Origin of the sequence: Thioalkalivibrio sp. K90mix (assembly GCF_000025545.1) — a bacterium.
GTDB lineage: Bacteria > Pseudomonadota > Gammaproteobacteria > Ectothiorhodospirales > Ectothiorhodospiraceae > Thioalkalivibrio.
The window spans coordinates 164248-221918 of sequence record NC_013930.1 but is presented as its reverse complement, the minus strand read 5'-3'; the positions used below and the strand labels follow the sequence as shown (position 1 = coordinate 221918).

Annotated in this window: 56 protein-coding genes (1 of these 56 running past the window's edge); 10 read left to right on the top strand and 46 right to left on the bottom strand. The window is 61.3% G+C overall.

Going from position 1 to position 57671, the window contains the following annotated elements; translation table 11 throughout:
* Positions 1–234 precede the first annotated feature (234 nt).
* On the top strand, positions 235–1251 hold the full coding sequence (locus TK90_RS14365; RefSeq protein ID WP_013006716.1) for a hypothetical protein: 1017 nt from the start codon (positions 235–237) through the stop codon (positions 1249–1251).
* Positions 1252–1325: 74 nt separating this feature from the next.
* Here the strand turns inward: TK90_RS14365 and TK90_RS14360 are convergent, their stop codons facing one another.
* Entirely contained in the window at positions 1326–2531 is a 1206-nt protein-coding gene (locus TK90_RS14360; RefSeq protein WP_013006715.1) for a diguanylate cyclase, read from the bottom strand.
* Between the two features lie 294 nt (positions 2532–2825).
* Here TK90_RS14360 and TK90_RS14355 point away from each other — a divergent pair, with 294 nt between their 5' ends.
* The 6 genes from TK90_RS14355 to TK90_RS14330 all read left to right on the top strand — a co-directional run bounded on the left by TK90_RS14355 (position 2826) and on the right by TK90_RS14330 (position 7233).
* The gene (locus tag TK90_RS14355; protein WP_013006714.1) at positions 2826–3359 is read left to right on the top strand and encodes a hypothetical protein; all 534 of its coding nucleotides are present in this window, start codon (positions 2826–2828) and stop codon (positions 3357–3359) included.
* A 323-nt stretch (positions 3360–3682) separates the two neighbouring features.
* Complete coding sequence (locus TK90_RS15205) at positions 3683–3979, top strand: hypothetical protein (protein ID WP_148216274.1); 297 nt, start codon at positions 3683–3685, stop codon at positions 3977–3979.
* 2 nt (positions 3980–3981) lie between these two features.
* Complete coding sequence (locus TK90_RS14345; protein WP_013006712.1) at positions 3982–4407, top strand: hypothetical protein; 426 nt, start codon at positions 3982–3984, stop codon at positions 4405–4407.
* Between the two features lie 12 nt (positions 4408–4419).
* Positions 4420–4953: a hypothetical protein gene (locus TK90_RS14340; RefSeq protein ID WP_013006711.1), complete on the top strand. Its 534-nt coding sequence runs from the start codon at positions 4420–4422 to the stop codon at positions 4951–4953.
* Positions 4950–5735, top strand: a complete 786-nt coding sequence (locus TK90_RS14335) for a hypothetical protein (protein WP_168021592.1) — start codon at positions 4950–4952, stop codon at positions 5733–5735. Before TK90_RS14340 ends, TK90_RS14335 begins: the two co-directional genes overlap by 4 nt.
* Positions 5736–5757: 22 nt before the next feature.
* Positions 5758–7233: a GspE/PulE family protein gene (locus TK90_RS14330; protein WP_013006709.1), complete on the top strand. Its 1476-nt coding sequence runs from the start codon at positions 5758–5760 to the stop codon at positions 7231–7233.
* Positions 7234–7278: 45 nt separating this feature from the next.
* Here the strand turns inward: TK90_RS14330 and TK90_RS14325 are convergent, their stop codons facing one another.
* The 15 genes from TK90_RS14325 to TK90_RS14260 all read right to left on the bottom strand — a co-directional run bounded on the left by TK90_RS14325 (position 7279) and on the right by TK90_RS14260 (position 20112).
* On the bottom strand, positions 7279–7725 hold the full coding sequence (locus tag TK90_RS14325) for a hypothetical protein (protein ID WP_013006708.1): 447 nt from the start codon (positions 7723–7725) through the stop codon (positions 7279–7281).
* A gap of 29 nt (positions 7726–7754) precedes the next feature.
* Entirely contained in the window at positions 7755–8696 is a 942-nt protein-coding gene (locus TK90_RS14320; protein ID WP_013006707.1) for a hypothetical protein, read from the bottom strand.
* A 55-nt stretch (positions 8697–8751) separates the two neighbouring features.
* Positions 8752–9687 (bottom strand): hypothetical protein, encoded by a 936-nt coding sequence (locus TK90_RS14315; protein WP_013006706.1) that lies wholly within the window; start codon positions 9685–9687, stop codon positions 8752–8754.
* Positions 9688–9690: 3 nt separating this feature from the next.
* A complete protein-coding gene (locus TK90_RS14310; RefSeq protein ID WP_013006705.1) occupies positions 9691–10869 on the bottom strand; it encodes a type II secretion system F family protein in 1179 nt (392 codons plus the stop codon).
* A 54-nt stretch (positions 10870–10923) separates the two neighbouring features.
* Complete coding sequence (locus TK90_RS14305) at positions 10924–12396, bottom strand: GspE/PulE family protein (RefSeq protein WP_013006704.1); 1473 nt, start codon at positions 12394–12396, stop codon at positions 10924–10926.
* A gap of 70 nt (positions 12397–12466) precedes the next feature.
* On the bottom strand, positions 12467–12910 hold the full coding sequence (locus TK90_RS14300; RefSeq protein WP_013006703.1) for a hypothetical protein: 444 nt from the start codon (positions 12908–12910) through the stop codon (positions 12467–12469).
* 17 nt (positions 12911–12927) lie between these two features.
* The gene (locus TK90_RS14295; RefSeq protein ID WP_013006702.1) at positions 12928–13137 is read right to left on the bottom strand and encodes a hypothetical protein; all 210 of its coding nucleotides are present in this window, start codon (positions 13135–13137) and stop codon (positions 12928–12930) included.
* A gap of 12 nt (positions 13138–13149) precedes the next feature.
* A complete protein-coding gene (locus TK90_RS14290; protein ID WP_013006701.1) occupies positions 13150–13662 on the bottom strand; it encodes a hypothetical protein in 513 nt (170 codons plus the stop codon).
* Positions 13663–13700: 38 nt separating this feature from the next.
* A complete protein-coding gene (locus TK90_RS15200; protein ID WP_148216273.1) occupies positions 13701–14066 on the bottom strand; it encodes a hypothetical protein in 366 nt (121 codons plus the stop codon).
* Positions 14063–14692 (bottom strand): hypothetical protein, encoded by a 630-nt coding sequence (locus TK90_RS14285; protein WP_013006700.1) that lies wholly within the window; start codon positions 14690–14692, stop codon positions 14063–14065. The genes TK90_RS15200 and TK90_RS14285 overlap by 4 nt, the downstream gene beginning before the upstream one ends.
* On the bottom strand, positions 14689–16524 hold the full coding sequence (locus tag TK90_RS14280; RefSeq protein ID WP_013006699.1) for an OmpA family protein: 1836 nt from the start codon (positions 16522–16524) through the stop codon (positions 14689–14691). Before TK90_RS14280 ends, TK90_RS14285 begins: the two co-directional genes overlap by 4 nt.
* Positions 16521–16913, bottom strand: coding sequence for a hypothetical protein (locus TK90_RS14275; protein ID WP_244406411.1), 393 nt, complete (start codon positions 16911–16913; stop codon positions 16521–16523). The genes TK90_RS14280 and TK90_RS14275 overlap by 4 nt, the downstream gene beginning before the upstream one ends.
* A gap of 171 nt (positions 16914–17084) precedes the next feature.
* Complete coding sequence (locus TK90_RS14270; RefSeq protein ID WP_013006697.1) at positions 17085–18920, bottom strand: ATP-dependent helicase; 1836 nt, start codon at positions 18918–18920, stop codon at positions 17085–17087.
* Complete coding sequence (locus tag TK90_RS14265) at positions 18913–19224, bottom strand: hypothetical protein (RefSeq protein WP_018940588.1); 312 nt, start codon at positions 19222–19224, stop codon at positions 18913–18915. Before TK90_RS14265 ends, TK90_RS14270 begins: the two co-directional genes overlap by 8 nt.
* Positions 19225–19359: 135 nt before the next feature.
* Entirely contained in the window at positions 19360–20112 is a 753-nt protein-coding gene (locus TK90_RS14260) for an EAL domain-containing protein (RefSeq protein WP_018940589.1), read from the bottom strand.
* A 496-nt stretch (positions 20113–20608) separates the two neighbouring features.
* On the opposite strand from TK90_RS14260, the gene TK90_RS14255 reads away from it, so the two are divergent.
* The 3 genes from TK90_RS14255 to TK90_RS14245 all read left to right on the top strand — a co-directional run bounded on the left by TK90_RS14255 (position 20609) and on the right by TK90_RS14245 (position 23415).
* On the top strand, positions 20609–21433 hold the full coding sequence (locus TK90_RS14255) for a hypothetical protein (protein ID WP_013006695.1): 825 nt from the start codon (positions 20609–20611) through the stop codon (positions 21431–21433).
* A gap of 144 nt (positions 21434–21577) precedes the next feature.
* Positions 21578–21844 (top strand): carbon storage regulator, encoded by a 267-nt coding sequence (locus tag TK90_RS14250; RefSeq protein ID WP_013006694.1) that lies wholly within the window; start codon positions 21578–21580, stop codon positions 21842–21844.
* Between the two features lie 146 nt (positions 21845–21990).
* Positions 21991–23415, top strand: coding sequence for a hypothetical protein (locus TK90_RS14245; protein WP_013006693.1), 1425 nt, complete (start codon positions 21991–21993; stop codon positions 23413–23415).
* A 304-nt stretch (positions 23416–23719) separates the two neighbouring features.
* On the opposite strand, the gene TK90_RS14240 is transcribed toward TK90_RS14245, so the two are convergent.
* From TK90_RS14240 to TK90_RS14095, 30 genes are all read right to left on the bottom strand, one after another.
* Positions 23720–24190, bottom strand: coding sequence for an endonuclease domain-containing protein (locus TK90_RS14240; RefSeq protein WP_244406410.1), 471 nt, complete (start codon positions 24188–24190; stop codon positions 23720–23722).
* A gap of 625 nt (positions 24191–24815) precedes the next feature.
* Positions 24816–25688, bottom strand: coding sequence for a tyrosine-type recombinase/integrase (locus tag TK90_RS15470; protein WP_018940591.1), 873 nt, complete (start codon positions 25686–25688; stop codon positions 24816–24818).
* 160 nt (positions 25689–25848) lie between these two features.
* The gene (locus TK90_RS15300; RefSeq protein WP_013006689.1) at positions 25849–26643 is read right to left on the bottom strand and encodes a hypothetical protein; all 795 of its coding nucleotides are present in this window, start codon (positions 26641–26643) and stop codon (positions 25849–25851) included.
* A 54-nt stretch (positions 26644–26697) separates the two neighbouring features.
* Positions 26698–27339: a hypothetical protein gene (locus TK90_RS14225; RefSeq protein WP_013006688.1), complete on the bottom strand. Its 642-nt coding sequence runs from the start codon at positions 27337–27339 to the stop codon at positions 26698–26700.
* Positions 27340–27364: 25 nt separating this feature from the next.
* Complete coding sequence (locus TK90_RS14220) at positions 27365–27748, bottom strand: hypothetical protein (RefSeq protein ID WP_013006687.1); 384 nt, start codon at positions 27746–27748, stop codon at positions 27365–27367.
* Positions 27749–27758: 10 nt separating this feature from the next.
* Complete coding sequence (locus TK90_RS14215) at positions 27759–29081, bottom strand: hypothetical protein (RefSeq protein WP_244406409.1); 1323 nt, start codon at positions 29079–29081, stop codon at positions 27759–27761.
* A gap of 144 nt (positions 29082–29225) precedes the next feature.
* Entirely contained in the window at positions 29226–29813 is a 588-nt protein-coding gene (locus TK90_RS14210) for a type II secretion system protein (RefSeq protein ID WP_013006685.1), read from the bottom strand.
* A gap of 82 nt (positions 29814–29895) precedes the next feature.
* Positions 29896–31218 (bottom strand): type II secretion system F family protein, encoded by a 1323-nt coding sequence (locus TK90_RS14205; RefSeq protein WP_018940594.1) that lies wholly within the window; start codon positions 31216–31218, stop codon positions 29896–29898.
* A gap of 9 nt (positions 31219–31227) precedes the next feature.
* Positions 31228–33072 (bottom strand): GspE/PulE family protein, encoded by a 1845-nt coding sequence (locus TK90_RS14200; RefSeq protein ID WP_018940595.1) that lies wholly within the window; start codon positions 33070–33072, stop codon positions 31228–31230.
* An 11-nt stretch (positions 33073–33083) separates the two neighbouring features.
* On the bottom strand, positions 33084–34109 hold the full coding sequence (pilP, locus tag TK90_RS14195; protein ID WP_244406408.1) for a type IV pilus biogenesis protein PilP: 1026 nt from the start codon (positions 34107–34109) through the stop codon (positions 33084–33086).
* Positions 34093–35463, bottom strand: a complete 1371-nt coding sequence (pilO2, locus tag TK90_RS14190; protein ID WP_013006681.1) for a type 4b pilus protein PilO2 — start codon at positions 35461–35463, stop codon at positions 34093–34095. The genes pilP and pilO2 overlap by 17 nt, the downstream gene beginning before the upstream one ends.
* An 18-nt stretch (positions 35464–35481) precedes the next feature.
* Complete coding sequence (locus TK90_RS14185; protein ID WP_013006680.1) at positions 35482–37137, bottom strand: type II and III secretion system protein; 1656 nt, start codon at positions 37135–37137, stop codon at positions 35482–35484.
* Positions 37138–37165: 28 nt separating this feature from the next.
* A complete protein-coding gene (locus TK90_RS14180; RefSeq protein WP_013006679.1) occupies positions 37166–37873 on the bottom strand; it encodes a TcpQ domain-containing protein in 708 nt (235 codons plus the stop codon).
* A 4-nt stretch (positions 37874–37877) separates the two neighbouring features.
* Positions 37878–38384, bottom strand: a complete 507-nt coding sequence (locus TK90_RS14175) for a hypothetical protein (protein WP_018940596.1) — start codon at positions 38382–38384, stop codon at positions 37878–37880.
* Positions 38385–38416: 32 nt separating this feature from the next.
* Positions 38417–39208, bottom strand: a complete 792-nt coding sequence (locus TK90_RS14170; RefSeq protein ID WP_013006677.1) for a lytic transglycosylase domain-containing protein — start codon at positions 39206–39208, stop codon at positions 38417–38419.
* 46 nt (positions 39209–39254) lie between these two features.
* Positions 39255–40595 (bottom strand): TrbI/VirB10 family protein, encoded by a 1341-nt coding sequence (locus TK90_RS14165; protein WP_013006676.1) that lies wholly within the window; start codon positions 40593–40595, stop codon positions 39255–39257.
* A gap of 53 nt (positions 40596–40648) precedes the next feature.
* On the bottom strand, positions 40649–41503 hold the full coding sequence (locus TK90_RS14160; protein WP_013006675.1) for a TrbG/VirB9 family P-type conjugative transfer protein: 855 nt from the start codon (positions 41501–41503) through the stop codon (positions 40649–40651).
* A complete protein-coding gene (locus TK90_RS14155) occupies positions 41503–42285 on the bottom strand; it encodes a type IV secretion system protein (RefSeq protein ID WP_013006674.1) in 783 nt (260 codons plus the stop codon). Before TK90_RS14155 ends, TK90_RS14160 begins: the two co-directional genes overlap by 1 nt.
* A 45-nt stretch (positions 42286–42330) precedes the next feature.
* The gene (locus tag TK90_RS14150; RefSeq protein ID WP_013006673.1) at positions 42331–43437 is read right to left on the bottom strand and encodes a type IV secretion system protein; all 1107 of its coding nucleotides are present in this window, start codon (positions 43435–43437) and stop codon (positions 42331–42333) included.
* Positions 43438–43481: 44 nt separating this feature from the next.
* Positions 43482–44222: a hypothetical protein gene (locus tag TK90_RS14145; protein ID WP_148216271.1), complete on the bottom strand. Its 741-nt coding sequence runs from the start codon at positions 44220–44222 to the stop codon at positions 43482–43484.
* Between the two features lie 4 nt (positions 44223–44226).
* The gene (locus TK90_RS14140) at positions 44227–46710 is read right to left on the bottom strand and encodes a VirB4 family type IV secretion system protein (protein ID WP_013006671.1); all 2484 of its coding nucleotides are present in this window, start codon (positions 46708–46710) and stop codon (positions 44227–44229) included.
* Positions 46704–47042: a VirB3 family type IV secretion system protein gene (locus tag TK90_RS14135; protein WP_013006670.1), complete on the bottom strand. Its 339-nt coding sequence runs from the start codon at positions 47040–47042 to the stop codon at positions 46704–46706. The genes TK90_RS14140 and TK90_RS14135 overlap by 7 nt, the downstream gene beginning before the upstream one ends.
* A gap of 26 nt (positions 47043–47068) precedes the next feature.
* Complete coding sequence (locus TK90_RS14130; protein WP_013006669.1) at positions 47069–47437, bottom strand: TrbC/VirB2 family protein; 369 nt, start codon at positions 47435–47437, stop codon at positions 47069–47071.
* A gap of 5 nt (positions 47438–47442) precedes the next feature.
* Entirely contained in the window at positions 47443–47841 is a 399-nt protein-coding gene (locus TK90_RS14125; protein ID WP_013006668.1) for a TrbC/VirB2 family protein, read from the bottom strand.
* A gap of 143 nt (positions 47842–47984) precedes the next feature.
* Positions 47985–49001: a CpaF family protein gene (locus TK90_RS14120; protein ID WP_244406407.1), complete on the bottom strand. Its 1017-nt coding sequence runs from the start codon at positions 48999–49001 to the stop codon at positions 47985–47987.
* A gap of 106 nt (positions 49002–49107) precedes the next feature.
* Positions 49108–49761 (bottom strand): DUF4400 domain-containing protein, encoded by a 654-nt coding sequence (locus TK90_RS14115; protein ID WP_013006666.1) that lies wholly within the window; start codon positions 49759–49761, stop codon positions 49108–49110.
* A gap of 42 nt (positions 49762–49803) precedes the next feature.
* Entirely contained in the window at positions 49804–51651 is a 1848-nt protein-coding gene (gene traD / locus TK90_RS14110; protein ID WP_013006665.1) for a conjugative transfer system coupling protein TraD, read from the bottom strand.
* Positions 51651–54941, bottom strand: coding sequence for a MobH family relaxase (gene mobH, locus TK90_RS14105; RefSeq protein WP_013006664.1), 3291 nt, complete (start codon positions 54939–54941; stop codon positions 51651–51653). The genes traD and mobH overlap by 1 nt, the downstream gene beginning before the upstream one ends.
* Positions 54942–54980: 39 nt before the next feature.
* Positions 54981–56942 (bottom strand): DEAD/DEAH box helicase, encoded by a 1962-nt coding sequence (locus tag TK90_RS14100; RefSeq protein ID WP_013006663.1) that lies wholly within the window; start codon positions 56940–56942, stop codon positions 54981–54983.
* Positions 56939–57671, bottom strand: the 3' portion of a protein-coding gene (locus TK90_RS14095) for a thioredoxin fold domain-containing protein (protein WP_013006662.1). The gene runs 209 nt beyond the window's last position; only the last 733 of its 942 coding nucleotides appear in the window; the start codon falls outside the window, past its right edge — the gene reads right to left on this strand; its stop codon occupies positions 56939–56941. Before TK90_RS14095 ends, TK90_RS14100 begins: the two co-directional genes overlap by 4 nt.

Sequence of the window (57671 nt, the reverse complement as noted above, 5' to 3'; positions counted from 1 at the left end):
TTTACAAGCCGCTATCTTGCCTCTATAGCCCGAGGAGGGATGTTGGGGTCAGTTGACCACAGCCACCTAGGCCCGTCAAAGGTCGTTTCTCGGAAACGACGTTGAGCGAGTGGGCCCGGGTATGGCATATAGGGAGCGTCAGCCCGTGGTGGGGCCAGGCAAAGGATTGGCAGCTGGGTTGAAGGATTTCAACGCCCCACCGGACACGCGATGCGTGTTCCGCCATGACACGTTATGACTGAAATCAGCCAGACCCAAGCCGCACGCTCCGGCGGCGGCCGCAATACGAACCGTTCCAACCGTAATCGACCCACCTCGCCCCCCGAACTGTTCGAGGACGCGAGCCTGATGTCCAAGCCGATCCCGCACCAGGCCCGTTTCGCGTCGGAACTGGCCTATAACGCGGCATCCGAGTTGCTGGACCGATTCGAGAACTCCATTCGGTATCTCTACCACTTCGCGAGCAATCGCCTGCGCTACGACAAGCGGGACAATCGCGTTGAGGCGATGCGTGACTTCATCTCGAACCGGATGAATCAAACGCTGAACCCGGAGCTACTCCAGGATCGCACGGCGGCAATCGAGCGTAAGCTGGAAGAGGTCGCGTTCGACACTGAATCTGTCTATTCGGATGAGGCCGAGACGTACCTGTTTTCCGGATCGATCCGCTCCCCGCACGGCCGGGAGCTGCTGGAGTACATTATGCTGGTGGATCGCTACGAAGCGTTGCGCGCCGTGGCATGGATGTACGGCCTGGTGGACCCCAAGACTCATGCGCGGGAGCACTATCGGTATAAGCGTTCTCTGGATAAGGCGATCTACATCATCCAGCGAACCTCCAGCAGTGCGCAGAAGCGTCGTATTAACCCTCTAGTCGACTCTGGCGACTTCTTTGGCCGCACCAAAGCCGAACTCAAGGAGATCGAAGAGCGCAAGAAAAAGCGCGCCCAGAAGATCGAAAACCAGGAGGCTCCGGCGACCGATACGGTGGATTCCCCGAAGAAGGACGCTGACGAGTCCGCGCCTACGCAGGAGACGTCGGTGAAAGGGGAGGCTCCGGATAAATCCAAGGCCGCAACGCGGCGCTCGAGTAAGAAGTCTTCCGCAGCCAGCAAGAAGGAGGAGGGCAATAAAACCACTTCCAGCACCACCACCAAAACCGCGGCTCGCACGAAGACGGCCAGCAAGGCCTCGTCAAAAACCGCCGCTCCCGAGAAAGACGCAAAGGCAGCTGAAGGCGCTGATGCTTAACTGGTCGATGATGGTACGAAAAAGGCGCCTCACGGCGCCTTTTTTCTTGTCTGGTCGTTGTTTTGGTCTGGCACTTACGCGGACATACGCCGCTCCTGAAGAATCTCTACAACGTGATCGTCCTCGTCTTCCGGTAGGATCATGTCGCCTTCCTCGGGCTTGGGAAATACCGCATTTCCCCCGGCTCGCTTGGCCTGGTACATGCGCTCGTCCGCCAGCTTGACCAGGTCCCGCCACTCCCCCGCCTCATCCGGAAACACGGCAATGCCAACGCTGGCGGTGATGCACTCCCCATCGGGTCTCACCCCGAGCCCGGCCTTCTCCGATAGCCGTCTCAGCACCGCCATTACTCCCTCGCGATCGGCACCAGGCAGAATAATCAGAAACTCCTCCCCGCCCCAGCGAACGACCGAATCGGTTCCACGGAGGTTGCGTGTCAGGGTGCTGGCGGTTCCCCGAAGGATATGATCCCCGCATTCATGGCCGAACTGATTGTTTACCTCCGAAAAGCGATCGAGATCGAGAAACATCAGCACCACGCTGGTCGCGTGTACCGAAACCTCTTCAGATAGGCGTGATTCACCTGCCCGACGGGTCAGGCACCCCGTCAGAGGGTCATGCTCCATCTCTGACACGATGCGGTTCATAAACTGCACCTGGATGGCACCGACAAGCATAACCACACCCAACAGACCGATCATGGCCAGCGTTCGGTCCTGAACCCCGAACTCCGATACCCAGCCGCCCATAGAGGGCTGCATCACGGATGTCGCTAGCATCAGGAGGAAGGGCAGAATCGCCGCCACGATCGTCTCGATGACCGTCAACGGGAAAACCGCCAGCGATGCGATCATCAGCGCGGGGAAGAGGGTGTAGATAGTAAAGACGGAGTCGGACACGGATCCGGTAGGTCCGTACATTAGCAGCCCCATCGCGAACGCATAGAACAGACTGAGTACCGTAAAGATTGACGCGCCGCTCAACCACATTTTCTTGAGCGTTCGCGGACGCGGGCCCAGGACTGCCAGGGCGATCAGGGCGCCACCGGCGATTAGACGGCCCAGTGCCATCAGTGCTGCGGTTTCGGCCGGCAGCGTGTAGACATCGACCACGATCCACAGTGGCAGCAGGATGCCGAACGCCATCATCAACAGGCGCACACGCCCAAAAGCCTCGCGAATACGCGTTCTTGCAAGGCTCTTCTTGTGATGGCCGGGGTCCCATAGCGCCCGCCATTGCGGCGAGCTGGATATGTTGGCGCCCGATTGCTCGGTATTCATACTCGATTCCTTTCGCGTGATCATGGCCGTCCCGGCCTTTTCTTGCCTGCCATCGGATCATGTTCGGGCCAGTCTAGGGGTCGGTGTTTTTGTGGCGCAAAGGTCGTTTCACGAGTTTGCGTCGCCTGCGACCGTGCGGTAGCCTCACTTTCGAATGGTCGCGCACGCGATCAACCCGGCACGGATGCTCGGGTCTTGGCATGCAAGGACGACTGCCGTTTCTTTCCCGTCCCTGCAATCGCCCTGATCGAGCGTCCCGCGCCGACCCACGATTAAACAAGGACGGAATCAACCATGGATGGTGAACACCCTACGCTGGACCTCGTCTTTGCACGCGCCAGTCTTCTGGAAGCCGGCGTCGCGCCGGACCAGGTCGGCCATGTGCTCTATGTTTCCCATACGGACCACATCAAGACGCTGAACCATCGCAAGAAAGGCCCCAAGCTCGCGCGGCGCTGGGCCCCTCTGGTGGTGCATGCGGCCCTGCATGACCCCGAGTTTCCGGACGACATCGCGCGAGATGCCCTGGAGAAGTCGGAAGCGATCCTTAGCCAGGAGGCCTTTGCGGAGTGGACGGTCCTGCTGGCCCAGGCCAGTCGTGATGGGCGAACGCCAGTTGCCACGATCCTTCAACAGCCTCACCCGGTGAAAGCGCGCCTTGAGCGCTCCCGTAAGGCTTGGCAGCAGACCAGTGAGCGGGTCAACAAAATGTTGGGGGATTGGGTGATGGCGAATGCCGCCCCAGTGCAGACTTTTTTCGAAGCGCGCGTGGCGGACGATGGCATCAACCTGAAACGCCTGGCGAAGTTCACCCCCAAGGCCGCCTGATCCCAATGGCTTCCCCTCATGCGGTCATGCTAACCCTGGTGGATGGGACTGAGCGTGACGCTCGCGACCTGGCCGAACGGTGGCTGCGCTCCCGCGGCTCCGCCGATGGTTACTGGTTCCAGCGCCCTTGGGCTGGTGGTCGGCTGGTAGAGGCTCACGACGGCGGCACGGGCGCGTCGTATCTGATGCCTCTCGCGGATGCGATCGAATCACAAGCGGATGCTACTGATGAACCCGAAGGGCCTGCGAAGGGGGGGTTGCTAAAGACCGCTGGTGAGACTCTCTCTCTCGAGCTAACACCGTCCGGTCTGCGTACGCTCTCGATGTCTCGTGAGCGTTTCGATTCATCACTGGCGATCAAGCCGACCGCCGGCGTGATGAGGCACTACCGACCGAACCCCTTTGTTCCGGTGGCCCTGCTGGCGGCTGGACTGACCCTGATTTCGGGCTTGGCGCTGGTGCTAGCGCTCTCCGCTCGTCCCGTTCCTGAACCGATTACCGTCCACCCCACCAGCTCCAATGGTCTTTGGGAGACCTGGTCGGAGCGGATTGAGCCGCTGGCGGATGATCCTTCCGAGGTCACCGTCCGGTTCGATGGCGAGTCCTGGACATGGGAGTGAATATGCTCACCTTTCTGCGCGACCGACTTGTTCGGTTCTGGCGCGGCCTCGGCGCGCTTTCCAACAACGCCGCCCTGGCCTTGTCAGGGGCGGGATTTGCGATCTCGGTTGTGGTGCTGGTGCTGACCGGGCTCACCCTCACCGTGCCGGACCAGAGTCGGGCCACCCTGGAGCCCATCGCGGCGGGCCATGCCGTTCGCAACTGTGAAGAGCAGGCCATTCGCCTGGGGTTCCAGGCAACCGCCAGCGACCGCGGTCTTCTGATCGAGTTACCGGAACGCGGTGATTCCGCGACCACGGATATCGCACGCATCGATGCCCTGACGCAGGGCTGCCCGGGATTTCAGATGACCGACCTGTGCATTGGCCCCGATTGCAGTGCACCGGCCGAGATTAGGCTGGATCATCAAGGGAGCCTCGACCTTTAGGAGGGTATTTCAATGGCTTACATTCAACCATTACGCCGCACGGCGCTCTTTTCATTCTGCCTGGCACTATTAACCTCGGCTGTCCTTGCGGAGGAGGGCTACGATCATCGCGTGGTCATTATGTCCGGCAACCACTTGGTGGCGGGCGGCGGAGAGGGGGTTCCCGAAGATCCCGAGGAACCTGGCGATCCGGAAGTTCCTTCGCTCTCCCTGACCGCCGCCTGGGGCGACAGCGGTGAGCTCGAAGGGATTCTGCCAGTTGACGGTTACCAGAACACCTACGATCTCGACCAGGCGATCCTGTGGGACATCGAGTTTGAAGAGGACGTGGAATCGACCGCAGGGGAGGGTCAAGGGTACTCCTGGGAGTTCTATGCGCTGTACTCCGACTGCCCCGACCCGGTGTTCGCTCACACCGAGTGGCTCATGGACAGCAATTACACGGGCGTCATGTCGATCGATATTCCCTATGAGGACTATCCCAATGTCGATTTCGAGTCCTATGACTGCGAGATCTATTTTGACCTCGACGTCGAGTACGATTGAGTCGATACCTGATGCGCCTTCCCGGGATGGACCCTAAAGCGATCGGTATTTTGGTGGGGGCGGCTTCGATTTTAGCTGGCGCGCTGGCGGTGGGCGTCCACCTTGGCGGAGCCGTTGCTCCGCACTCCGTGGAACATGGCGTTGTACCCACGATCCCGGATGACCCCCAAGCCGTTCCGGATGGGCGCCTCCCGGCAGCACTGGACCACCTTGAAGTGGCACATACCTTTGCACCGGATCACAACACGCCGGCCGCGCTGGTGCGCGCAGGGGCCCTTCGATCGGTGCCTGAATCCGTCGACCGCTTGGAAGCCAATGTCGAGCTGAAATCCACCGGGATTTTTGCGCACGGCATGAGTGAATCCGAATGCCGTGCTTACAGCCCCGCCGGAATGGTGGACCAGGACACCGGTGATCGCGGGTTTCAGTGCTGGCAGGACAATGACCGCTACACGCTGATCTACCGCGGGCGATCGATCCCGCCGGAGCACCGTGGCTACTGGATCTGGGAAGCCGACCAGGAAACCGCGGGGGGCTTCTCGCGAATCAAGCTGACCGGCGATCCAGACCTGCGCTCCCGCTGTCCGGATGAGGGGCAGCACGTCTCGGAATCCATCACCGTCTCAGGCAGCCAGGTGCTCTGCATCCCGGCCTTTCGCCACGAAACCAAACGCCACTCGGACTGGGGCGCGTACTACCCGCATGACACCCCGGCCACGATCAAGTTGGCAACCGGCGGGCAGAAACGGGTCATCGAAATCCAGTCCCATCACACCCCCTGAACTCCAACGGCGAGGCTCCATCGTGCAGATTCTCAATCGGACAGACGGCTCAACACAGCGCCTGGGGGAACTACTCATTGAGCGCGGCCTTCTCAGTTCCGGCGCGCTGGATGCCTCACTGACCGAACAGCGCCTGACGGGGGAGCGCTTGGGCCGGATCATGGTTCGCAATGGCTTCGTGACACGTAAGCAGCTGCTCGCGACGCTGGCGGACACGGAGAACCCGGAAGTCCTGTCGGAGCCGTTTGAATCCGACCGCGTCCCTCCTGAAGTTCTCCTTGAACTTAGAACCATGCTGCTGGGGGATACCGGCGACCGGCTCCTGCTTGCCTCGGACGCTCCTCGCTGGTGGGTCGAGCGGGTTCTTGGGCCGTATTTCCCCGGCCATCGAATGATCTGGATGGATTTTGATCCCGAGATCCACGCGCGGCACTTGGAGCTGCTGGCGGCCTATACGTCGGAGACCGTCCTGGATCGACTTCTCCGCCGTGCGGTGATGGAAGGGATCTCGGACATCCACCTGATCCCGAAGCCGGCCGCGTACACCGTGATGTACCGGCGCCTCGGTGTTCGCCAGATCATCGAGGATCGCACGCGGGAAGAGGGCATCCGCATGGTGGCCCAGGCCAAGGACCGCGCCAAAGTCGATATTGCGGAGACCTCAGTGCCCCAAGATGGCGCCTTTCGTCTTGCGATGCTCGATCGCAGCGTGGACTTTCGGGTTGCCACCATCCCCGAGACCGATGGCGAGAAGCTCGTTATCCGGGTACTGGACCCCGAGGCTGCGTATCCCGAACTCGAGGCACTTGGAATGCGCGAAGTGGACACCTGGATGGATGCAGCCGCCCAGCCGCACGGGATCTGCTTGATCTGCGGCGCCACCGGATCCGGCAAGTCCACCACTCTCAATGCAACCTTGCGGCGCCTCGATCGGTTCGGCATGTCCATCCAGACTGTCGAGGACCCAGTCGAGCATCAGTTGTCGTTCGTTGGTCAAGTCGAGGTCAACCGGGGCAGGGGACTGGATTTCACCCGGGCGCTTCGCGGCTTTATGCGTGCCGACCCGGACGTGCTCATTGTTGGCGAGATTCGCGACCGCGAGACGGCGGAGCTGGCGGTGCAGGCGGCGGAAACCGGGCACATGGTGTTCGCAACGCTCCACACCGACTCTGCCGCCGGCGGCCTAACCCGGCTTCGGGACCTTGGAGTTCCGATTGCCGACTTCGCACCTCTGGTGCGTGCCACTATGGCTCAGAAACTCATCCGCGTAGCGTGCCCTCACTGTCACGGCAAGGGGTGCGATGCTTGCGAAGGGATTGGCTATTCTGGCCGGACCCTGATCTCCGAGGTCGCGCCATTCAGGGGTCCACAGGATGTCGAGCGCGCCCTGAATGGGGAGACCTGGTGGACCTCTTTAAGGGAAGACGGGGAAGCGCGGCTGCGCGAGGGTTCCACCACCGATGACGAGATTCGACGGGTCCTGGGGAGCGGCCTGTAAAAGAATAGACCCCGCCCGCCGGGGGCGGGGTCGGGCGGGCGGCCCTTAGAACCGAACCACCCGATCCTCGGTTGCCATTGTCACGGCCAGCACCCGGTCTTCGTGACCTTCTTCTCCGTTACAATCCAGCCCTCGCCGGGTGGCCCCCTGCGGGAACGTGCGTTCGACGCGCTCAAACACTCGGCTTGCGGGCTCGTTCAGCGTCACGCAGAGCCAAATTTCGCTTTCGACCAACCCCATGGACCACTCGCCGCGCGACAGAATCGGGGTTTGTACCCCCAGCTCGGCCTCAATCGCGCCTTTATCCGCTGTCGGTTGCTTCCCCAGGCGATCCAGGGTCACGAGTGCGTCTGAATAGGCATGCACTCCGGTCTTAATCTCTTGCTCCAACCGGTGTTCATGGATTGCGCCGAAGTCGATATAGGAGGCTGCAAACCACCCGGACGCGGCCGTCAGGCCGATCGAGAAGACCACAAGAAACAGATTGATCATGCTAGGCCCTCCATGGCTCGGCTGCGTTTCTAATCCAAACGAAGGGTGTGTTCGTCCGCCCAGACCAGATCGGCGTCACCGCTGGTTTCGACGACCACCCGCACTTGTTCGCCCGGGAGCAGGGGGGCCGAAAGGATCCCGGTTTTCCCCCGGGATACGGTTCCTGTGGGCTGGACGGTGGTTGAACCGATACCGCCGCCACCACCGCCGCCCTGACCCGGGAAGCCCCCCGCCTCAACAGTGAGTTCGTCGGCGGATGCTTCCAGGTTCTCTCGCCAGCGATCGCGGATAACCCAGCCGCCATCCCCTTGGTTAGCCTCCAGCCGCACTTCGATCGAGGCGTCCTGGTTGTCTTCAAGGTTCACCGCAAGGCTTGCATCGAAGCGGTAGAACGGTGTCGCCATCTGGTCCTGACTCAGCACCATTGTCACACCGGGGGAGGGGGCCGGGATGATACGGCGATTCGGGGCGCGATCTTCAAATCGCTCCACCACCATCCAATAGGTGTGATGATCGCCGCCGGTGTCCGTGGACCTCCCGCATTCATCTCCCCGAATCCACGCTTGATCGGCCTTGGTCTGTCCGACGTCTAAAAGGGCCTGACGGGTTCCGGTATTCCATCCGTCTTCGTCCGGTTGCAGGCATATCCAGACCGCTTCGAACCCCTCGTGGAACCCGGTACCGCTGACCCATGACCCGCCGGACGGGGCGGGTGGCACAAAGACATAATCCACCGCCAGTTCTTCCAGGAGGTCGCTACGCGGGATCCCACCCACGTCGATCGATCCATCGCTCCCGCGATTGTCCTCGAGGTAGCGCACCACTCCCTCTTCCATCGTCCGAAGGTCCCGTTCGACCTTTTCGGCGACTTGCGCGCGCACCTGTGCGTCGGCCGGGATGTACTGGATGGATGCCACAATAAGCACCGCCCCAATCATCAAGGCGGCGATCACCAGAATTAGATTCACCATATTGCCCCCCCTTGCCCCTTCATCGGGCGTCGGCGCCTGATGCGCCGATACGGCTTTACCAGAATCGCTGCATCTGGCCCGTGGTGAGTGTTACCGTCGCGCCGTCGTCCTCACGCTCGATTTCCCAACGAAACTCCCAGCCCGGCGGAACCAGCGCGTCCAAGGCGCCACGGCGTTCCAGCGTATAGACGCCGTGCGGGGCTTCCGTTTGGCCGGATACGGCGTCTCCTTCGTCCGTGACGCCACTGATCGTCATGCTCGGGCGCTCGGCGTCCAGGCTGGCGGACCAACGATCGGCCTCGGCCCATTCTGCGCCCGCTTCGCGGATCATCAGGCGCACATCCACGCCCACGCTTTCTCCCACGATGACGTCTCGTTCGATTTCGGCATGAACGCCATAGCGCACCCGTGTCACGCGCTCCTCGTCGAATCGCACCGCCACACCTTCCTCTGGCGGAAGCACGGCTTGAACATCCGAACCTGGCCGCCCGCTTTGCTCGGGCACAACCCAGAACATTAGGTTTGCCCCACCCGGCACATGCTCGCTCTCCCCGCAGGACTCGCCCAGATTTGCGGCACCTTCTGGTGCCTTGCTGACGAAATCCTGCATCGCCTTCTGGAGCGCCCCATTCGATTCGGACTCGGGGGGTTCCATGCAAATCCAGACCGCATTGCGCCCCAGTGCGGCATGTTCGCCGATCCCTGCCGACCACTCGCCACCGGCGGGGGCGCGCATCTTGAAGACGAACTCCGGGGCGAGATCCTCCATCAGGTCATTGCGCTCTTCACCCAGGTCGATGGCACCGGTGGCCGGATCGCGTATCTCCGCCAGATACCGGTGAGTGCCTTCGGCGTACGCTTGTGTTTGCCGGTCCAGCGTTCCAACGAGCTCGGCGCGCGCCTGGCTTTCCGCAGGGATGTAGCTGATGGCGGCCAGCAGGGCGACCGACCCGATCATCAGTGCTGCAACCACCAGTATCAGATTGACCATGGCTTACATGCCGCCCATAGCGTTCTGCGTCATCTCCAGCAGCGGGATGATCACGGCCCCAAAAAGGACTACGCCGGCCGCCGTGAGGAAGAGTGCGGCACCCATCTGAGCCGCCGGCATCAGCTGTTCAATACGCATTCGGTAGATGTCGCGGTACTGAATGGCGATCTGTTCCACCGACTGCGCCACTTGTACACGGTCCTGCGAGGTCGCCAAGGCCGCTCGATCAGTGGGGTGCAGGCTTTCCATCGCGTACGGCCACGGCCTACCAGATCGGACGGACTGCAATGCATTCCCGAAGTCATCTCGGGTCTGTCCCTTTGGCGCACTTTCCTTGGACAGCCGAAGCGCTTCCTCTACGCGCAGCCCTGCACGTAGCAGGATGGACAGCCCGTAGAACGCGATGTAGTTCTTTTTCGCCAGTGCGACGTCCTTGAAGAAGGGTACGCCCATGATGAAGCGGTCCACGGCGGCGGCCGCGACCGGACGCACCACGAACAGCAAGGCCCCCACGAACATCATCACCAGGGTGATAAACATGGCGAGCACGGTCAGCGTGTTCGCTGTAATCGTGACCCATAAGGGCTGCCCCGCTCCCATCTGCTGCACCATGGGGGAGGCCTCCATCTCCGGGACGACATAAAGCGTGGTCGCTAGCAGCGTGATGACGCCAGCGGCGAATCCGCCCACGGCCGACCACATACCCTTAGAGCTTTCCTTGCGGATTGCGGCCGACTCCTGCTCGAAACGGATCGCTTCGCGCAGGGCCTCGGCCATATTGCCGCCTTGGGAGCCCGTGCGAATAATCGCCAGAGTGGTCTCGGGGAATGCGCGCGCACCAATGGCCTGCATGGCGGCGACGAGGGAGTCACCGGACTCAATGCGTTTGCGCAGGGCCCCGGCAATCCGCGCGATCTTGCCCTTGAACGTTTCTTGGATCAAGCGCAGGGCCTCGCCGGTCCCAACACGCGACCCGATCATGGCCGCGAGACGCTGGAACAACATGGCCCTATCGCCTGTGGAGAGCCTGTTACTGCTCCCACCAAGGCTGAACGCCTTCTTGATACTGATCAGATGCCCGTAACTTTTGGCCTGCTTCAATGCATCAGCACGGTTGGGGGCCTCAAGCTCCACTGTCTCGATGCGGGAACCGTTCTTAATGCGGGCAGTAAAGGTCGCCATTCGTTCGCCGTCCTTGGCTGAATAGGGTAGTGATTAGAAAGCCAGGCGCACCGATCAGGCGGCCTTGCTCGATGCGACATCGATCTCGGCACCGAATACGCGATGCACCTCGCGCTCATCGGTTTCCCCGGCGTGAACTTTCGTGATCACATCCTCCGCCATGCTTGGCCACCAGCGTTCACCCTGGATCACTTTGTCGACCGACTCCACATCCGGGAGATATGCGGTCTCCGACACAATCGTCCGGCTGGCATAGCCCGACTCTCGGCAGAGGCTGCATCCTTTGCCCCCGCACGACTTGCACAAGGTGCGCACCAGGCGCTGCGCCATCACGCCGCGCAGCAGGTAGCGAAGCTCATGCGATTCCACGCCAATATCCCGAAGCCGCCCGATGGCCCCGTGGACCGATGCCGTATGCAGGGTACCCAGCACCATGTGGCCGGTTTCGGCCGCCTTGATCGCGTTGCGGGCGGTCTCCAGGTCACGTATTTCCCCGACGATGACTACATCCGGGTCGGAACGCATGAAGGCGCGCACACCACGCGCAAAGTCGAGACCCACCGTGTCGTTGATGGCGACCTGGCCAACATACGGGATGCGGTATTCGACGGGATCCTCGATCGAGTAGATCGCGGACTCGAGCACTTCCATTTCGCGGACGGCCGCGTTCAGGGTGGTGGTCTTCCCGGACCCGGTGGGGCCGCAGATTAGACAGAGCCCTTCCGCCCGGTTCATGGCCTTGCGGAATTCATCGATCCGCGTGATACCGAGCGTATCCAGCACCGGGTTCACCCGGTCGGGATCCAGAAGCCGAATGACAATACTCTCGCCCTCGGTGGTCGGGAGCGTCGCGACACGCATGTCAACGACTCGGCCGTTGTGCTCAATCGAGAAACCGCCATCCTGCGGGACCCGGCGCTCGGCCATGTCCATCCGAGAGCGGTCCTTGATCTGAGCCGCAAGCGACTGGTACTCCTCAAGCGCCCCCTCGTGTGTCAGCTCGCGCACCCCGAGTCGGCGCGACAGCACGGTGTAGCTGTGTGTCCGGGGGATGATATGAAGGTCCGATGCGTTCTCGTTGAGCGCGCGGCGGATCATTTTCTCCAGTACCCCGCCGTCTTCCGACGACGCGCGTTGTGCCAGTTCCAGGTATTCGTCGACGCGCTGCGGCGAGGCCGCGACAAAGGCGATGTCGCGGCCTCCCATGTACGGGGTCAGCTTGCGACGAACCTCGCCGGTCCGATTGAGGGTCGCCACATAGACGATGTCCGGTAGCTCCGCGATGATCATGCTGCGGGTTTCCGCCAGCACTTCCGCATCCATCCCCGGCAGCAAGGTGGACTCGCGCATGAGCATGGCCGGATTCGTCCGTCGCAAGGTGCTGACGAGCGTGTCCTGGCGAATAAAGCCGTTGCGTACGAGGATACGCCCCAGATGCTCGCCTGTGACCGATTGCTCGGCCAGGGCGGCCTTGAGACGACTTGCCTCAAGCAGCCCTTGCTCAACCAGATAATCGCCAAGCCTCACGAGATTCTCCTATGTTGCCCAATAAAAAGCCGGACCGGTGCGCATCGCACCCGGCCCGGCGGCATACTCCTCAAGCGTCGTTGGTGCAACAGATCGCCGGATAGTCATCCATGCCTTCGTCGTCGCACGACGGCACCAGTCGATCTTCGGAACCCACCGAATCAAAGCTGGTGTGGTCCGCTCCCTGTCGTTCGTTCATGCGTTCACAGGCGGCATCCGATACCGCATCGCCCGGCAGGTAGATCACGCCTTCGTTCTCGTCGATCACCCACCCCTCGGGCACCGTCTGGATGTACCGTGGCACGAGGTCCTCGTTCATGTCGGTGATCAAGGTGCCTTCGCGGCCGGAGCGCAGGTTGACCGCACCCACAATCTGAGTAGCCTCGTTCAAGATGCGGGCAGATTCGGCGTTGGCCGACTCACCGACAAACACATCACCACCGTAGTAAAGCGTCGCCACGGCGAGGGCCGCCGCCAGACCAATCGAAATCAGTACAATAATCAGTGAAAACATTTCTCAATTCTCCGAAGCTAGGCCCTGCGGACCAGTCGGTTTTGCAGGGCTTTGTGAATCTTTTCCGCAGGGCGTAGCCACGCAGCTGCAAACCCAATGGACCCACCAATGAGCCACCAGATCGCCGTACTCCAGTCACCGACGGTGAGGAAGTAAATCCCCACCGCCGAGACCAGACCCGCCACGACATAGTCGGCAATCACAATGTTGCTGAACAGTCGCTTCACGGGATCGCCTACTTAGTAGCTGTAAGCGAAGACGCCGTTTTCATCACAGGCGTACGGCAGGGCACCGTGGTCGGTGTCCAGAAGATCCGCGCCTTCGCCGAAGGTCACGCTCGAGGCGTCTTCTTCGTCGACACCGGCTTCTTCGTTAATGGCGGCGCAAACCGCGCTGGGGCCATCTTCAGTGCTACCCAGGCCGGTGATATGGACGAAACCCTGCTCGCCTTCCGGTCCACCCATTTCCCACGCATCATCGGTGATGTCGGCGGCCGGGGCCGGGATCGAGGACAGGTAATCGTCATCCGCCAGCTCCTGGACACCGTCCACGCCTTCAACCGGGTGGTCACCCGCGTTGCGCACGGTGAACAGGGTGGCACCGCCGCCAACCTGCTGCGCCTGGTTGATCACGCCGGACGCGTTGGCCTGGGTGGTACCCTCGGTGAAGGCAGATCCGCCATAATATAGGGTCGCGACCGCGAGGGCGGCGACGAGGGCGATGGAAATGATCGTAATAATCAGAGAAAACATAGTGCATTACTCCTTATGCATTTAAGAACGCCAGATTGTCACTGGCTATTGGTGGTTGAGAGATGGGCAAGAAACCCATCTTCACATTCCTGCCCCGCGCACAGATAGTCGAGCTGATGCCCGGAACAGAAACCTTTTAGGGCGGACAAATGAGCAACGCCTTGATAGGGTCCTCCGCGATGAGCACCGCGGTCTTTTAGCTCAAGAACCGACCCCTGTTGACTGACTTCAAAACCCAGGCGTTCCGCCTGGCCCTTGCAAACCTCGTGTTTACTTTGTTCGTTAATCTCGGTAGCCGACCCCGCCGATACGAGCGCGACCCCAACACCCCCAGCTGCGAGGATCATCCCGATCCCGGCGAATAGCCCGCCTCGCACCAGATTGGCCTTTCGGTGTTCGCTCACGACTCGTCACTCACGGTGCCGATCGTCGCCTCGTAGCGCGCGCCGTCGAACTCGAACTTTTTGATGTACTCGCTGTGACCCAGCTGCTCTTGCTCTTGAGTCAGCGCCTCAATGGGCAGCGGAACGCTTTGGTCGGCGCTCACCTTGGGCATCGGAGCCGTCGCGGTTAATGTGTAGGCTGCCAGGGCGCCGACAAAGCCGATCGAGCCTATTGCTAGCACCGCATTTCCCGTTTTCCGCAGGGCGCGGCCATCGCCTTGATAAGGCTCCATGCCACCCGGTTTCTGCGCTTCGATCATCACGACCGAGTCATCCGGGTCCTCCCGGTGGACGATCGTGTAGATCTCGCCGTCCTCGTTCAGCACTTCAGCCCAGCCGTCGGCGAGGGCAACCCCGATGCGTTCGTTCGTTCCCAGCGCCTCCCGGATCGCCGTCAAACGCGCATCACCACCGCCTTCCTGAATCTCGTAGAGGTAGGCATCGGCCTCCTTGTCACGTTCGATTCGAAAGCGTGTCGCCTCAAGAGACGAGCACTGGCGCTCGGCCAGCCCGCGAACGAACTCGCGCGCGTCCTTCTTGCCGACGCCGGGTAGGTTGCCTACGATCAGAAGGATCGGAGGATTCACTCGCCTTCCTCCTTCTCGCCTTCCGCGGCTGGCCCGATCAGCCACACATCGACGCGGCGGTCGCGCCCCTCAACCTCACCCGAGCGGCACTGGGCCGGCGGGGCCGCGCTTTCCGTTTCAACGCGCTGCGCCGAGACACCGGCATCGGTGACGACATCCCTTGCAGCGGCGCCGCGGGCGGCTCCGAGTTCCATCGCCACGGCGCTGTCAACGCCCGGGTCCCCGTAGCCGACCACTACGGCTCGATACTCCGGAAAGTCCTGAAGGCTCCGGGCAATCTGTTCGAGATGCCGGGCTGATTGGCCTTCGAGCTGATCCGAACCCGAGCGGAAATAGGCCGCCGTTGTTTCCACCAGCTCTTCGTCTTCCCCGATACTGACGACACTGGTGTCGCACGCCCGGGCTGTGCCCGGAAGCGGCAGCAGATCGTCGCCCTCGTCAGTGAACACGGTGACGGTCGGACGCAGAAGAATGAACATCGCGTGCCGATCCGTGGAAATGCGCTGCGAACCGGCTTTGGCATCCTCGAGCCCGGCGAGCGAAGTGAAGTCCTGGTCCACCTGGTCGTAGGCGATGCCACCGATCAGCGTCGCCTCACCCGGACGCAGGCGGGAGATATTTGTAAATGAAAGATCCTGGAGCTCGGGGTGAGACAGCGTGCCTCCTTCCAGACCCACATCGAACTCGCGGATCTGCACGACATCGGTGAGATCCATGTCGATACTGCTGGTCACGAGATCCGTGGAGGCGTCGTAGCGAGGCGTAATCGCAACCTCGATGCCAACGCTCTGCGTATCCACACTCGCGCCGGAGCGGATGTTGCTCTCGCCCGATACGGTGGTGTCGAGGTCGCCGACAAACGGGATCTCGCCGCCGGAGCGCATATCCACTTCAGACCCCGCGACCGTGGTCAGCGTAATATCCTGCTCGGTGGTTGCATCCCCGTATTCGGACAGCGCATTCAGCACCGCCGTCACGCTCACGTCATTGCGCTGAACCTCCGCGCCCACACCCTGGCGGGTAAACGTCAGCATCTCGCCGAGTTGTTCAACATCGGTGTTCACGAGTGATCCCATGCGCACGGCCAGCTCGTTCCAGTTAAACCCCTTGCGCTCCTCGCGATTCAGGCGCACATCCAGGAGGGCCAACTGAAGATGGACCACAGCGGCGTTGCGGGCGGCTCGTTCAACGTATTGCTCGATATCCTCGTGGGCGTTCGGGGCTGCCCGGTAGGTAATGACGCCTGCATCCAGCTCACCGCGCACGGCGCTACCGCCCAGGTCCTCGATCTGCTCGACCAGACGCTCCACCAGCTCCTCGTTCTGAGGAGCACTGAGGATGTAACGGGAATCGCTGCGCAGCAGCAGGTGACCGCCGCGGTATTCCACCGCGACATCACGCACCGCTTCCAGCGCTTCAATCAGGTCACCGACGGACCCTTCAAAACGGTTTAGCCCCAGGCGCTGAGCCGATAGCTCACTGGACCCCTCACTGCCTTCGCTGTCGCTCCTGCCAGATTCATCCCGAATCATGGCCGGTACGCCCTCGGCATTCAGGATGGCGACGAGATCGCCCATCGTCGCCTGCGGCGGAAGGTCCAAGTCGACCTCCTGATCACGCAGCAGGGCCGGTGCGGGGTACTGGCGCCCAATCTCGATGCCGGAACGGCCACTGACCCGCGACACCGGCGGGCGATCTTCGGCCCACGAATCCTGCTTGTCGCGCTGGATCTCAGTGGTGTCCGGAAGACGGTCGCGATCTTCCGGCATGGCAGCACACCCAGTCAGCAGTGCGAAGGCAACACCCGTGGCAATGGTGGTACGAAGCCTCATGCCTCGCCTCCATCATCACTCGAGATCGCTTCAGCGCCGGGGATTACACTGGGAAGATCAAGCTCGCGTTCGAGTTCGACGCGAATCAGTCGGTCGGTGTCCGGTTCCCGGTAGTAGGCGTGTACGCCGGCACGGCCGACCAGTTGGCTGCCACCCGGAAGATGCTTGAGTTCAGCCGGGACATGATCGCGGTCCATCGCGTCACGCTCGTCCGCCGCTTCCATCTGCTCGCGCATTTCGCGCAGCATCATCTCGAGTTCGTCGAGGCGGAATTCCAGCTCGGTGGGAGCCTGCACGGATACGGCGGGGCCGTCGTTCTCGACTTCCGGCGGGGTAAAGGGGTCCGCGGCGACGGTGGCACTACCCAGCGCGACCGTCAGGCAGGTCAAAACCGAAAAGGAAGCGTATTGACGAGGCGCACCGTTCAGGTAGGTGCGATCAATCCTGCTGTACCGCATGAAAGTCCTTTTTCGTGGTTGCCAATCCGTGGCGTGCAAGTAGGCTCGCGAATTTGAGTGGTCGTGTCAAACACTCGTTTGGGCGGTTTTTCGCCCTTGCATTCACCCGTCGGTCAGACCCGCTTCCATCAGGAAAATACTGGGCGTTTTGCCGGTGCGGGACGTCAACGTGAGCGTTTTCTTGGCCCGCGTCATCGCGACATACATCAGGCGGCGCTCTTCATCAAAGTCGGTCGCCTTCTCGGTGGGAAACTGCCCCTGTTCGGCGCGTGTGACCCAGACATGATCGAATTCTTGCCCCTTGCTCGCATGGGCGGTCAGCAGCGTAATTCGGGCCTGCTCCTCGGGGCGCTTCTTGAGGTTGCGTTCGAGGTTGCGCAGGCACTTGCCAATCTTCATGTCCTGCTTCGGGGACTCCTTCTTCATCATCGTCCGGATGGCCCGCGCCAGCCGCCCCATCTGTTTCGGCCCCTGGTTCTTGTCGTGGGCGAATCCGGAGAAGATACGCGCGACGAAGGCCACGATCCGGTCCGCATTCCCGATCCCGGCCTGCTTGACCCAGGCCGGCATATTGCGTGAGAGCTTAATCGCGAATTGTCGCTGCATCTCGTGCCCCGGGTCCCACTGGATATCCGGCAGGGCATCCACGATCGCCAATACGTCGCTCCCCCCACCCTGAATCGCATCATTGGCGACTCGGTAAGGAAATCCCGCCCATATCAGGATCTGGCGCAGATGAGGCAGGGGGTCACCGCGGCCCTCGGCGATCTGATTGACCACCGTCAGGGCCCGGTGGACCGCGGCTACATCCGGGTCATCGAGGAAGTTGCCGCCGCCTGCCCGGTAGTAGGGGACGTCGCGCTCCATCAATTCCCCCTCCAGGGCATCGAGGGCGCGATTGCTGCGGCCAATGTAGGCGATCGTCTCGTCCTCACCGAGCTGGTGCCAGCGGTTTTCGATGGCGTCGGCCTCTGCCTCCGGGTCCCCTACACGCTCGAAGGTGATGGTGCCGCCCGGTGGCTGTGCGGCCCGGATCGGTTTTTCGACCCGGTTGGCGTTGTGGCGGATCAGCCGCTCGGAGGGCGTCAGGATTTCGGGGGCACAGCGGTAGTTGACCGGCAGGATCACATGCCCGGCGCTGTGATCGGTCATAAACCGCATCATCCCGCCGTACCCCTGGGCGTAGCGCCAGCCATAGATCGACTGGTCATCGTCGCCCACCAGCGTGATATAGGCGCCACCGGATGCGCCGGGGCGGCTGTGGGCCTTGATCCAGGCATACTGGAGTGGATCCATGTCCTGTGCCTCGTCCACCAGCATGTGGGTACAGGGCAGAGGTGGTATGGAGCCGTCGGCCATGCCGTTCACGGCAAACCGCAGGATATCGGCGAAGTCGAGCTTCTTGCTCTTCGCCTTGTACTGACGAAACAGGTTGTAGATGTAGTCGTAGGGCGCCTTCTCCAGGGTGGCCTCGCCGGGCTCCTTTTCCTGCACCTGTCGCTCCTGGACCTGGAGGCTGATTTCCTCGTAATCCGCCAGTTCGGGGTCCATGCCGTCGCGCACCGCCTGATCGATGGCGTTGCGCAGAATCGAGATCCACTCACCGGTGGCGAGGATCTGGCTGGCCTTGGCTTTGCGGGCCTGCGTGGCCTGGCTCAGTGCGAGCGAGTGAAAGGTGCCGGCCTGGAAACGCTGGAGTTCGCGGGGTGGCAGGCCTTCAGCGGACATGCGCTGAGTCATCTCGATCGCGGAGGCCTGAGTGAAGGTGACGGCCGCGACACGGTGTTTCGGGTCCTGGTCGAGCAGTCGGCGAGCGCGTGTAATCAAGACCCGTGTCTTGCCGGAACCGGGGCAGGCCGAAACCAGGCAGTGTCCGTCCGAGGTGACGGCCTCGCGCTGGTTGTCGTTGAGTTCCTCCAGGCGGATCGCATTAGTCATTCCGCCGCTCCTGTGTGCGCTCTCCCTGCTTGTTGCCCGTATCTCCCATTTCCTCGTCCATATACTCGATCACTTCCTCGAGGTGCTGGCGGCGGGTCTCCCGGATCTCGCGGGCCACCGCCAGCACCACCGCCAGCCCTGCGATCGCGACCCCGATGTGCAGCAGGATGAGCTGCCCATGGCCGATGCCGACGATGCTGATAATGGCGCCGAGGAGCAGCGCAAGGAGTGTGGTGGGGACCGGGATGCTGGAAAGATTATTCATGTCGTCCTCCTGACGGTTGTTGTGCGCGGTATTGCGCACGCAGGGCCTTCCTGGCCCAGCGGTCCAGCAGACGGTCGAGTGCTTTGGGGGCGCACTCGGCCATACGTTCCAGCCGTCGCCGGTGGCGGCGGCGTTTGTCTTCGATGTATTCATCCGGTGGCGGCGGGGCACGCATCACAGCCAGACAGGCGCCACGTCGAGGGATTCAATGGCGGCGGGCACCTTCGGATGCAGGCTGGGGCGACCCAGATGAAACCCCTGCACACAATGGACCTGAAAGGCGTCAGCATGGGCGAGCATGTCGGCGTCCTCGACCCCTTCGAGGATGATCTGGAAGCCGTGCCGGGGCGCGAGGTCGGTGCTCATGGCCATCAGGGCCTCGAACATCGCCCGCCCCCGGCTGGTAGTGGTGTCCACCCAGGGCGAGACCTTCACGTAGTCGAAGTCGAACAGGGTGAAGATCGACAGCCCGGCGCCCCCGGTACCGAAATCGTCGAGGGCGACCCCGACCCTGCGTTCGCGCAACGCCTCGAGGGCGTCCACCAGAGGCGGGATGCGGTCCAGATCGAAGGTCTCAGTCAATTCGATGACCAGCTTCCTGGGATCGACCCCCTGTTCGAGGAGGCGATCCAGCTGGCGGAGGTACAGGGGTTCCAGCAGGGTGGAGGCCGCGACGTTGACCCCGAAGCGGCCGTCGTTTTCGCGGGCCCAGGGGGCGACCTTCTCAAGGGTGGCCCGATCAATGCGGCCGGTGGCTTGCGGGTCCTGCAACAGGGCCTGCGGCACCCCGGATATCCCGGCATCGATGCAGCGAGACAGCACTTCCCAGTATTCGATCCGAGGGGTGCCTGCGAACGGCCGGGCGATGATCGGTTGGAACACCAGGTGGTGTGAATCCAGCGCAGGCGCGGGTTGTTGATCTCCCATGCGATTCGATTCCCTTCGATGACGCCCGTCGTCCTGACGAGCCAGCGACCAAGATCCTAACGGCGTCGCACGCGCGGGGCAAACCCGTTTTTCAGCCCAGAATTTATACCATAGTTCATAGCGTTCCCCATTCCCTGATCACCCATCCAGGGTCACCCCAACGCCCGATCCTGGCTTCCCCTATCGGTTTTCCCTTGAGTCCTCTCTCTTCTCCCCGGGGCCCTTCTGCGTCAGTGTCCGGGCAAAACGGTACGGGTACCCCCACGCAGTGGGGCGCTGGGGGAGCCCGACAGGGCCGGGGCCTCCCCTTGGCGAACCGCGCGCGCGACTGAAGGGGGATTCAAGAAGAGGGTCCAGCTCAAGGAAGGAAGAACCGAGGCGGGGCCGGAGGGCTGGCAATGGGGTCCGGGGCGCACCCCTGGCATTCGGAGGAACTGTGAACTATGGTATATTTTGAGGGCCGAAATAGGTGCAGGATGCACGCCCGGGAGGGGATATGGCCGACACCGATGCCGAAATCCGACTGAAGGAAACCGCCGAACAGGTGCTGCGGCTGCGGGATCGTCTGCGCGAGGCCGTGATGCAGGAGGCCCCGGAACGCTACGCCTGGGGGGCGGGGACACCCACCCCGTCGCTGAACGAGCTGATCGTGCATGCAACCTCGGTGGACTACGGGGAAACCACCCTCACGCACCAGGCCCCGGGCCTGATCGGGGTCAGCCACGACACCCTGCTGCGGGTGGAGCAGTACAACGCCGCCAAGGACGCCCTGGCCGAGGCCGTGGCCGACCTGCGCCTGGCGTTCGGCGGGCACCAGGCGCGCAAGATCGCCAAGGAGCGCCTGCGCCTGTGGATCGGCCCGCGGGTGAGCCTGCGCCAGCTCTACCGCCACGTCCTCTGGGTCGAGGACGAGGTGCGCGCGGTTGGCTTCACCATGGCCCGCGCCCATCGCCCCCTGAAACGCCTGACCCGCGCCGAAGCGGAAATCCGCCTCGAGGCCATCTTCCAGCAGGAGGAGGACCTGGAGCATGCGCGGCAGGTGCTGGCGGGCGTGCCGGACGCCATCGACCTGTACGAGGCCTACCCGCCGCAGGAACACCTGCGTGCCAATGTTCAGTTCCGACACGGCGGCAAGCGCATGGTGGTCGCGCACTCGCCGATCCTGTTTCCGATGCCCCCGGGCGGAGCACCGCCGAGCCACAACCAGGAGCCGCGCCCGGCCGCGGCGCGCAAGCCGCGCGCCGACCGCCGCATCGAGTCCGAACCCCTGATCGACCACGCGCCGATTTATTGCGCCCGCTCCCTACCCACGACGGGCTGAAACTGCAACAATAGGACCTGTTACGCACTACACTCATGGATGGAAAAGGCAAACGGAACGCCGCTATGACATGGCAGGGACGCCAACCGCATCGACCGCGAACAAGTGCCTCCATGTCCACCACTTCGACCATTGGAGGTCACCATGTCGAATCCCAAACCGAATCCGCGCCGCGAAGCCAACGGCAATAAAGCAACGCGCAAGCCCAACCTGATCCTCGGCCGACGCCAGGGCGAAAGCCTCCACATCAACGTGGACGGCCGCACCATCGTCGTCGAGGTCGCCATGATCCTGGGCTCCCAGGTCCGCATCGGCATCCAGGCCGATCGCGACGTGGAGATCGTACGCTCGGAACTGCTCGAACGGGCCCGCCAGGAAGCGTCGGATGATGAGGACCATCGCCCGACGTAAAACGGCCCATGATCAAATTTTGATCAGCCGTTAGAATGAACCGCTCGCAAAGGTTTGCGTGCGACGTCCACAAGGTTATCCACAGATTCTGTGGATAACTTCGGGGGACGGACTCGATCCACGAGTGCAATCAAGGATGATGAACCATGAGCAAGACGAATCTCCCCGCGGTCATTCCGCAACCCACCTCCCAACGCACGAGCGCCGAATCCAACCCTCCGGTGACCTTCCGCATGTCCACCCTGGCGGGCGGGCTGGCTGTGGCGTTTGCACTGGGTATCGGCGCCGCTCAGACCGATTGGTCCAGCATGGGCGAGCGTTCCAATCAGATCGAGAACGGACCGCGTGCCGCGATGCTCGAAACCCTCAGCCGCCCGGCCGGGGCCGCCGAGGTCTGCGAAGGCTGTGACACGGCGATTGAGTGGAGTCGGGAACTGGACCAGCGCCCGTTCCCGAATCCGATCGGTCAGTATCACCCCGGCGCTCCCTCGATGGCGCCGGAAGCCAAGTCAGACAAATCAGATTCGCCCGATTTCCCGCAGAAGGGCGAGAAGGATTGGGTCCCGCAGGAGGAGATGCCCGGCTACTCGGACGACGCCGCCGGTGAACCCGAACCCGCTGCCAGTCCGGACTCCGGGCCAATCCCGGGGCCCGCTGTCACCGCGCCCGCCGATCCGTCGGCGCACGCCCCCACACCGTACCGCGCGCCGTCTCCGGCACCGGCGCCTGAGATGCCCGAGATACCGGATCTCAATGTCGAACCAAAACCGGCACAGGACGCAGAGGCGGCCCCGTCTGAAGACGGCCCCGAGCTGGCGGAGGACGATGGTGATGTCTACATGGAGTGCTCACGGGTGGGCGACGCCATGCACTGCGAACCAATCAGCATCGAGATGCTGGCCGAGAACGCGGTCCAGACCATCAACCCGGTGGACGTGGTAGGGGATATGGCCCCCACCGGCCGCGTCGACCGTGACGTGTCCCAGCCCCCGGAAGCGATGCACGACCCGCACCGGCCGGCCCCCGATCCGGACGAGGTCCCGACCTACGGGCCGATCGAACGCGGGGATACGGTGCTGGATATCGCCCAGCAGCATTTTGACCTGAGCCGACACGACATCTACGACGCCGCCGCGGCCATTGTGCGCGAGAACCCGCATGCGTTCCGCAACGGCAACCCCGACGACCTGATGATCGGCACAACCCTTGAGATACCGGACGAAGATGTGATCCACTCCGGCTCCTGGGCCTCTCTCATCAAGTCACCGCCCCCGGTCGAGGTGACCGAGGAATCCTTCCGCCCCCTGAAGGGCGTGGCCGCCAGCCACATGACCCTCAACGTTCAGCCGGTACCACTCCAGGAAGGACACGAATACGCCCAGCAGGTGAGCACGCATCGAGCCGATGGCGCCGAACGGTCGCACACGATCATGGTCGGCGGCGAGGGGATGCAACCCCGCGAGGCAGAACGCCAGCGTGCCCCGGGGGCCCAAGGCAGCGGTGCCGAGCAGGCGGATCAGCTGCGGCGCGAACTCCAGGCCATCGAGGCCCAGCTACAGTCCCGTCGCTAGGCCCAAGGAGACATCATCATGTGCGCCAGCAATCTGCTATTCGTGCTGTTCTTCATAGCCGGCTTTATGATCGAGCCGGTGATTCGCCGTAACGTCATTGCAGGGTGGCGACGGCTCCGGCGAAGTCCACCACCGGATCCGGCGGAATCGTAGTCCATGAAAAGGGCCCAGCGCGACAGCACCGGGCCCTTCTTCTTTGCGCGATCGCAGCAGCAGGTAACGGGGGCATCTCGATTGCAAAACAAACCCGTCGGGTCGCGCCTCCAGACACAAAACCCCGCGCCGCCGGGACCGGGTTGTTTTGCTACACGGCCGAACGGTCGCCCTTTCGATCAAATCGCCCGTGGATCTCCACGACCTCCTGCACAACCTCTTCCAGACCGTCTCGCACTTGCCGGTTGAAATAGCGAAGGACACGATAGCCCTCCCGCACCAGGCGGTTCTGACGCTCCCGGTCCTTCTGGAACGCGGCCTTGCTGCGATGGTACTGAAAGCCGTCGAATTCGATGACAACCCCCGAGGCTGGTAGAAGCATATCCACGCGGTACGCGCGCCCCGGCACCAGCCCCGTGACTTCCTCCTGAACCGCGTCCGAGCCCAGTCGCTCTTTGAGGGCCTGCGCCAGAATCTGTTGCGGATCGACGGCGGGAGCGGGGCGCCGCCGGCCCGATCGCGCTCTCGAGGCGGCCTTGCGCGCCACACACGGCTGAGCCGCTTGCTTCTTCGCCTCGGCCGCCGTAAGGAAACCCATCTGAACGGCCTCCTGAATCGTCATGCGGCGGCTACGCGCCACGAGAACGACCGGTCTTGCGAGCCCAGGCGGCGAACTCGCGCATCAAGGCGCGCGCCGGGACCCGGTAGCGACCATCCACCCGAATTCGGGGGTCACGCGGGGCCGGTCGGGCATATTGCCGAGACACCTCTAGGATGCGGTTACGCCACGCGTGATCCCGCAACCGTCGCCTCATCAGGGCCTTGTAGTCGCTGAAGTTTCCTTCGAACCCATCGGGCGGTGAAAACAAGGCCCCATATCCCGGATCGGTGTTCTGGTCCGTGTCGTCGATGACGCCAAACGGCCCCCGGTCGCTTGTTTCCTGGTGGCCAAGCGATGGCGGCAACGATCGAGGGTTCAGCCCCATAGTGGCACCCCGGCACCCGCGGTTCCTTGAGCGAATGGTGGAGTCCATTTGAGCGGGCGCGAGAAGAGGCCCCAGGAAGAAAAAAAGACGCAGCTCCGAGGCGCTGGAGCTACGTCCTGGGTCCTGCAAACATTACCTGTGAGGGTGTCAGGTAATTCGGGTCGGATAGCTCTCGCCAACCGGTTGTATAATTGTTGCATAAGTTGTTTTGCCCTGTCTTGCGGGACGATGCGAAAACCTTCGCACTTTTCCACGCTCACCTTACGCATCCTTGCCTCGCTTTCGGCGGAGCCCGTCCACGGCCGCCCGACTGGCGGCATCGGAACGCCGATCATAGATCTGGGTGGTGGTAACCGACGAGTGCCCCATCAATCGCTGCACCGTCAGCAGATCCGTCCCGTTGTCGAGGAGCTGCGTCGCAAAGGATCGCCGCATATCATGGGGCAGGGTAGGCGGCATCGCGGCCTCCATGGAGCGCTCGCGCACGACTTTCGCCACCGCCTGGTCACTCATGCGCCTCCATTGGATATGCCCACCCCGGGCCATAGGCAGGAACAACGGGCCATCACGCTCACCGCGAACCTCATCGATCCAGTGATTGAGGGCGTCCCAGGCCACGTCGTCCATGTACCCCGTTCGCTCCCGGTTGCCTTTCCCTCGTATCAGTACCGCCTTTTCCTCCGGCACCAGGTCGCCGATCCTCAGATCGACAACCTCCGAACGTCGCATCCCGGTGGAGTAGAGCACGTTGACCAAGGCCGCATCGCGAATCCCAATGGGCGTCCGATCCCGCTCCAGGTGCTGGGTGAAACAGTCCATCTCGTCCTCGGCGACAGCGCGGCCTCGAGGCTGGCGTTTCCCCTTGGCGGCCTTCACCTCACGGATGTGCTGGAACTCGTCTCCCGAGATCCGGCCCGCGACCCACACCTCGTGCATCACGCCCCGGAAAACACTGAGATAGAGCGACTGTGTGGCGGGGGAAAGCTCCTGTGATACCAGCTCATCACGCAGATCGAGGGCATCGCCGCGGCGTAGTGTCTCCCAGGGCACGGCGTCCGGTGATTCGTACCCGAGACTGGCGGCGACGGACCGCAGCGCCTTCTCGCCCGTGCGCTTGGACGCGGGGGTATTCAACGTCCGGACATAGTCTCGATGAGGCCGAAAAGAAGAAGGGCGCGAACCCGGGGTTTCCGGGGCCGCGCCCTTGCTGTCAGGTCCTGATTCGGTCATGTCGCATTCCGAAGCCGTCTCTGGCCCGGATTATAGCAAAAGGTAGCGTAAATCGATATTACCGCTAATTATCCCTCACGCAAACGACCTGCATGCTCAACGTTCGCGACCAGGTTGATTCGATTCGATCGCTGTTGGTTCCTGACGTGTCATGGAGAAGCCGATACGCCGTTTGCTCGTCCGACGCTAGTCCTCCGCCTTGTGATTCCGTGGAGGCCCAGATCGCGGAATTGGGATCGGCCCCCGCCGCGGGCAATGCCCCCGACTGAGCAATCGTGTCCAGCTCATTGATCGCGGGCCAATACCAATCGGTATGTCCATGCGCATCAAGGCGGTCGCAATGCAACGCCGGCGGAAACGCCCCTAGCGGCTGCCCGCTGTCCATCTGGCTCACATTGTGTTGCCCAGACGTGTAGCTAGTCGCTCCATATTGACCATCCCAACCCCACTCCAAACGCGGCACATCGGCCACATCACCATGGGGCACCTGCATCCCTCCGCCCGCGTTGATCGGCTCGGGCTCGGGTTCGGGCTCGGGTTCGGGCTCGGGTTCGGGCTCGGGTTCGGGCTCGGGTTCGGGTTCGGGTTCGGGCTCGGGTTCGGGTTCGGGCTCGGGTTCGGGTTCGGGCTCGGGTTCGGGCTCGGGTTCGGGTTCGGGTTCGGGTTCGGGTTCGGGCGGAGGCACGGTCACGCTGCCTACGTGGTCGCCTGATGACGTGATCACGACCCGATGCGCCCCTTCGTCAGCAACCGCAACTGTTGGCGCCATCGCCAACGTCAGACCACCGAGCACCGCTGCCCCGATCGCTGCTGTTTCCAGCGCGGACTGCACTTCCCTGCTCAGTTGCTTCTTTTTCACGCTCTACTCCTCAATGCCAATGTTCTATTAGGACGGCGCCCCCGTTTCGTGGCTTTAATTCATGGAGTAGCAATCTGCTCCGGTTTGCCGAACGTTTTCAGCCCATACACCTTCACCGAATTGCTGCCTACAGACTACGTCCGGGTTGTTTCTGGCAAAGCTATCAGTCATTCGCCAGCTCACGCTCCCAACTTGCACTTCGCTCGGTTCGGGTTCGGGTTCGGGTTCGGGTTCGGGTTCGGGTTCGGGCTCAGGCTCTGGCTCTGGCTCTGGCTCGAGCGCCACATCGCACGAGCCGCTGGTCCACGACCCTCCAAGGCCTTCGCACGTCCCGGCCTCCCCCACCGGCTCGGGCATATCGAATGAGCAAATCCACTCCGGCGAGTACCACTCCCCACCGTTGTCCTCACACGTCTGCCGGGCCTGCGCATAGAATCGCTCCGACTCAGTTGGCAACACTGCATCTGAAGCATCCACACCGCCGAACTGAACATCAGGGTCTTCGATCTCGCCGCGGTCCGAGGTTCCGTAGAGGCTGCCTGTATCGACACCCAGTTTCTGGCGGATCGACTCCGAGTGGTAATCATCACCACTCGACCCGCTCATTGCTCCAGAGCCGCGCTCCATCGCCGACCCCGATGAAATCATCGACAACGTGAGGGCAACGCCGACCGCAATTTTCGTTTTCCTTAACATCACGCCACCTCTCTAAGACGCTGCACTAAAACTGACACTCGCCTCCGGTCCAGTTACCGCCGAGGCGATTGCATACTTCACTATCGGACGGATCCTCCCACTCGAAGGTGCAGACATTGCTGCTATGCCACGTACCTCCATCGTTCTCGCAAGCCTGTTGGGCGCCTGCGTACGGGTTGGACTCTATGTTCTCCAGGCCGTAGGCGACGCCCGGGTCTGTCCAACCGAAACCAATCTCCGGTTCCTCAATGTGTCCCATCCCGCCTTCCGGATGCTGCACTTCCCCGGGCGTTCCAATCCCAAGATTGTCCCGGATGTTCTGACTATCGAATTCATCGCCGTGAGACGACCCCACAAGGAGCGCGAACACAGCCAGCAGCAACCCGCAACATGCCCTTCTGAGCTTCATTGACGACCTCCTAACCACACTTCGCCATCGCGATGATGTTCGCGTTATCCGTAGATTCCCAGCCGGTGTTCGTTAGAATGCGCGGCTCGATATCCCAACGATCACCACCATCCGTCACAAAAACTTCATGGCCGTGCATCGGTCGTCCATCGTTGGGGGTAATACCCTGAACGGCTGTAAAGATCCGGGGCTCCCCCGTAAATGGGCCGCACGACGGTTTTTCCATCCATCCCGATCCGTTGATGACGGTTACGTCGTAAACACCCTGGCTCGCCAGGCGCCCGATGTCGTCTAGCAGTACGTCTCGACCAAAGATGTACTCGTTGGCGATTAAGTGTTGCCCGGCCTCCACGCTGCCGGTTTCAGCCTTCACGTTTTGACCCGCTACGACATTTTGCTCACCGATCACATTCCGCTCGGCGATCACATCGATACCAGCATTCACGTTCTCTTCTGTACGGAGAGACTCCTGGATGAACGTGGTACCCCCGACATAAACGTCTTCAGCAATGACCGCTTCGCCGGATAGCTCGATGTTTCGCGCATGACGAATGTCGTGCCAGTCCACGGGGTCGCTGCCGGGCTCAGCCGCATACAGATCCGCTTCCATGTGGTTGAGCCCGTCGATTCGCAGCCAGATATCGGCTTCGGAGTCCGCGCTTGCCACAAGCATGACGCGTCCGAAGTCGGGGTGACCCATGTCGTGCGCCTGGGCGTCCTGGATTTCCTGCTGGATCACGGCCGCGGGCTGGTTGAAATCGAAGTCGGATGCGATGTTCGCCTGGAAGGTCTTGTGGATCCCGCCTGCCGCCTCGACCGTCTCCGCCACGGTCATGCTCTCGTGAGCGGAGTTTGCGATACGTGAGGCCACCACGCCGGCCCGTCCTTGGTCGGCCGGTGTATTCACGACGTACCCCATTCGGATCTCGTAGTAGCCAGAACCCGGCGCGGTCGTATCCACCGTCAGGTCATAATCGGCCATGAAAGGGGTTTCGTACTCGCCGTAGCGCGCGGCGCGGCACGGAATGTATCCCTGCCAGTCTTCGGCGAACTCTTCTACCGTTGGGAAGGCCGGATTTTCGCTGCACTCTCTCGGACGAAGGTAATCGATCCCGTTCGCCTCGATCTGTGCGGCCCGCGCGGCGGCGGCAGCCTCGTCGGCCTTATTCAGGGTTTGCAGCTTGGAAATCGCACCCCGAACGCCCATGGCGAGCTGCGCCATATCGCGGCCTGCGGATTTCGCAAGGTCGTCCGTTGCCTCTCGCGCCATCATCTGGTGCGCCCAAGGTAACGCCGCGCTCGCCACCCCGAGGGCAATCAAGAGCGCAATCAACGGGGCTGACCCACGCTGCGAATCTCTACTTGAACTACTCCTTGTTCGCTTCACTGCGCCCCTCCATTGGCCCAGTTGCAAGACAAAAGCCCCAGAGGGCCCCGCTCGACCCTCCAAGGCTATCCGTACACGTTTGCTTGTCTCTTAACGGCCCTGAACGAACTCGATATCGACCGTCGAATCCGCAGAGCAGGCGGAACCCAGCGCGCCAATCTGGAGCGTTTCATGCTGCTCTTTGACTACCGCGTTGTTGACGGTCACACGCGAGAAGGACCCCTCGGCCGACTGAACAAAGTTGGCGCAATCGTCGGAATTCACGTCGTTGTAGGTGAACGCCACCGCATCCCCGGGGGTGTTCAGCTGGGCTTCGGCCACATCGATTTCCGTATTCCAAGCCGAGATAATCGCGTCCTCGGAGGAATTGATCATCGAACGGGGCGGAATGTTGTTATCGATCAGGATCTGAGAACCATCATTGCCCAGCTCGCTGAAGTTGCCGACGCTACGGAATCGGGCGCGCGTATCCGCCACCATAAGATTCAGGGTTTCGGAGGCCTCCTTTGCGACCGCCTTGCCTTGGACGGCATTGACCGCCATAAACACGGCGAACAGGATGCCAGCCCCGATTGCCAACACAATCAGGATTTCAATGAGCGTGAATCCTTTCGCCTTTTTCCGCTTCCCGCCATGAACCGTGTGAAGGTTTGCGATTTCCGTTTTCGAGCTTTCCATTTTATTTAGTACCTATCCTTGGTTGGTTTCATGCTGTTTGGGGCAACTCAGCATCGAGGCTACCCCACCGTTTTCAGGTCGTTCAAATGCCGCTCGACTGCTGCTCGACCGCCTCCGAAATGGCGAAACTGGTCTCGCCGAGAGCGAACACCGTGACCAGGATGAACACCGCCAGCAAAAGCATGACGGAAATCGATGTCAGGGTCGCAAACCGGTTGATGGTCTTTTTCAACCCCTTCATCGCATCGATCCCGATGGCTTGCATTACCACCGAGAAATCGGGGAGTCGACTGTAGATGTACAGCCGGTCACTCATGGCATCCATCAGCAACCCCGAATCCAGTGCCTCAGTCTCACGTCGCCCCTGGCGCAGGCTGTTCAGCATGCGATCCAGGTGACGTCGCATCCATGGTCTGGCGTATTCTCGCAACTCCGTAAGAGCTTTTGCCGTGGGCATTCCAGAGCGGATCATGGCGGAGAGCGTGATCATAAAGAATGCACTCTGGAGAGAACGGTAGAGGGTCCAAGGGAACCACCGGTCCACACGGTCGCGTTTCGGGCCAGCCCATATTGGCAGCGAGACCAACAGCGCGATCATCGCCCCCACCAGAGCCACTACTACAACGGGGCCGTACGAGAGCACCCACGCGCCAAACGCGAAGTACCCCCCCGCGAATGCTGGCATGTGTTCTTCCGGGAGGAGATCCTGTGCTGTAGGGACGATGGTGATCGCAATGTAGTACACGAGCCCGAACAGGGCGGCGATCATTACCATTGGCATGGTCAGCTTCTGAGCGGCCTCGGCCATCATCTCGTGCCGCGCACGAGTGAGCTTCGACACCTCAACCAAAGCCTCCTGAAGCTCACCAGAGCGGTCCCCTGAAGCGATCATCGCCACTTCCGCAGAGTCGGCCCAGGGCACCATCGCGTCCGCCAGCGTGCCGCCCCCTTCCATGACCCGGATCCATTCGTCCGTCATATAGGCCAGCGGATTGCGTCGCTTTCGATGGACATCATTCACAGACTTGAGCGCGTCAAAGGGCGGGATTCCCGCCTCTTGGAAGGCCGCCAGATCTTCGTACATATCCGCACGTTTACTGGCACCGAAGGCCAACTTCGCCATCACTCGCCGATAACGGCCTTCAAGGCCGCGCAACATTTCAGACTGAGCCCCGGATCGTTGGTGCGCTGCCTGGTCCTCTTTGATCTCCGCCCAACGCTCTTGCGCTCGATTCCTCCATGCATCCAGGCGGTCCCTGAGCGACGGTGGACCTGACTCTGCCGCGGCGGCGCCTTCCTCCGATACAGCTGTCCCCTTCGCCCGAACCCGACCAGCGAGCGCACCCTTCACTGCGTCCATCCGTGACCGAGCCTCGCTGGCGATCCTTTCCAGCTTCTCTTTCATCATCGATCCTTAATCGTCGAGGTGGAACACTTCGTCCAACCGCATGAACTTGCTTTCCACATCTTTCGGATCACAGATCCCGTGGCGCATCTTCAGCAGGGCATGCTCGAATGCAGTCCGCCCGCTCATGTCATCTGGGTCCGAGTCGTTTCGTTGTTCCCTCCAGAGCTGCCTCAGCTTGACGACATCACCATGACGAACCGCATCGAGCATGGCATTGGTTGGCAATACGACCTCCGCGCAAACCGTCTGGCCGGTTATCCCTGTCCCTTTACACTGACGGCACCCAGGCCCTGTCATGTAGACCATCACCAGATCGGCGTCGGGGACGACGCGACGGACTCGATCTACAAAACCTGAGTCCTTTGGATTCTCCATGTCTGCCTGTTCATCCACCCACTGATGGAAACTAATCTTGCAGTGCTCACACAGCACCGGCATCAGTTTCTGGTAAGCCAAACCTGCGATGAGGCCCGGCTGCGCCAACACGCCCATCTGTATCCCCAGCAATCCCAGTCGATCGAAGATCCCGCTCCACGATTCCGCATGTAGGGTCGTGGCAACGCCATGGCCCGTCTGGGATGCCTGAATCGCGAGCTCGGCCGTGATCTTGTCTCGAATCTCCCCGACGAGCATTCGGTCCGGGTCGGCCCGCATGGCCGCCTTGATCGCATCAGCGAACGGTTTGCTGGAGTTCGCCCCATCCTTCTCCTTATCGTCCCGCACCACCGGAGTTTGCGACGTATTCCGGATTGAGTATTCGACCGGCTCTTCGATGGTTCGGATCTTCTGGTCGGGATTGGCTGTTGCCACGCCCTCCATCGCATTCTTGAGGGTCGTGGACTTACCGGATCCGGTGGTCCCCGCGATGATCACCATGCCCGATGAGCGCGCCATTGCCCGCTGCATGCTCTGCGTGTGCGCCGGGGCATAACCGAGGTCTTCGAACGACTTGTGCGCGCTTTCCACACCTACCGGAAGCAACCGCAGGACCACATTGAACCCATTGGGTGCGACCGGCATGGACGCGTAACGAAACCGGACACGCCCTTCATCGTACGGCCGGTCAATCACCGCATTTTGGAATTTGCGCTCATTGAAAGAGTCACGGGTCGAACCTGCTTCCGACATGGTGTTGTAGACCGCCGAGCAAATGGCGGTGGCCTTGGCGGGTGCCAGGTCCTTGTAGTGCCGCAGCCGGCCGTGCTGGCGCATCAAGATCTGGGCCTGCTCCGATGTAACCTCGATATGGATGTCCGACACCCCGTTATCAAAGGCATATCGGCCGAGCTTGTCGAACTCCTGCTGTTCTTCCGAAACATCTTCGATCGCACCATTGACGACCTCATTGTTTCGCTCATACATCGCCTCGATGATGGCCGCCGTGGCAATTTTCGGCTTTGCATGCAGGCGGGCGCGTGGGTAGCGATTCCGAAGGCTTCGCACCATTTCAGCCACCTTCAGCGCGTTCCGATCCTTGACGCGCCCGGTCACCACCAGCCAGATTTCCAGGTCAACGGACGCCTGCTCGACCATATCCGGGAGACTGGCAATACGGATGTCCTCTCGACTGAAATCGCCGTGCCACGCCTGAACACGGGCGATAATACAAGCGAACTTCTCGATCCCGTCCGGAATCTTGACTCCACCCACTCCTTCTTCCAGAACCCAGTCGTAGTCCGGAAGGTCGGACATCTTCAGAATTTCAGGATCTTCGAAAGCCGCGTACGGATCACGCATCTGACCCGCGCCGCTAGGCTCAGGCTCTTCCTGCCACTCGTCCTCGATCGATACCTCGGCGTCGAAAACATTCACGTCCTCGACCCCTTCCTGGGTTTGTTCGGCTGCGTCCATGCTCACGATAACTACCTCCCGAAAATGCCTTGAGCGGAGGTCTGTCCCGACCCGGCCCCTTCAGGGTTGCCCTGAAGCTGAGGGGCACCAGGCACCGCCTCGACCTGACCTTGCGTGGTGGATGGCGACCCCATTCCGATTTCAAACTCACGACGATCCTTTTCCACCAGCACGCGGGTTAGCTCAATGTCTCGGACCGTCCAACCCCCCGGTAGCACGTCGCCCTTGCTGACCTGCATGCGACCGCCCGCGAAGAACAGCTCTGCACGAGGGTCACTTTGCCCACCAAAGACCGATACCAGCATCATTTGGCGCAGGTCCCGCTCGTCGCGCTGACGCTCTTCGGCTTCACGCTCCGCCTGCTGGGCTGCCGCCTCGGAGGGCTCCGGCATCTGCAACTTCCGCATCTCCTGAGTCATTTCCACATGTTGCTGCTGCATGGCGAGCATTTCGTTCCGTGCCTGCCAGAGTTCCTGTTGGCGCTGAAGCGAGCGCAGCTCCTCAAGGTAAGCGCGCTCATCCGGCGTCATCACGCCTGGCGAATACTTCTGCATATCTCCAGCGATGATCGGCTGTGGGTCCGGTACCGGCTGACTGGATTCGTCTTCCAACGCATCACTGTCACCAACACGGTCGGCATCACCGTCTTCAGTAGCCATTACCTCCTGACCGCTCGCCCCCCCGACGTCTCCGGCACCTTCGGTATCGCTCGGATCCTTGATCGCTTCAGACTCCCCAGAGGTCCCCGTCGGCTCTTCAACCTCATCCATGTCTTCCATGAAGTCGGGTGGACTTTCCACGCCATCGTTTTCCACCGCTTCAGAACCCACATGATCGGAAGCCTGCGATGACGCTTCACTGCCGGTGGTCGCCGAACCACTATCGTCGGACGGATCCTCCATTTCCTGCATGAAGGCTGGCATATCCTCGTTGTCCGCGTTCACTACGGCGACCGAAGCGGTCCCAAGACAAAAAGCTGCCACTGCCGCGGCAATCACATTTCGGCGCATCCTTGTTCCTTTACTGTCGTGCCACATAGGTCATCTCCACCCTCCATTGGGAGGTTTCCGTTTCGCCCGCGGTCCCTGGGGCATAGGTTACGTTCGTTACCCGCATCGGCAGTTCATTCAGCGTGTCCATCAGACGAGAGAGCTGCGCTAGGTTGGCACCGTTCGCATAGATCCTCCCCTCTTCCACACGAATCACCTCGGCCTCTGGAAGCTCGGCGGGCCCGATCCTGCTGGCGCCACGCCGGTCCTGCTCGAATTCCACTCCGGGAATCCGCATCTGCTCCATCTGGATCACGTCCCACCAGTCACTTCGCACTTCGTGCCCGGGAGGCAGCTCATGCACACCAAGAGCATCCATTGACTGCATCGACACTTCATTCGCGTCGACGCTTGCGCTCAGTGCGTCCCCACCGTCTTCCATACGAACGGCGCCATCAGGCAAACCCACCTCTTGATGGAACCCCCTGACGGGCCGGAACACAGAGTACGGGACCCACGAGAGGTCACATGCACTCGGGGTGCAATTCACGCCCTCGAACGCCCAACCCATACCCGAGTTCGCATGCTCCATCAGGACGCGATCGAGCGTCGGCCGGACCCAGTCGTTCGACACGGGTAGGCGGCCATCCAACGTTGCTACCAGTTGCTCCATGTACTCACGCTGCTCCCGATCGCCCTCGTCCACGGCCGGCTCGGGTGGCGGCTCGGGTGGCGGCGCTGGCTCGAAGTCATCCTGCGTCCCGTCGTAGATAAAAAACGAGGAGATACCCAGGACGGCGATGCCGATCGCGGACAGACCAGCTTTTTGTACCGGCGACATGCCCCGCGCAATGATTTCGACTGGCGGAGGCTGATCTTCGCTCTGCGCTACCCCTTCAAGGTCCAGCGCCTGGGCGGGCTCGTTCATCTGACCCAGCCACTCCGCGGCGTCGCCATCCAGGAGATCCGTGCGCAGCAACCGTTCGCCATTCGTGGCGAGGCGGTTTTCCAGGAACAGCCCGATGTAGCCCTGAAGGGTGCGGTGGACGATTTCCTGCGTACCCACAACATCGGTGCCCGGCACAACCGCACCTTGATGAGTGATGACGACCCAATAGTCGTCGCCCCCCAGGTCTGCCAGAACGACGTGGTCGGGGTACTGTTTCGCGACCGCCTGCGCCAGCGAAACCGATCTCTTTGGAGGAGCCGTATCGCCGCGATATACCCCGATAAACGCTTCATCGAACCGTTCGCCTGAATCCTCGCGAACAAGCCCACGGCCGGTCACCTGCTCGGGGTCGAGCTGGTCGATATATCGCGCATTCAGGTTGGCGTCCCGCGGGACGCCATACCAGGAAAGCCCGACGAGGTAGATCCTCTTGTCGATCTTGATCGTCTTCATGGACGCGCCTCCGTGCGCTTAGAACCGGTCCTGAATAGAGGTCACGGTCGGCGTCATCACGATGATCAGGCTTTCGCGGGTGTTTTCCGCCCTGCGGTTCCCACCCAGCGCCCACTTATCCGCGTCAATGATGCCGCTTCGAGCAAGGTTGGCCTGAATGGATTCAAAGCCAGCCAGCACCAGTGCCTCACCGCTTTGCAGCCAAGTCCGCTGCACGAAGTCGCGGCTGGAAACCTCGGGGAGCTGGATCGTCTGGTCACCGGAACTGAATTCCTCAAGGCGGTCCAATGTCGACAGCGTGATCATCACTTGCATGAGCATGTCGCGGCCGTTGTCCTGAACATGCGGAAGCAGCTGCATACTGAAACCAACGTCGACCTCGCCCGGCGTGAGCGATGCCTGCGAGCCCACGTTCGCGGTATCGGTCTGCGAAACCTCTTCCAGGTAGGAAACAGTCTGACCAATCCGTACCGGTGCGGGCTGGTTATTGACCGTCTGAAGCGTCGTCGATGTCACCTCCGATACATCGCCGATCTCCTCGAGACTCGCAATGAATCCTTCACTGCCCACGAGATTACTCAGCGTCCCCGCTCCGTCCGGAACAGATAGCCGTACCCCCCCGGGGGAAACATCGCCAGAGGCATTGCCACCCGGCGAGCTGACCTCAAACTCCATGTTGTTGTTGTTGAACAGGGCATTCCAGTTGACGCCCCGAAGCTCATTCTCGGTCGCCTCGACTCGATAGATCTGCACATCCACAGAGACTTGGCGCGAGAACGTGTCATTCATGTTGTCGACGTAGTCGCTCACGCGGTCCACCACGTCCGGCACGTCTCGCACCGTGATCGTTCCGGTGGTATCGGACACCGAGAACGCCCCCCGGCTTGAAACCATCGTGCCCAGCGCGTCTTCGAGGCTCTCCCACACCGAGCTTTCGCCTTCCAGGCGCAGGTTGCTTTCCGCGCCACCGCTGCGAGAACCGTCGCTCTGCGTCTCAATGAGCACGTCGTTAATCATCTTCCCCGGGGTCATCGCAACCCGCATGGTCTTGGTGACATATCGGTAGAAGACAACTCGGTTGGAATTCTCGTCGTAGCGCCAGTTCGCCTGGAGCGTGTTCGCTGCTGCATCCAGCACGTCGCGCACTCGCCCCTGATGGGACAGCGAAATCTCCACGTCATGCAGCAGATCCGCTTGATGTACGCGGCCGCCGACCAGCTCATCCAGATCGACTACGCCGACGTCATCGCCCGCCGAGTCGACCCGATCCCCACCCTGGTTACCCTGATTCGCACCAGGATCTACCAGGTCGTACTCGAACCCCACCTGGAGCCCCGTCACTTCCGACAGCTTGGACATCACACTGCCAATCGGGGTGGGGTACGGCTCATGGAATGTCACCTGACGCTCGAATGCCGGCGGCAACGTCTTGCGAATCGGCACCGCCGAGGTATTCAGGTACAGGTCATCGCCAGCGCCAGGCGTCCGGGCCCTCTCATGCGTACCTTCATTCGCTCGCACACGCTCTGCTTCCAACTGATCAATCTGCTGACGCGTTTCGCTGGTCTGGCGCTCACTGTTTTGCACCGTCTCGGTGGTCTCACCGAAACCTGCGCACCCAGTAGTCGCCACTGCCACCGCTGCCGCGAGGACTGCCTTCTTCCATGGGATCATGCGTAGAACTCCTTTTCTCTTTGTCCCGTTACCGGGCATTAAGCACAGCCGGCGAGTCCCCGGACATGTCGGTTTGCTCGAACACCACCACGCGATTTGACTCGGCAAAGCGCGGCGATACCCCCATCAGGCCGCCTTGAGCCTGATAGCTACGCACGAGCCCAACGATTGCGGACTGCATATCCCCATGCATGGGGATGTCATCCTCAATGTAGTAGTCGTGCTGGACATTCCAGCGCATCGAATTCCAGCCCTGCGCCTGCACATAGCGTCGCAACGACTCGCTCAGCATGGTTCCTGCACGCAACACATACGTCGGGCTTTCGCAAACCGGGTCGCAGCCGTCATTCGCCTGGTGCGCCGACAGGTTTGCCGCGAGCGTCTGATCCCCACGGCGAATGACCTCCACCTCACCATGCGAGGTGCGAATAAAGAATTCCCGAGGAGCATCCTCAAGCATCAGGTACGGCGGGCTTTCCTGGAGCTGCACGCGACTGCTATCGACCAGCGCGTAATGGGTGTCCACCCCTTCCGGCATCTCGATGTACGTCTCGTACTCGTCGGTAAAGACCTGGAGGGGCTGCGCGTTGGGCGCCCCACGCGTCTGGAAGTCGAAACTGTAGGGTGAGTTCACTGACTGGTTATCCATGTAGGTCACCCAGTTGTCGGCGGCGGCTGGGGCCGCCGCTGCCGCCGCCAGCACCGCCACCACTAGCATTCCCTTGGCATTCTTCACTGCACTACTCCTTGTGTCCGTCATTGCTGTTCTCAATCTCGTTCAGGCGCTGCAAAAGCTCTTCCCTGCGCTGCAACAGCGCTTCTTCGCTGGGTCGTTGATCACGGGAGGCTTCCACCGCATCACCGCAGGCCGACTCACCCATCCAGCCGGCCCGAATACATATCGACTGACCGGATTCGGTTTTAGCGAACCACATCGATTCCACCGCCGTGGTCGCGCGATAGCGTCCCTCCCGGCGGCTCTCCCGTGCCGCACCGGACGCGTCCTGAAGCGATGCAATGTCCCCGCCATCCGGCCAGACGAAATACGTCGTTTCGCCATCATCGAACACCTGGCCCCGAGCGCGCCCGCCGTTCATATCAGTCACGATGTAATCAAAGTTGTACTGATCCGACTCCGATACGATCACTTCCTGCGGGTTGTGGCCGTCCAGCTTTCCCCAGCGATCAGATGAGTCGCCGTCCTTCGTTTCAAGCGCACTGCACGCGCTCAGCGTGACAACCATCATCACTGCCGCACCCCTTACCCCGTGTACTGCTTTCACGACCCCATTACCTCCTTGTATCGCTGATACCGCGACAGGACTTTTGGAACGAACTTCTGCGTTTCCTCGAACGGCGGAATACCGTTATGCCGCGTAACCGCCCCCTCACCCGCGTTGTAGGCGGCGATGGCGTGCTCCACGTCGTCAAAGTGATCAAGAAGGAAGCGCAGATACCGGACGCCCCCCTCGAGGCTCTGCATCGGGTCCGTGCGATCCACGACACCAAAACGTTCCGCGGTTTCAGGAATCAGCTGCATCAACCCCACCGCGTTGGCGTGTGAGGCGGCGGACGGGTTGAATGAACTTTCGGTATGCACCACTGCGCGCACGAGGGCTGGGTCCACGCCGTATCGTTGCGAAACGGCGATCACCTCACGCTGAAAGCTGGTGGTGTTGATCGCCCCCTCATAGGGGCGAATCGTCGCCTGCGGGGCAAGATGAGAACGGGCAAGCGCGCCGTTCTTCTGAGCGGATGAACGATAGGCGGCTGATTGCGCCCTCGGTTGATCTTCCTCTACCGGCACGGAGCGGTAGGCGGACGATTCACCCCTGCGAAAGAAATGCGCAATTCGCGCACCATCTTCGTCGCGGGAGATCAGGACCAGTGGGCGATTGTTGTTGCGGCGAACACCAAGGTCCTCGAGCGTAACCGGGGCACGCTCGGCCGCGTCTTCGAGCGTAACCGGGGCACGCTCGGCCGCGTCTTCGTCAGGATTGGTTTCTGCCAGCAAGGGCCCAGCCAGAAAGGCCAGTGCTGCCCCTGCGATGGGGATCGTCTTGAACAACATCCTTGTTCCTCTCACGGATTCCTTTCCGTTGCTGCCACGAACTGTACTACAAAACGATGTCGGAATTCACCATCACGTTCATGGTCGTTCCCGCGTCGATTGTAATCGTCGGGGCTCGATCTCGGTGACGGTCAATCGAATCCTCCGCGACCCCTGCAAAGATCTCGGCGGCCTTGGTTCCTCCGTCGGTACTGCCACCGCCAGAACCACCAATAACGGTTACATTCGCCGGCTGCGCCTGGCGCTCTGCACCCATCGTAATGGCACCAATCAGGCCCGCACGTCCGAGACGCGACCAAAAGTGCGTGTTGACGTCGCCGTCCATCCCCGATCGGCCTTCGCCATCCGCTCCCTGCATGGCGCCCAGCTGAATATCACGGCCGTCCGGAAAGATGGCGCGATTGAAGGCAAAAATAAGCCGGTCCTGACCTTCTGCCACATCGGCGTTGTACTCGCCCACCAGCCGGCTCCCGCGCGGGATCACCACGGTTTCACCCGTGATCGAATCCCGCACATCACGCGTCGTTAGCGCTGTAATCATGCCTGGGAGATCGCTGTTCACGCTCGTCTGGAGTACCACTGGAATTACCGACCCTTCATGCACCACCGGACGATCAAGGGCGCGATCACGGACGGGCGTCATTTCATTGGCATCGCGTTCGCGCGACCGCTCCAGCCATTCTTCGTTGGGGTTGCGGCGAGACTCTCGCCCACCAGTCGCACCCGGCGGTTGTTGCTGAGCCTGCCGCATCGCCTCATGCGCCATCTCCTGACGCTCTTGCATCCCGGCCATCATCTGCTCTGCCCCCTGCTGGGCCCGTTCGCGCTCACTGACCTCAGCCGGCTCTCCCTGGCTGGCCCGGCTACCCTGGCCGGCGATTGCGACAATTTGGGATTGAGCGGCCTGTTCACGCATCACTCGTTCACGCTCGGTCAACCCATCGTCTTGCGCTTGGCCGCCCGGTACTGGCGCATCGGGGCGGATAGCAGGCCCCTCACGCTCATTTTCCTGGGGGGCCTCCTGCTCCGCCATTTCGCGGTCGAGCCGCATCTGCTCCTCGCGCGCCCGACGCCGCTCAAGCGCCTCGCGCTCGCGCTCCTCAATCTCCTGTTGAAAGTCGCGGCCCGATCCGGACGAACCCGGAAGCGGATCGCCCTCTTCCGCATCACCGCCCGCACGGTCCGCTGTATTCGACATCATCATCCCTAGCGCCATCACGGAACCGATCGCGCTGACGATGATGATCGCTAGCTTCTTGGAGGTTTTGCCTCGAGGCTTGTCCCGATCATCCTCACCGGACACTGACTCCTCGTACTCTTCGAACTCCCCCTCCAGAACGTCTGGATCGTCGTCCATGGGGCGTTCGCGGTCATTTTTGCTCGCCATGATCTACCTTGATCTCGTTTGGATTCCCTTCCGGAAAGAGGCCCTGATCGCCTCTACCCCTTCTCGATCACCACTTCGTCCTGCCCAATACGCAGCGTTGTCCGGCTGCTCACTTGATGAACCACGATGTAATCGCCATCAACGTGGTAGTTCGCCAGTGCCTTGCTTGTCGACCGGCCCTGCACGAACACCGCCGGAAGCTCCTCGAGTCCGTCCTCCATCCGGATCCAGAGGGATCGACCATCATCGAATGCGCTCTGAACAATCCCGGAGGCACCCCGGACTTCATAGCCAAAATTTAGATCCGACGGCCGGGGGCTCGAAGACGTCGATGCTTGAGAGACCCGATCATCCAGTCCTGGAACAGGGCCTACCTGTTGCCCGCCCGCCTGCTCTTGAGGGGCAGCACCGACCGAAGTCTGAAATGACTCGCCACCACCGCGCGCTTCACGGACCATTCCATCCGATCCGTGCTCCCATGAAACACGCTGATACCACTGCCCATTGGACGGTACCGCACGGAGGCTGATCTGGTAGGAACGCTTGTTGGTAACGATCGTGCCGGCGGTATAGATACCGGAACGGACGGGCTTGATGAAGATGTTCCCTGGCACATCTTCCGTGATCCACTGAACCGTATCGCCGATCGCCAACGCAACAAGCTCTTCGTTTTCCCCCAGAGCGATGTTGGTTGGCGCATCCGGGCGAGCGAGGATTTCGTACGTGCGGTTCTCGTCGTAGCGAAATTTCACCAGACGGGTTTCTTGCGGGAATGTGTACGGCTCCGCGGACGCCGACATATCCGACGCGGTGGCCGATTGAACGCTCAGAGCCAGAGCTGGCACCAGCGCAAGCACAGATAGCGCGAGCGCTCGATTTAGCACCCGCGAGTGCATGAATCCTTTCATTACTGACCCCCCATATCCCTTGTGAGGTTGAAGTTGGTGATCACGAGACCGACCGGGTTCTCCAGGATCTGCTCTTCGGTCTGCGGCCGATACGTCTCGTAGTTGATCGCCAGCGAGTAATCCGTTCGCTGATCCGCCTGATCTGGACCTCGCTCAAGCGTGTGAAACTGTATCATAACGGCCTGGTTCGGGAGAAAGTTGATCGACCGAATTCGCGTATCGACCGTGCGCTCGGGGTTGCTCGTCGCCCGCCCGATTGGATCATATTCATCGATGTGCTCTCGGAACTGGCGCGAAGCCGTCCCCTCGGTCTTGTTGAAGGCCTGCGGGAGGTTTTGAGTGGTCACCCCAGGACGCACCGTCATCATGTGATCCGTCCATTCGGCCAGGAAGTACCGAAGCTGAATCTCTGTGGGCTCGAATTCGCGCACTTGCGCATCCGACACGGCCGTTCGCCCGACGTTATCGGTCTCGATCACATAGGGTGTCACTTCTTTGAGCGGCGTCAGCGCCATAATGGCCGCACCAAGCATTGCCACTACACCTGCCATCGCCATGAGCGCGACAAAGTACCGGTTTCGCTCAACCTCCAGCGCTCCCTCATGGAGAAACCGCTGCTTCAGAGTGCGCGCATCCAAGGCTGACGGTGGCGCATTCTCAGGCGGCGTCCCAGTCTTTCTCTTTTTATTACTCGGCTGACTCTTCTTTTTAGCCTCCACCGACGCCTCAGCGTTCCCCGCCGACGCCTCCTGGCGAATTGCTCCAAGCAGTTTCTTCAGCATTCCTTGCTCACCTTTTTCTGTAGATCGCCTACTCGCGGCGATTTGCTATTTACGGCCGCGCATTTTGTTCAGGGCACTCCGAGCCCCAGCGTTGGCCGCCGCCCCACCTTTCTGGGCACCCTGACTGGCGCCTCGGCCCATCGCCATCCCCATCTGGCGACCATTCATCATCATTTCGGCCAACTGGGGCGCTTGCAACATCATGTACCCCCCGATCAATGTCACGAAGATCAACGGGAGAATGATCTGGAAGTCGTAATAGCCATACAGTTGCGAGATCGTCATCCCCTCGAACCCCTCTCGTCCGAGCGGCACACCCCCCATGACCATCCACATCACGCCTCCGAAGATGGACATGACAATGGTGATCATCATCATGGTCAATCCAACGGTTATGGCGGATCTCACCCAGCCATCGGAGAGGAATGACAGATAAGGCACCAGGAAGAACATCAACATCAGCGGTCCCACGGCCACCACAACTGCCTTCATAAACATCACCGTTACCAGAACGATGGTGTACAGAACCAGGAATAGCATCACGAAGGCGATCGCGACGAGCTGCAAGAGACCGGCATAAAGCCAAAACACAAAGGCGCGGAACGATTGAGGAACTTTCGCCCGCCAGCTCGCGTCAGCCACACGCGCCCATGCTTCGGAACGGGCCTCGGCGAGACCGGCCGAAAACTCGTCTATATACACCCCAAGCGCCTCAAGCGTTGCCTGCCCCGCGATCGCGTCGTCACTGAGCACGCTACCCGCATCTACACCTTCAGCCGCTTCACCAAGACCCGCGCTTTGACCAGCCGCCAGCGTTTCTTCCGCGATCGTTTGATTGAGGCGATCGAACCCATCGAAAAATCGATCGATGAGGTCCGAATAGTTGTTCACCATCCAGTAGATGATCGCCCAGAAGACGACCATTTTGATCATGCCGAAGATGAAATCGCTCGAATCCATGGTGTTCGATACCGCCATCTTCAACCCGGCGTAAACCACCATGATGACCAGAAAGATGTCCATGAGCGTCAAGGACACCATGGTCATCCGGTCGGCCAGGGTTACGGCCAATTCATTCGCCATGACCAATGGAGCCAATGCGTACTCCATGATCAATTCGATGGCGTCTCCGATACTCAGCCTGTCACCCATGGCTTTAACTGGCCCTCCGTGGCCCCGCTACCGCGGCATCCCGCTCAGCGAATACCCATCGCTTCAAAGTGCGACTGCGCGCGATCCCGCGTTTCTTGATTGTGCTGACGCGCCGCTTCGCTTTGGGCGCGCGCTTCGGTGCGTTCCGCTTCCAGCTCGGCTTCCTCTATCGTCCTCTGTTCGCCTTCAGCCTCCATCGCCTGATTCGATATTTCGATCAGCTGGGCGTTCTGTCGCGTCATCAGAGCCATCTGGGACGACAGGGACTGAAACCCCTGCACCTCACCCTGAATCGCGGGGACGTTCGCTTCGTGCTGCTGGATCTGCTGATACTGGCTTTCGAGGTCCTGAGTGATCTCCGCTGCGCGTCCGTACTGCTGCCGAGCACGCCCTACATTGCGGTCCGCCTGGTCGGTACGGGCTTCATTGTAGGTTTCCCAATCCTCGTATGGGCTCACCGAGAAATCGCGATGTACATCATCCATAAACTCCCGCGCATTCCCGAGCGACCCCGCGAACCGTTCCACCTCCTGGACGTAACTCTCAAGTTGCCCAAGCTGAACGCCCGTGTCGCCCACCATCGCCTCCGGGTTCGCCAGATTCTCAAACTGGCGATAGAATCGCTCCAACTCCTGCTGGTAATGCTGCGCATCCTGAAGCACAGAAGCGATCGTTTCCGAGTGATGCACCGGGTCGTACACCGTACTCCCTGACGCCGCCCCCGTGGCTACTTCTGACCAGGCCATCAACGCAACCGCTACCGGCGCCGCCAGCAGTGCCGTCACGCCATCAGATCTCTTCCTGCATGCGGTCATGGTAGACCTCCTTCCATTTTTCCGGATGGCTCTCACGGGCCATGTTGAACACTTTTTGCGCCTTCGCGTCGGATCGAAGGTACGCCAGCACATGCGGCGGGAATTGTGCTTCCACCATCCGGGAAGCCTTCGGCGTGCAGATGTAATACTGCATCTTGGGTGTCATGGTACGGATACGCTCGACCTGGGCATCGGTGAGCCCGAAACGCTTGGTGTAGAGCTCCTTGGAGGCGCGGGCGTTGGCGTTCGAGAGAAAGATCCGATTGGGGATGTTGTCGACCATCGAGACGAATGCCGAGCTCTGCGCAAGCTCCTCGAGGGATTGTGTTGCCATAATGAGCGTTGCATTTTTCTTGGCGAGGGTCCGAAGCCAGTCATTCACCTTCGCCGCAAACCGCTCATCGGCCAGCATGAACCACGCCTCTTCGATGTAGATCAGCGTGGGACGCCCATCGAGACGCTGGTAAATCCTATAGAAGGCATAGTCCATAAATGCCCGGGCAGCACGCTCGTCATTGAATAGCTGTCCCATCTCCATTGCTGTCCAGTCTGCCAGCGACAGCGCATCTTCCTCGTTATCGAACATCGAGGCCTTTCCACCATCCCCGACCCATGGTTCCAATTCCTCGGCCAGATGCACCGGAAGATGCAAGGCGAAGCTCGACAGTGTGACCGTTTCCCCTGCCTCCTTGAGTGCCATCACTTCCTTGCCGGCCTGCCAGATCAGTTTTTCGTCCTCCGCCTTAATCTGGTACCCGCGGGACTCGATCAGCGTTTCCACCCAGCTCGCAAACCAGGTCAAGTCTTCTTCACTGTCGAGCTGCGACAACGGGTTCATCGCCGTGTTTTCTTTCCCGAGCCAGAGATACTTGCCGTCGTGCAGGTAGGTCGGGATTCGGCAGGTCAAATCCTTGTCGAAAATGAACACCTGACTCGGTGCGTAGCGGTTCCACTGGGATGCCAGAAACATCATAAAAACCGACTTACCCGCGCGGCTAGGGCCGATCACGAACCCATGCGGAAGATCCGTCTCGTGGAAGTTGAAGAAGTACGGAATCCGATGCTCAGTCTCTAACGCCGTCAAAGCACCGGTCTCCTCTCCGCGCTGCTGAGTGAGATAGTGATTGGTCCGAGAACCTGTTCGGATCGCTCTCAGCGGTATGGAGTCTGCATAGTTGCGCCCCGACACGAACATCCATCGGACCGGTTCTTTCATCTGCCCGGGGATGTGCCCACACCAAGCCGACAGCAAGTGGATCGTCTCCCTCATCAACACGAACTCCGCTTCGTGCAGGAGCTTCATCGTCTCGTTGTAGTCGCGCTCCAAATGCTTCGGCGACTGGGCGTAGACCGTGAGTGTTGCGAGCAGGTAGCCGGCCGACCCGCCCGCCCCTAGATCGGTTAGCGCGTCATCCGCCTCCTCTGACTGAATCAGACGGGTGTTGTCGATCGTCGCCGTGTCCGATTGGGTAAACGCCTCCTTGGCGTACCCGAAAAGGGACTTGGCGAAATTCGCGTTGTGGCGGCGCACATCCTCTATGTACCCGCGAGCGCTTTCCTTGCTCTGCACGCGGAACGCCACCGTAAAATCCAGCTCCGCGTCCGCCTTCTGGATCGAGTCGAAGATCCCCGGTGTGCTGTAGTGGGGCCAGGATTTCACACTCGCCGTTGCGGCGTAGCGATTTTTGTGGCCTGAGAATTTCAGGTACCGCGGGTGGACCGTCACCGCGTCCTCGCCCAGGTAGCTATCGAGATAGGCCTGATCGGGGTCCGGGGCGACCAGCTTTTGCTTGGACGACGGCGATACTGTTCGGTGCAGCACAGCCAGCAGCTCCTTCCCCTTCAGGCGCCTCAGCTGGAGCGTCTTCAGGGATGCGGTAAACTGATCGACGGTATTCTCGATTTTGTCAATCCAGTGCGTGACCTCCTCCGCCTCAAACAGCAGGCGATCCTTCGACTGCAAGGCAATCGTGGCGGCCTGCATCAGGGCTTTCAGAGCCGGCATGCCATCCGCGGTCGCTTTCGCATACAGGTCAAAGAAACGCGAAGAGCCTTTGACGTTCGCGAAGCTGATCGCCAGGTAGTTTCGGTGCTTGTAGGCGCGGCGACTGTGGAGGTTTTTCACCCAGGCCCGGTCAACGTAGTCGGCAATGGGGTTATCGAAAGACCGAACACCGGGGTCCGGGTCGATTTCGCGACGCTGAGTGGTCCACCAGAGCGTGCAGGTTTCATCCAGCACCACCATCGCGGATTCAATGCGCTCCACCAGCGTATTGATCTCCAGTGCATCTACCCCCTCGCGATCAAACCCCTCGTGTTCGAACATTACGAGCACGGAACCATCCTTGTTCATCACACAACCGTCGGTGATGAGTGCCATCCACGGTAGCAATTCAGCCAGCGGCCGATGTGTCTGCTGGTAATCCTGGTCCGGGCGGGTCTTGCTGACGTTCAGCACAGCATCCCCCTGCCCCAGCCCTTCGGCCGGTGGGAATGCTTCTGGTTGATGCGGGGCCAGGCTTCGTACCGATCCGCTTGCCGCGCGTACGCGATGTAGACCTTCCGCACGTCCCGGTCCTTCTTGTAGATGTGCTTGAGCAGCTTGTGCGTGACCCACGACAGCCCGATCCACCAGTACCAGTAAAGCCCCAGTACCGCCGCCAGCGTAATCGTGACGTTGGCGATCACCATGTTCGCCTCCACACCCGCGATCCTCTTCCCTTCGATCAGAGACGGTCGCACCGGGGTTTTCCGCAGACCATTCGCATCAACTTGCTCGTTCTCTTCCACGCAATTCCTCCTTGAATCGCCCTACATCACATCCGAGCGGTGCATTCGGCGTCGCCGAACCCGAAGGCGCCAATAAACTTCACCGCCATCAAAGCGATCGATGACCCCATCACCACGCGCATCAGCGTGAGCGCCATACCCTGAATCTCCCCGAACGCCATCGTCAGGCCAGTCACCACGATCGCGATTACCACGGTGTAGTGCGCGACCGGGCCACAGAATGAGTCCCGGATCTGGGTGAGCGTTTCGATCCAGGGGACCCGGTCGTCCGAAATCCCACGCCCGCCGTCCTGCGCCATGAGGCTCTCAGGCCACAGACCGACCAAAACCAGTATTGCGGGCAGGCAGGCCACGAAGACCCGGCCCGCCCGTTCAAGCGCCTCCTGTGTGACCATGACGGCTACCGTCCGCAGACGAATCCCGACACCCCGACGAACTCCAGGAAGTTCACAGAGAACAGGGCAATACTCAGCCCGAAAGCAATCCGCATCATCACGCCGAACAGGCCATTCGCTTCACCGAAGGCCACTAGCAGACCGGTCACGACAAACGCGATGACCGCCGCCATCGAGGCCACAGGCCCGCACAGCGAGTTCATAATGGTTTCCAAGGGGCCTTCCCACGGCATGGCTTGGGTCGTATCCACTGACTGCGCCATCGCAGGCTCGATCGTGAAGATGACAATCAACGCCAACAGGCTCACGATATTCCACTTCATCAGCTCGGATCGATGGCGCGCGACAAAACTGCTCGCTCGTTCGGCGCGCTCCAGCGCCTGCTCCTTCATTTGTTCGATCATTTCCGCATTCCCTCGCGTCGTTTCTGTTTCCCCCCCCGACACCGCTTCCCGCGAATCGGGGCTTTCCCATTTCAGGCCCACATCGAGCCCGCCTTCTCCCGCCACGCACGTCACAACAACGCACCTGGCTGAGATCTTCGCTTCTACCCCGGGCCTTCGCTTTCGGCGGGGTTGAAGTAGAACACCGGTGTCAGCCGATACTCGCCATCGTGATAACCGTCCACACGCGCGATCTCCGCAAGATGGCGTCGACCCTGGGTCCGGCTCATCTGGATGACGTAGTCAATGGTGTTGCCGATCTGCGCCCGGATCGCCTCCATCGGCCAACCCACGTCGGCGGTGAGCACCAACGTCTCGAGGCGAGCCAGCGCCTGGCTCGCGCTGTTGGCGTGTAGCGAACAGCAACAGCCGTCGTGCCCGGTGTTCATGGCCTGCAACAGATCGAATGCTTCGGCCCCACGTATCTCGCCAATTACAATACGGTCCGGGCGATACCGCAGCGCCAGCTTGAGCAGGTTCTGCATCCCGATACCGATCTGATGATTGGTCTGCACCCGCACGCAGTTCGGCACACCGATATCCAACTCCGGCACATCCTCCAGAACCATGACTCGGTCCTGCTCGGGGATGTGCTGGAGAAGCGCATTCAGCAGTGCTGTTTTCCCCGACGAGGTTCCGCCGGAGACGAGGAAATTCTTGCTGGCTCGAATGAGCCACTGAACCCAGTCCGAAAGCCCTTCCCCGGATACCCTGGGAGGCTCCGGTTCGCGCTCGTCCAGCTTGACCTCAGCCGCCTCACCGTTGTGAAAGGCCGCCAGCTGCTCGGCGTAGTCTTCGGTGGAGAACCGGACCTTCCGGTGCTTTCGGATACAGATGGAATGCCCGTCCTGGGCGATGGGGGCGAGGGCCGCGGCAACGCGCATGCCCTCGATCTGGGTGTCGATGATGGCGTCGGCGGAGTTCTCGTTGACGTCCTTTCGGTCCAGACGACCCATCAGCACGATCGCAGCGCGAACGGCGTCGTCCGACAGCTTGGATTCGACCTGCTGAACCTGGCCCGCCTTTTCCACCCAAACCGAGGACGGTGAATTCACCATCACCTCTTGCACTTCGGGGTCATCGAGGTGCTCGGCGATCGGTTTCAGGTGTTTGCGCAGCATCTGCTGCGCGAGGCGTTCTTGACTGTCTTCCATGACACTCTCCTTCAGGCCCTTCCTTGAGCCGCATTCGTTCCACTATAACGGCTGCGTAATTCTCGTGCCACCGTCAGACACGCTTCTGGGTTGAGCGGATCTGGCCACCCACCAGGAGCAGGGTCACGCCCACGAGAATTGGCACCACCCACGCCGGGGTCGGCACCAAGGCGAAGGGCGCATACACCAGCAACGCCCCAGTCAGCACGGCCCCCTTCTTGTAGGTATCGAGCTTCATCGGTGACGACAGCTCAAACCGCCATTTTCGGATCTCTCGTCCATTGATGGCATCGAACATTAGTGCGGCGAACAAAGGCGCCGACACGATCAGCCACGAGAACGACGCCATGAGGCGATAGAACATGGCCCACAGCGCCAACCAGAACACTTCAATCTGACTCCACAGTGAGCCCTCACTGACGCTGGCTCGTGCGGCATCGCCAAAGGTCATGGCCGATGCGGCACTCTGCGTCCACGACCGAACCGATGAATAGAGCCCTGAATCCACCACCCAGGTGTAGAACGCCCGGTCCGCACGGTCCTTAAACTCGGCCTCGGCGGACGGCCCCATGACCGCCGCATTCCAGTCACGCTCAATCTCGATCACGCGCGATAGATAATCCTGCGCGTCGAACAGGAACAGGAAAACGGTCTGGAGCAGCACAATCGCGAAGGCAATTCGGGCCTTACTCAACGGCTGCCGGGGGGATTGTGGTGTTGTCGGCATAGCTCAGTCCCTTGAGCGCATCAAATCAATGTGAGTGGGGTACTACCCTGTCAGGATCGGGGTCTGCACTTTCAGCAGCCTTCCATCCTTCAGGTGCGCAAAGAACTGGAGATCCGGGATCTCCCCCAGAAGAGCCGGTGGGATCAGCTCGAGATCCTCCTTCTTGAGCGCTTCGGAGTACCCCGCCTTGCTGGCCTCCATTTCACCCAGCTCACCGGCCATTTCACGGTACCCGGTTTCCATATCCTCGATCCGCACGGTGGGTAGCGATTTCGTAACGTACTCCTGTGTTTTGCCATCACGGACGCGCAGATAGATCCCGTTGTTGAAGTTCCCTAGGCTTTGCAGCGCATCGGCCTCACCGCCCATCCTGACCTCCACGTCGGCCATTGTCTGCGTCGCCATCATGGCGCGCATACCGGCCCCACGTCCCTTGTTCAGGATGCGAACGGCCGGCTCATTCAGCACTTCACTGGCTTCGTCCACACAGATCCACATGGCCTTCCGGGTCTCGGGCGTCCCGTAGTTGTACAGATCACCCGCGACCGCCGCGAGGTCCGCCAGCAGTATCGCACCGATCGCCGACCCGACGGTCTTGTCCGACAGGGAATCCAGCCCGATGTACAGGACCGTGTTGTCACGGATGACCTTCTGCATATCGATGATCGGGCGGTCATCGTCCATGTCTTCGTAATCGGGACTCAACAGCTCACCCATAACATCGGAGGTCAGCATGGACAGGATCGGGATGAGACTGGCGATGAGCTTCTGGAAATGCTCCCTGTCGTGCTTGTAGGCGGTAATGAGACCATCCAGAACCGAGCTGCGCTCCTCTTTTGCCACTAGATCGGTGTAGAACGCCACCATCTTGTTGATTTCTTCGTCCTCGGCCGACTGCTGCCCGCGCTTGCCGCCGCCAATATCCGGATTTCCGGACATGTAGGTCCGATAGGCGTTGTTCCAATCGCTGTTCCAGCGTTCAAAGTGAACGGGCAGTACGCGGCGAAGGAGCGGCCCCGGACCACCCTCAATGTACGACCGGATTTTGACGATGCTCGGCATCTCGCCGATCTCGACCATCCCCTGAATTCCAGAGTTGAGTGCGTTCCAGGCAATCGCCTGGAAGGGGTCGCCGCCCGACTCCGTGGGCATCAGGTCCGCGATTCGACTCGCCACCTCTGTTGCCCGGTTCCAGTTCTTGAGCGGGTCGATGCGCACCGATCGGTCCGCGTAGGCCGGATGGAACATCTGGAAGCGTTCCGGGTTGCCTGTGGCCTCGCATGCACGCCGCATGTTCTCACGCATCTCGTGGTCACCCTTCGGGTCTATGACGATCACCGGACCCTCGTTCCGGGCCACCAGCTGCGTGAGCAGGATGTCGTACAGGCGTGTTTTGCCAGCACCGGTCGTGCCTACAATCAACGTATGCCCTTCGAGAAACTTCGTCTTGACGTACAGGTCCTCCACCCGCTTGAGCCCCTGCATCCAGAAGGCCCCACCAGTGGCCGTATCGACCTTTCCCAGGACATTCTCGACCCCGCGGCGCCAGATCGAATACGCCCGATTCGCGGCCGTCTTGTCCCACTCGTATCCCCGGCCGATCCACAAGGCGTCGGGTTTCTGCTTGCTCAGCAGCTCCTTCATGTCCGTAAATTCCAGCTTGCCGCTACGGACCCGCTGGTATTCCCGCAAACGGGGGAAACCCTGTGCGCCTCGGTAAGCCGCCCCCATCAGGCAGACTCCCGCCGAGACCACCATGAGTCCGGCTGGCGCAGCGATCATCCACCCGGCCAACACGCAGCCACCGGCCGCCACGGCCCACGCGGCCGCGCTCCTCAGCTCGAAGTTCGGACGAAACGGGACTTCGTACTCGTCATGCGACGTCAGCATTACTCACCTTCCCTGGTCAGTGTTCTTAGTCGGTCAGCGACCGCCTCGTTTATTCGGTAGCCCTCCTTCTTCTCACCGTTCACTTCCATCTCAATTCGCTCGGCCTTCACTTTTGCCAGTGCAACCCGCAAATGATGGTCGCGAATTTCGATATTCACAGCAGCCCCCACGACTTCCCTGAGCTCTTGGTTGGATATTTCCGGCAATCCACTTTCCCAGCGGTCCTTGAGAACCCTCATCACCTCGGCCTGGATCTTCTTCTTGCGCTCCCGCGCATCCATCGGTTGGGGCTCCGAGCTCTTCGGGGTCTCCGCCGCTTCTTGCTGATGGGCCGTCTCGGTCCCAGGGCCTTGTTCCGGGGATGGCGCTGTGTCGTTATCGGCCTTTCTGACTTCATCCTTCCGCTTGGCGCGAATGACCGGGCCACCGTCGTCGCGTAGCGGACGTTCGGACGGTGGGGGCGCTGGCACCTTCTTCGACTTGCGCCGCTTGCGTGACCGGCTCTTCTTCTTCGGCGCCGGCGCTTCGGAATCCGCGTCTGGGGTGCCACCAGACCCCGAGACCGATTGCCCCTCTAGCGGATCTTCCTTTTCCGGGGATTGCGCCACGGCTTGGTCTTCGGATGCTTCTTTCTCGGGTCCCGAGGCTCCTTTCCCGCTGCCGCCGAGCGGTACGCTCTCAGGCTCGGATTCCGACTGCCCCGACCGCTTGGCCCACTTGATCCGCGCCTTCACGCCATCCACTTCGGTGATTTGCTCGCCGAACTCGATCTTCTCGTCGTGATTTTCTGCACGAGTCTTCGCCTGGCCTTTTTCCGCCGGTTTCAAATCCGTATCCGGCGCCGACTTCTTGCCTCCACTGAACACCAGACGCTCAGGACGCGGCTTGGCCCTGGTTCCCGTGCTCTTGCTCCCAGAGCGGCTCGCAAGCGGCGTGATTTTCCCGGCCGCCACTGCCACTGGCTTGCGCGGCTCGCCCGACTTTTCCGGCTTCGCCGGCTTCTCGAGGCCCGGTTCATCCGGCCGCTGGCCGCCTTGGTCCGTTTTCTCATCCGGCTGTGCCGAATGCGACTGTGACGCGGGCCCGCTGCCGCCTTCCGGTTCCGGAACCATCGGAGCCGCTTCATCGGCATCCACAACCGGCGGCGCATCCGTATCCATGGGTGCGTCTTCCGGCATTGTTGGCGTCTCGGCCTTGACTCCCTGGTCTTTGTCCTTGCGCTCTTGCATGCGCGCCTTGCGCCCCCCCAAGTCCTGCGCGCGACTGGGGCGTTTTGCTGCCTGACCGCCCGGCTCGCCCTTTTCCCTTTTTCGACGAATCTTCTCGACGTACTTCGAAGCGTGCCGCAACACCGCATGGCTCGCGGCATAGTCCAGGCGCCACCATTCCGCGGCGTCCTCATCCACACTGAAAGGCAGTTCCGCATTGGCATTGAGCAGGAACAGACCCGAGCTCTTGGCTTCCTCTCGGACGATCTCCATATCCGGCATACAATCCGCGAAGAAGTCCGGCGCGCGCAGGGCGACAATTTTGACCTTGCGCCCTTCGTTCCCCTCCACCTCGTAGGCCACCGTGGCGATATCCGGCGATGCCACCGTGGCGCGATTCAGGTCCTCCGCGAAGGCCTGGAGGATATGCCCCATCAGGGCATTGTTCTCAAAGAACTCCCGGCGCGCTTCGTCGTCCATCTCGACGATACGATCCTGCGGGATCTTCCGAGGGGGTTCATGCTCAGGGAGGTCGCTGGGCTGGACTGCGTCCGGGTCGTCCAGCGACAGGCTTTCCGAGCGCGTGTCGGTGCCCGGCACTTTCTTCTTGCGCTTTGCCTGCTCTGGGGTGGGCGCGGGCTTCGCAGGAGGCGAGACTTGCATCTCTGCTGCGCCGCTTTGCGGAATCTCCGGCTCCGCCGCATTTCCTGCGTCGGGTATCACTTCTTCTGCGTGATCCTCACGCGTGCCGCGGGTGTCGCTCTCGCCTGCCACGGCCAACGCATCCCCACCGTAAACGCCTCCCACCGAGGCGATCGGCTCATCCGTCAACATGTCGACCGAAGCCAGTCGCAATGCCCACAGGGTCAATTTGGCGCCTTTGCCGTGGGCTAGCGGTTCCGGACGGATCGGCCAAAGCGTCTGCGTGTTGTTCTCGTCATCCACAAAGGGAGTCGCGAGATTCCGGTCGAGCATTTCGCGGGCAATCGTGTCCTTGTCCAGCGGAATCCCCCGCACCTGATCTTTCTGGAGCAGCTTGCGGACATCCTGACCGGCGGCCGGCCATACCAGAAAGGCGATTCCGTCCAGGACCCAGAGGGCACTCCCGGGTTTATTGGGCTTCCACCCGCGCTCACTCAGCAGGCGCCGCATCGCCGAGAGGTAGTACCGCTCGACCGGGATCCCGGTGCCGCCGTAGTCCGAAACGGTCTGGCGCTTGTCCGCGGCCGTCGAACTCGAATCCGCCGTTTTCACCACCTTGGCGATCACATTCAGCGGGCTCGCATCGCCGCCTACTGCTTCGAGCGTGTCGGAGAACAGGCTGGAGGGGTAGTCACTCAGGAACGCCTTGCCCCCTGTCCCAAGGATCTCGCTCAACAGAGTGAGTGACGCGGGCTCGTGGCGCTTGCTGCGCCCCCGATTCCAGTGAATGAAGTAGCGCTCAACCCCCAGATCCTGCGCCCACTGGGGGATGCTGGCGCCAAAGGGATTCCAGCGGCGAGAGCCCGAGTCGTCCGTGACGTTAATATCCGTGATTGGCTTGCCGATGTCGTGGCAAAGCGCCGCAACCAGGACCGCATAACGGAAGCGGATGTTCAGCTCCTTTCGGCGTTCCGCATACTCGGATCGCGCAAAGGGTGCGTGAACGTGACTGATCTTCAGGGCATGGTGCGCAACCTCGAGACCGTGCCGGAACAGACCGCCGGCGCGGGCGTGATGGTCATTCTCGGAGGCGGGAAGCAGATGAACGATCGCGGCAAACCGGCGCAGCGAACGCTCGAAGATCATGCGCTCCTCGTCCGTGTTCACCTCGAACTCGCCACGAATCTTCGCCAGGAGTTCCATCTGCGTCTGGAGTACCGTTTTGACCGGAACCGCCGGGAGCCCGTCCATGTACGATGGATAGCGCGGAATGTCATCTTCGAGGTTCAGGGGACGCACATCCGCCTGACGGGCGCGGTTAAGGTTCCGGCTCCGGGCCTGCTCTGTAGGGCCTTCCGCCGCGGCTCCTTCGGACGCACCGGATACCAATGCGTTCCATGCGTCCCGAAAACGTCGAATTGCTTCCTGCACTACTTGCACGCGGCCTCCTTGCTGCGTATGCCGGGGGAAATCTACCGATCACCCGCCGGCGTATCGTTCCTCGATGCGGCTGCGGATCGCGCCTGCCACCTTGTCGGCGACCTCCACGTCGATCTTCTTCCCGAACAGGAAGGTCTCATCGCCCCCGTGCTGCGTGCCGCCATCCGCTCCGAGATCGCCGAAGCCGCGTAGCCGCATGTCATGTTCGGCAACTTCGAACCCGTCTTGTGTGGATTCCAGTACGCGGAAGCGCTCCAGCGTACGTTCCTTCGCGTTATCTGGGACGATCAGGCTGCAAAGCCCTTTCCCGCCCTGGCGGGCAACCCGGCCGCGCAACTGGTGCAGCTGCATCAGTCCGTACCGGGATGCATCGGCAATAACGATGTGCCGCAGCCCTGGTGCATTTAATCCCACCTCAACGACCGTGGTCCCAATCAGGATGTCCGCCGCCCCCGATCGAAGGCGGGCCAACGCCTGCTCCTTCTCGGTGTCCTCCATGCTTCCCGAGATCGCCGCGACACGATCTCCGTAACGTTTCTTCCAAAACTCAATGGCGTTGCTCAGCGCCATCCGGTCGTTCGGGTCACCTTCCTTCAGTGGGTACACCACCAGGACCTGATGCCCTTTCTCGAGGGTCTTCTGGATCTGGCTGAACACACGCTTGGATTCCGCACCCGGCACCACCTGCGTCGTGATCTCTTTCGGCGTATGGGGCGTGCGCAGCTGTGATAGCTGCATGGCCCCATAGCGGATGAGAGCCATCGTCCTCGGGATGCAGGTCGCGGTGGCCTCCAGGAGGTGCGCCCCGTCCTGCGCGAGCTGCTCACGCTGCGCGACGCTGTATTTCTGCTGCTCATCGACTACGACCAGACCTATCCGCGGCCGGGCGTCTTCGTTGATCCGCGAGAGCAAGGCCGTCGTGCCAACAAAGATGACCGGGTCATCGACCCCGGCCTGCGGGTGCGGGACTGAATCGCCAGCCACCGTCACGAACGAGATGTCCGGCCACATTTCCCCCAACTCCCGTGCGACCTGCTGGGCCAGCGGCTCATTCGGCAGCATAACCGCGGCCGAATACCCGGCATCGTAGGTCGCGGCGGCCACAAGCCCGAACACGACGGTCTTGCCGGTCCCCACATCCCCGCTCAAGAGGTGACGTTGGGGCTCCATCGTATTCATTTGCTGGGTGATCGCTTCGACGGCTGCTTCCTGCTCCTCGGTCATCGTGAACGGAACATCCCCCGCTCGACTCCTCCAGCCTCTGAGATCCAGCGCATGCGCCCGCGACCCACACTGTTTGGCGCTGTAGGCCTTTGCCAGCGCCGCCAGCGCCGCCAACTCCTCGAGCTTGCGGCTTGCACGCATACCGTCTTCCGGCGTATCCGGGGCATGTGCTTTTTGAAGCCACTCCCGTACATCCGTTTCGCTGGTCTTTACCTCGATCCCTATGGAACCGGCCGCCCGCTGGACCTCCTGGGTCACCCACGCGGCCCCCTCTGGGATTGCCGCCTCGATCACTTCGCTGACCCGTTCTCGCACCGTGCTTGCCTTCATTACACCTCTCGGGGCCGGATACACTGGGCGAATCTTTCCCGCCCAGCGCGGCTCAACCAGCGCGGCGTTGTTGATGAACATTCGCGTGTCCATACGCGCTAGTCGTCCGCGACACAACACCGTACTGCCGGTGGCGATGGTATCGCTGATCCCGCGGGTGTCGCCGAACAGGGAAAATGCGATCGGCGTGTCGTCCGATAGGCGGATCTGCACCTGAGTCCGCGGTCGGCCGCCCGAGAACGAAACGGAAGGCTCCTGGCCGACGACCCCCTGGACCACTACATCCGAACCATCTTCCAGCGCAGAAAGCTCATAGGCGTACCGGAGTGTACTGCGGTAGTCCTCCCATGCTTCGGGCAGCAGGAGGGAAACGTGCCACCACTCCTTGAGGCCCATCGTGGAGAGCCTCCCGAGCTCGAATTCTTCACTGATGGAGGCATTCGTCATTCATCCTCCAGTGCGTCCTCAGCCAACTCTCCTTCACCCATCAACGGCTCGACGCTTTCTTCCGCTTCGTCGCTTTCAAGCTCGGGGGTCGGTTCTTGCGGTTGCCGTTCAGGCCGGGCGCTCAACTCTGCCCCCGGCGACGGCTCGGCATCCAGGATCGTTCGCCATTCGTCCATTGGGCGGTGCCCCACTACAACCCGTCCATCTTCGAGCACCGTCCAGGGTCGGGTGCCATTCGCTCCCAGCTCACGCGCGCGCTCCATCTGCACCTCGAGGATGTTCGCAATCTCGCACTCTCGGGCCAGATACGGCTCTTCATTCATTTCCGATTCGAACGCATCCCGGCGCTCATCGATGGCGGCGCAATAAACGCTCTCGGCCGACTCCATACTGAGTTCGCTCGACAAGCGCGTCGGGACCACGACGTAGTCCACCGAAATCCCGGCCTCGACCATCTCCTGCGTTTGGTCGAACGCGCGGCGGCAGTACGGGCATACCGGATCCACCAGCATCGTGATGCGCCCGCGGTGCTCCGAGGCGGACGCTGACGCTTCATAGCGGATGCGTGTCCAGTCTTCGAACTCACGCTCCACCGCGCGGCGATACACCATGTCGCCCTCCTCAACGGTCCCCGAGGACACGATCTGCTCATAGGAACGCTCCCCAGTTATGTACGGGGTCATAAAGTCGGAGCTCAGGAGGTACAGCAGCGCAAATACAATCCCCACC

What these genes read in the sequence shown, in the direction of transcription:
- TK90_RS14315 (WP_013006706.1), bottom strand. Translation starts at nt 9,687, where the DNA reads ATGGTCAATCTGATACTGGTGGTTGCAGCACTGATGATCGGGTCGGTC.
- TK90_RS14220 (WP_013006687.1), bottom strand. Translation starts at nt 27,748, where the DNA reads ATGAAGCTCAGAAGGGCATGTTGCGGGTTGCTGCTGGCTGTGTTCGCG.
- TK90_RS14205 (WP_018940594.1), bottom strand. Translation starts at nt 31,218, where the DNA reads ATGAAAGAGAAGCTGGAAAGGATCGCCAGCGAGGCTCGGTCACGGATG.
- TK90_RS14165 (WP_013006676.1), bottom strand. Translation starts at nt 40,595, where the DNA reads ATGGCGAGCAAAAATGACCGCGAACGCCCCATGGACGACGATCCAGAC.
- TK90_RS14100 (WP_013006663.1), bottom strand. Translation starts at nt 56,942, where the DNA reads ATGACGAATGCCTCCATCAGTGAAGAATTCGAGCTCGGGAGGCTCTCC.
- TK90_RS14150 (WP_013006673.1), bottom strand. Translation starts at nt 43,437, where the DNA reads ATGGGTGACAGGCTGAGTATCGGAGACGCCATCGAATTGATCATGGAG.
- TK90_RS14345 (WP_013006712.1), top strand. Translation starts at nt 3,982, where the DNA reads ATGCTCACCTTTCTGCGCGACCGACTTGTTCGGTTCTGGCGCGGCCTC.
- TK90_RS14290 (WP_013006701.1), bottom strand. Translation starts at nt 13,662, where the DNA reads ATGTTTTCTCTGATTATTACGATCATTTCCATCGCCCTCGTCGCCGCC.
- traD (WP_013006665.1), bottom strand. Translation starts at nt 51,651, where the DNA reads ATGCTGACGTCGCATGACGAGTACGAAGTCCCGTTTCGTCCGAACTTC.
- TK90_RS14125 (WP_013006668.1), bottom strand. Translation starts at nt 47,841, where the DNA reads ATGATCGAACAAATGAAGGAGCAGGCGCTGGAGCGCGCCGAACGAGCG.
- TK90_RS14250 (WP_013006694.1), top strand. Translation starts at nt 21,578, where the DNA reads ATGTCGAATCCCAAACCGAATCCGCGCCGCGAAGCCAACGGCAATAAA.
- TK90_RS14270 (WP_013006697.1), bottom strand. Translation starts at nt 18,920, where the DNA reads ATGACTAATGCGATCCGCCTGGAGGAACTCAACGACAACCAGCGCGAG.
- pilP (WP_244406408.1), bottom strand. Translation starts at nt 34,109, where the DNA reads ATGTGGCACGACAGTAAAGGAACAAGGATGCGCCGAAATGTGATTGCC.
- TK90_RS14255 (WP_013006695.1), top strand. Translation starts at nt 20,609, where the DNA reads ATGGCCGACACCGATGCCGAAATCCGACTGAAGGAAACCGCCGAACAG.
- TK90_RS14355 (WP_013006714.1), top strand. Translation starts at nt 2,826, where the DNA reads ATGGATGGTGAACACCCTACGCTGGACCTCGTCTTTGCACGCGCCAGT.
- TK90_RS14200 (WP_018940595.1), bottom strand. Translation starts at nt 33,072, where the DNA reads ATGGACGCAGCCGAACAAACCCAGGAAGGGGTCGAGGACGTGAATGTT.
- TK90_RS14160 (WP_013006675.1), bottom strand. Translation starts at nt 41,503, where the DNA reads ATGAAAGGATTCATGCACTCGCGGGTGCTAAATCGAGCGCTCGCGCTA.
- TK90_RS14155 (WP_013006674.1), bottom strand. Translation starts at nt 42,285, where the DNA reads ATGCTGAAGAAACTGCTTGGAGCAATTCGCCAGGAGGCGTCGGCGGGG.
- TK90_RS14185 (WP_013006680.1), bottom strand. Translation starts at nt 37,137, where the DNA reads ATGATCCCATGGAAGAAGGCAGTCCTCGCGGCAGCGGTGGCAGTGGCG.
- TK90_RS14115 (WP_013006666.1), bottom strand. Translation starts at nt 49,761, where the DNA reads ATGCCGACAACACCACAATCCCCCCGGCAGCCGTTGAGTAAGGCCCGA.
- TK90_RS14130 (WP_013006669.1), bottom strand. Translation starts at nt 47,437, where the DNA reads ATGGTCACACAGGAGGCGCTTGAACGGGCGGGCCGGGTCTTCGTGGCC.
- TK90_RS14225 (WP_013006688.1), bottom strand. Translation starts at nt 27,339, where the DNA reads ATGTTAAGGAAAACGAAAATTGCGGTCGGCGTTGCCCTCACGTTGTCG.
- TK90_RS14260 (WP_018940589.1), bottom strand. Translation starts at nt 20,112, where the DNA reads ATGGGAGATCAACAACCCGCGCCTGCGCTGGATTCACACCACCTGGTG.
- TK90_RS14120 (WP_244406407.1), bottom strand. Translation starts at nt 49,001, where the DNA reads ATGCTGCGCAAACACCTGAAACCGATCGCCGAGCACCTCGATGACCCC.
- TK90_RS14175 (WP_018940596.1), bottom strand. Translation starts at nt 38,384, where the DNA reads ATGATGGTTGTCACGCTGAGCGCGTGCAGTGCGCTTGAAACGAAGGAC.
- TK90_RS14280 (WP_013006699.1), bottom strand. Translation starts at nt 16,524, where the DNA reads ATGAGGCTTCGTACCACCATTGCCACGGGTGTTGCCTTCGCACTGCTG.
- TK90_RS14240 (WP_244406410.1), bottom strand. Translation starts at nt 24,190, where the DNA reads ATGACGATTCAGGAGGCCGTTCAGATGGGTTTCCTTACGGCGGCCGAG.
- TK90_RS14360 (WP_013006715.1), bottom strand. Translation starts at nt 2,531, where the DNA reads ATGAATACCGAGCAATCGGGCGCCAACATATCCAGCTCGCCGCAATGG.
- TK90_RS15205 (WP_148216274.1), top strand. Translation starts at nt 3,683, where the DNA reads ATGTCTCGTGAGCGTTTCGATTCATCACTGGCGATCAAGCCGACCGCC.
- pilO2 (WP_013006681.1), bottom strand. Translation starts at nt 35,463, where the DNA reads ATGAAGACGATCAAGATCGACAAGAGGATCTACCTCGTCGGGCTTTCC.
- TK90_RS14325 (WP_013006708.1), bottom strand. Translation starts at nt 7,725, where the DNA reads ATGATCAATCTGTTTCTTGTGGTCTTCTCGATCGGCCTGACGGCCGCG.
- TK90_RS14365 (WP_013006716.1), top strand. Translation starts at nt 235, where the DNA reads ATGACTGAAATCAGCCAGACCCAAGCCGCACGCTCCGGCGGCGGCCGC.
- TK90_RS14245 (WP_013006693.1), top strand. Translation starts at nt 21,991, where the DNA reads ATGAGCAAGACGAATCTCCCCGCGGTCATTCCGCAACCCACCTCCCAA.
- TK90_RS14170 (WP_013006677.1), bottom strand. Translation starts at nt 39,208, where the DNA reads ATGTTGTTCAAGACGATCCCCATCGCAGGGGCAGCACTGGCCTTTCTG.
- TK90_RS14310 (WP_013006705.1), bottom strand. Translation starts at nt 10,869, where the DNA reads ATGGCGACCTTTACTGCCCGCATTAAGAACGGTTCCCGCATCGAGACA.
- TK90_RS14210 (WP_013006685.1), bottom strand. Translation starts at nt 29,813, where the DNA reads ATGGAAAGCTCGAAAACGGAAATCGCAAACCTTCACACGGTTCATGGC.
- TK90_RS14320 (WP_013006707.1), bottom strand. Translation starts at nt 8,696, where the DNA reads ATGGTGAATCTAATTCTGGTGATCGCCGCCTTGATGATTGGGGCGGTG.
- TK90_RS14300 (WP_013006703.1), bottom strand. Translation starts at nt 12,910, where the DNA reads ATGTTTTCACTGATTATTGTACTGATTTCGATTGGTCTGGCGGCGGCC.
- TK90_RS14340 (WP_013006711.1), top strand. Translation starts at nt 4,420, where the DNA reads ATGGCTTACATTCAACCATTACGCCGCACGGCGCTCTTTTCATTCTGC.